This window comes from Paenibacillus chartarius (assembly GCF_042432825.1).
GTDB classification, from domain to species: domain Bacteria; phylum Bacillota; class Bacilli; order Paenibacillales; family NBRC-103111; genus Gordoniibacillus; species Gordoniibacillus chartarius.
Genome location: NZ_JBHLWN010000071.1, coordinates 1 through 54461 on the forward strand (window position 1 = coordinate 1; position 54461 = coordinate 54461).

67 protein-coding genes and 3 pseudogenes (1 of these 70 running past the window's edge) are annotated in these 54461 nt (G+C 56.1%); 53 read left to right on the forward strand and 17 right to left on the reverse strand.

The annotated features are described in order from the left end of the window. Positions 1-155: 155 nt before the first annotated feature. On the reverse strand, positions 156-929 hold the full coding sequence (locus ACFFK0_RS17315; protein WP_377471543.1) for an alpha/beta fold hydrolase: 774 nt from the start codon (positions 927-929) through the stop codon (positions 156-158). A 134-nt stretch (positions 930-1063) separates the two neighbouring features. On the opposite strand from ACFFK0_RS17315, the gene ACFFK0_RS17320 reads away from it, so the two are divergent. Next, the gene (locus tag ACFFK0_RS17320) at positions 1064-2320 is read left to right on the forward strand and encodes an aspartate kinase (protein ID WP_377471544.1); all 1257 of its coding nucleotides are present in this window, start codon (positions 1064-1066) and stop codon (positions 2318-2320) included. A 257-nt stretch (positions 2321-2577) separates the two neighbouring features. On the opposite strand, the gene ACFFK0_RS17325 is transcribed toward ACFFK0_RS17320, so the two are convergent. The 3 genes from ACFFK0_RS17325 to comA form a co-directional block, all read right to left on the reverse strand. Beyond that, positions 2578-3042 (reverse strand): DUF441 domain-containing protein, encoded by a 465-nt coding sequence (locus tag ACFFK0_RS17325; RefSeq protein ID WP_377471545.1) that lies wholly within the window; start codon positions 3040-3042, stop codon positions 2578-2580. A gap of 82 nt (positions 3043-3124) precedes the next feature. After that, complete coding sequence (locus ACFFK0_RS17330) at positions 3125-3853, reverse strand: 2-phosphosulfolactate phosphatase (RefSeq protein WP_377471546.1); 729 nt, start codon at positions 3851-3853, stop codon at positions 3125-3127. 37 nt (positions 3854-3890) lie between these two features. Further along, entirely contained in the window at positions 3891-4730 is an 840-nt protein-coding gene (gene comA / locus ACFFK0_RS17335) for a phosphosulfolactate synthase (protein WP_377471547.1), read from the reverse strand. A gap of 150 nt (positions 4731-4880) precedes the next feature. Between comA and ACFFK0_RS17340 the strand changes: the two genes are divergently transcribed. The 27 genes from ACFFK0_RS17340 (at position 4881) to spo0A (ending at position 27724) form a co-directional block, all read left to right on the forward strand. Further along, positions 4881-5147, forward strand: coding sequence for a YqhV family protein (locus ACFFK0_RS17340; protein WP_377471548.1), 267 nt, complete (start codon positions 4881-4883; stop codon positions 5145-5147). A gap of 72 nt (positions 5148-5219) precedes the next feature. After that, positions 5220-6260, forward strand: coding sequence for a stage III sporulation protein AA (spoIIIAA, locus tag ACFFK0_RS17345; RefSeq protein ID WP_377471549.1), 1041 nt, complete (start codon positions 5220-5222; stop codon positions 6258-6260). Continuing rightward, complete coding sequence (gene spoIIIAB, locus ACFFK0_RS17350) at positions 6257-6772, forward strand: stage III sporulation protein SpoIIIAB (protein ID WP_377471550.1); 516 nt, start codon at positions 6257-6259, stop codon at positions 6770-6772. The genes spoIIIAA and spoIIIAB overlap by 4 nt, the downstream gene beginning before the upstream one ends. Positions 6773-6786: 14 nt before the next feature. After that, a complete protein-coding gene (gene spoIIIAC / locus ACFFK0_RS17355) occupies positions 6787-6990 on the forward strand; it encodes a stage III sporulation protein AC (RefSeq protein ID WP_377471551.1) in 204 nt (67 codons plus the stop codon). Positions 6991-6998: 8 nt separating this feature from the next. Continuing rightward, complete coding sequence (spoIIIAD, locus tag ACFFK0_RS17360) at positions 6999-7388, forward strand: stage III sporulation protein AD (protein WP_377471552.1); 390 nt, start codon at positions 6999-7001, stop codon at positions 7386-7388. 5 nt (positions 7389-7393) lie between these two features. Continuing rightward, positions 7394-8650, forward strand: a complete 1257-nt coding sequence (spoIIIAE, locus tag ACFFK0_RS17365; protein ID WP_377471553.1) for a stage III sporulation protein AE — start codon at positions 7394-7396, stop codon at positions 8648-8650. A gap of 40 nt (positions 8651-8690) precedes the next feature. Further along, positions 8691-9437: a stage III sporulation protein AF gene (spoIIIAF, locus tag ACFFK0_RS17370; protein WP_377471554.1), complete on the forward strand. Its 747-nt coding sequence runs from the start codon at positions 8691-8693 to the stop codon at positions 9435-9437. 44 nt (positions 9438-9481) lie between these two features. Further along, entirely contained in the window at positions 9482-10123 is a 642-nt protein-coding gene (gene spoIIIAG, locus ACFFK0_RS17375) for a stage III sporulation protein AG (protein WP_377471555.1), read from the forward strand. Positions 10124-10147: 24 nt separating this feature from the next. Further along, complete coding sequence (locus ACFFK0_RS17380) at positions 10148-10903, forward strand: SpoIIIAH-like family protein (RefSeq protein WP_377471556.1); 756 nt, start codon at positions 10148-10150, stop codon at positions 10901-10903. 114 nt (positions 10904-11017) lie between these two features. Beyond that, the gene (gene accB / locus ACFFK0_RS17385; RefSeq protein WP_377471557.1) at positions 11018-11512 is read left to right on the forward strand and encodes an acetyl-CoA carboxylase biotin carboxyl carrier protein; all 495 of its coding nucleotides are present in this window, start codon (positions 11018-11020) and stop codon (positions 11510-11512) included. Positions 11513-11537: 25 nt separating this feature from the next. Next, positions 11538-12896 carry an acetyl-CoA carboxylase biotin carboxylase subunit gene (accC, locus tag ACFFK0_RS17390; RefSeq protein ID WP_377471558.1) on the forward strand — a complete coding sequence of 453 codons (1359 nt, stop codon included), beginning with the start codon at positions 11538-11540 and terminating at the stop codon, positions 12894-12896. Between the two features lie 96 nt (positions 12897-12992). Beyond that, on the forward strand, positions 12993-13406 hold the full coding sequence (locus ACFFK0_RS17395; RefSeq protein WP_377471559.1) for an Asp23/Gls24 family envelope stress response protein: 414 nt from the start codon (positions 12993-12995) through the stop codon (positions 13404-13406). 84 nt (positions 13407-13490) lie between these two features. Continuing rightward, complete coding sequence (gene amaP / locus ACFFK0_RS17400; protein WP_377471561.1) at positions 13491-14051, forward strand: alkaline shock response membrane anchor protein AmaP; 561 nt, start codon at positions 13491-13493, stop codon at positions 14049-14051. 12 nt (positions 14052-14063) lie between these two features. Next, positions 14064-14291, forward strand: coding sequence for a DUF2273 domain-containing protein (locus ACFFK0_RS17405; protein ID WP_377471562.1), 228 nt, complete (start codon positions 14064-14066; stop codon positions 14289-14291). A 66-nt stretch (positions 14292-14357) separates the two neighbouring features. Beyond that, positions 14358-14828, forward strand: a complete 471-nt coding sequence (gene nusB, locus ACFFK0_RS17410) for a transcription antitermination factor NusB (RefSeq protein ID WP_377471564.1) — start codon at positions 14358-14360, stop codon at positions 14826-14828. A 46-nt stretch (positions 14829-14874) separates the two neighbouring features. Then, positions 14875-15735 carry a bifunctional methylenetetrahydrofolate dehydrogenase/methenyltetrahydrofolate cyclohydrolase FolD gene (gene folD, locus ACFFK0_RS17415; protein WP_377471565.1) on the forward strand — a complete coding sequence of 287 codons (861 nt, stop codon included), beginning with the start codon at positions 14875-14877 and terminating at the stop codon, positions 15733-15735. Next, positions 15732-17093: an exodeoxyribonuclease VII large subunit gene (xseA, locus tag ACFFK0_RS17420; RefSeq protein ID WP_377471566.1), complete on the forward strand. Its 1362-nt coding sequence runs from the start codon at positions 15732-15734 to the stop codon at positions 17091-17093. Before folD ends, xseA begins: the two co-directional genes overlap by 4 nt. After that, positions 17090-17353, forward strand: coding sequence for an exodeoxyribonuclease VII small subunit (gene xseB, locus ACFFK0_RS17425; protein WP_377471567.1), 264 nt, complete (start codon positions 17090-17092; stop codon positions 17351-17353). Before xseA ends, xseB begins: the two co-directional genes overlap by 4 nt. Before the next feature lie 11 nt (positions 17354-17364). Next, positions 17365-18258 (forward strand): polyprenyl synthetase family protein, encoded by an 894-nt coding sequence (locus tag ACFFK0_RS17430; RefSeq protein WP_377471743.1) that lies wholly within the window; start codon positions 17365-17367, stop codon positions 18256-18258. A 736-nt stretch (positions 18259-18994) separates the two neighbouring features. Further along, complete coding sequence (locus ACFFK0_RS17435) at positions 18995-19633, forward strand: hypothetical protein (RefSeq protein ID WP_377471569.1); 639 nt, start codon at positions 18995-18997, stop codon at positions 19631-19633. Beyond that, positions 19605-21503: a 1-deoxy-D-xylulose-5-phosphate synthase gene (dxs, locus tag ACFFK0_RS17440; protein WP_377471570.1), complete on the forward strand. Its 1899-nt coding sequence runs from the start codon at positions 19605-19607 to the stop codon at positions 21501-21503. Before ACFFK0_RS17435 ends, dxs begins: the two co-directional genes overlap by 29 nt. Before the next feature lie 38 nt (positions 21504-21541). Beyond that, complete coding sequence (locus ACFFK0_RS17445; RefSeq protein ID WP_377471571.1) at positions 21542-22378, forward strand: TlyA family RNA methyltransferase; 837 nt, start codon at positions 21542-21544, stop codon at positions 22376-22378. Positions 22379-22506: 128 nt separating this feature from the next. Then, positions 22507-22992, forward strand: coding sequence for a hypothetical protein (locus ACFFK0_RS17450; RefSeq protein ID WP_377471572.1), 486 nt, complete (start codon positions 22507-22509; stop codon positions 22990-22992). Between the two features lie 4 nt (positions 22993-22996). Beyond that, positions 22997-23446 (forward strand): transcriptional regulator AhrC/ArgR, encoded by a 450-nt coding sequence (ahrC, locus tag ACFFK0_RS17455; RefSeq protein ID WP_377471573.1) that lies wholly within the window; start codon positions 22997-22999, stop codon positions 23444-23446. A gap of 12 nt (positions 23447-23458) precedes the next feature. Continuing rightward, the gene (gene recN / locus ACFFK0_RS17460; RefSeq protein WP_377471574.1) at positions 23459-25189 is read left to right on the forward strand and encodes a DNA repair protein RecN; all 1731 of its coding nucleotides are present in this window, start codon (positions 23459-23461) and stop codon (positions 25187-25189) included. A 161-nt stretch (positions 25190-25350) separates the two neighbouring features. After that, positions 25351-26685, forward strand: a complete 1335-nt coding sequence (spoIVB, locus tag ACFFK0_RS17465) for a SpoIVB peptidase (protein WP_377471575.1) — start codon at positions 25351-25353, stop codon at positions 26683-26685. A 232-nt stretch (positions 26686-26917) separates the two neighbouring features. After that, on the forward strand, positions 26918-27724 hold the full coding sequence (gene spo0A / locus ACFFK0_RS17470) for a sporulation transcription factor Spo0A (protein WP_377471576.1): 807 nt from the start codon (positions 26918-26920) through the stop codon (positions 27722-27724). A 364-nt stretch (positions 27725-28088) separates the two neighbouring features. Here spo0A and ACFFK0_RS17475 read toward each other — a convergent pair whose 3' ends face one another. After that, the gene (locus ACFFK0_RS17475; RefSeq protein ID WP_377471577.1) at positions 28089-28337 is read right to left on the reverse strand and encodes a hypothetical protein; all 249 of its coding nucleotides are present in this window, start codon (positions 28335-28337) and stop codon (positions 28089-28091) included. A 47-nt stretch (positions 28338-28384) separates the two neighbouring features. Here ACFFK0_RS17475 and ACFFK0_RS17480 point away from each other — a divergent pair. Then, positions 28385-28795 (forward strand): annotated as a pseudogene (locus tag ACFFK0_RS17480) (reverse transcriptase domain-containing protein); the annotation flags it as partial. A gap of 636 nt (positions 28796-29431) precedes the next feature. Beyond that, a pseudogene (locus ACFFK0_RS17485) lies at positions 29432-30088 on the forward strand (group II intron maturase-specific domain-containing protein); the annotation flags it as partial. A 78-nt stretch (positions 30089-30166) separates the two neighbouring features. On the opposite strand, the gene ACFFK0_RS17490 reads toward ACFFK0_RS17485, so the two are convergent. Further along, a complete protein-coding gene (locus ACFFK0_RS17490; RefSeq protein ID WP_377471579.1) occupies positions 30167-30307 on the reverse strand; it encodes a hypothetical protein in 141 nt (46 codons plus the stop codon). A 156-nt stretch (positions 30308-30463) separates the two neighbouring features. Between ACFFK0_RS17490 and ACFFK0_RS17495 the strand changes: the two genes are divergently transcribed. After that, positions 30464-31336, forward strand: coding sequence for an S-layer homology domain-containing protein (locus ACFFK0_RS17495; protein ID WP_377471580.1), 873 nt, complete (start codon positions 30464-30466; stop codon positions 31334-31336). A gap of 320 nt (positions 31337-31656) precedes the next feature. Here ACFFK0_RS17495 and ACFFK0_RS17500 read toward each other — a convergent pair whose 3' ends face one another. From ACFFK0_RS17500 to ACFFK0_RS17515, 4 genes are all read right to left on the reverse strand, one after another. Further along, entirely contained in the window at positions 31657-31983 is a 327-nt protein-coding gene (locus tag ACFFK0_RS17500; RefSeq protein ID WP_377471581.1) for a spore coat protein, read from the reverse strand. 28 nt (positions 31984-32011) lie between these two features. Continuing rightward, positions 32012-32224, reverse strand: coding sequence for a spore coat protein (locus ACFFK0_RS17505; protein WP_377471582.1), 213 nt, complete (start codon positions 32222-32224; stop codon positions 32012-32014). A 140-nt stretch (positions 32225-32364) separates the two neighbouring features. Next, on the reverse strand, positions 32365-32640 hold the full coding sequence (locus tag ACFFK0_RS17510) for a YciI family protein (RefSeq protein WP_377471583.1): 276 nt from the start codon (positions 32638-32640) through the stop codon (positions 32365-32367). Between the two features lie 81 nt (positions 32641-32721). Next, entirely contained in the window at positions 32722-32916 is a 195-nt protein-coding gene (locus ACFFK0_RS17515; RefSeq protein ID WP_377471584.1) for a hypothetical protein, read from the reverse strand. Between the two features lie 122 nt (positions 32917-33038). Between ACFFK0_RS17515 and ACFFK0_RS17520 the strand changes: the two genes are divergently transcribed. Then, complete coding sequence (locus tag ACFFK0_RS17520; protein ID WP_377471585.1) at positions 33039-33323, forward strand: hypothetical protein; 285 nt, start codon at positions 33039-33041, stop codon at positions 33321-33323. A 23-nt stretch (positions 33324-33346) separates the two neighbouring features. On the opposite strand, the gene ACFFK0_RS17525 is transcribed toward ACFFK0_RS17520, so the two are convergent. Further along, the gene (locus ACFFK0_RS17525; RefSeq protein WP_377471586.1) at positions 33347-33880 is read right to left on the reverse strand and encodes a 5' nucleotidase, NT5C type; all 534 of its coding nucleotides are present in this window, start codon (positions 33878-33880) and stop codon (positions 33347-33349) included. Between the two features lie 126 nt (positions 33881-34006). Here ACFFK0_RS17525 and ACFFK0_RS17530 point away from each other — a divergent pair, with 126 nt between their 5' ends. Next, positions 34007-34825, forward strand: coding sequence for a sugar phosphate isomerase/epimerase family protein (locus ACFFK0_RS17530; RefSeq protein WP_377471587.1), 819 nt, complete (start codon positions 34007-34009; stop codon positions 34823-34825). Positions 34826-34878: 53 nt separating this feature from the next. On the opposite strand, the gene ACFFK0_RS17535 is transcribed toward ACFFK0_RS17530, so the two are convergent. Next, entirely contained in the window at positions 34879-35316 is a 438-nt protein-coding gene (locus ACFFK0_RS17535; RefSeq protein ID WP_377471588.1) for an Hsp20/alpha crystallin family protein, read from the reverse strand. 148 nt (positions 35317-35464) lie between these two features. Between ACFFK0_RS17535 and ACFFK0_RS17540 the strand changes: the two genes are divergently transcribed. Then, the gene (locus tag ACFFK0_RS17540; protein ID WP_377471589.1) at positions 35465-35701 is read left to right on the forward strand and encodes a hypothetical protein; all 237 of its coding nucleotides are present in this window, start codon (positions 35465-35467) and stop codon (positions 35699-35701) included. 53 nt (positions 35702-35754) lie between these two features. Here ACFFK0_RS17540 and ACFFK0_RS17545 read toward each other — a convergent pair whose 3' ends face one another. Further along, on the reverse strand, positions 35755-36027 hold the full coding sequence (locus tag ACFFK0_RS17545) for a hypothetical protein (RefSeq protein ID WP_377471591.1): 273 nt from the start codon (positions 36025-36027) through the stop codon (positions 35755-35757). Positions 36028-36126: 99 nt separating this feature from the next. Here ACFFK0_RS17545 and ACFFK0_RS17550 point away from each other — a divergent pair, with 99 nt between their 5' ends. The 5 genes from ACFFK0_RS17550 to ACFFK0_RS17570 all read left to right on the forward strand — a co-directional run bounded on the left by ACFFK0_RS17550 (position 36127) and on the right by ACFFK0_RS17570 (position 40061). Then, on the forward strand, positions 36127-36375 hold the full coding sequence (locus tag ACFFK0_RS17550; RefSeq protein WP_377471592.1) for a hypothetical protein: 249 nt from the start codon (positions 36127-36129) through the stop codon (positions 36373-36375). 105 nt (positions 36376-36480) lie between these two features. After that, complete coding sequence (locus ACFFK0_RS17555) at positions 36481-37425, forward strand: metal ABC transporter solute-binding protein, Zn/Mn family (RefSeq protein WP_377471593.1); 945 nt, start codon at positions 36481-36483, stop codon at positions 37423-37425. 23 nt (positions 37426-37448) lie between these two features. Next, on the forward strand, positions 37449-38219 hold the full coding sequence (locus ACFFK0_RS17560) for a metal ABC transporter ATP-binding protein (protein ID WP_377471594.1): 771 nt from the start codon (positions 37449-37451) through the stop codon (positions 38217-38219). A 4-nt stretch (positions 38220-38223) separates the two neighbouring features. After that, positions 38224-39162 carry a metal ABC transporter permease gene (locus ACFFK0_RS17565; RefSeq protein WP_377471595.1) on the forward strand — a complete coding sequence of 313 codons (939 nt, stop codon included), beginning with the start codon at positions 38224-38226 and terminating at the stop codon, positions 39160-39162. Beyond that, positions 39159-40061: a metal ABC transporter permease gene (locus tag ACFFK0_RS17570; RefSeq protein WP_377471596.1), complete on the forward strand. Its 903-nt coding sequence runs from the start codon at positions 39159-39161 to the stop codon at positions 40059-40061. Before ACFFK0_RS17565 ends, ACFFK0_RS17570 begins: the two co-directional genes overlap by 4 nt. Positions 40062-40138: 77 nt before the next feature. On the opposite strand, the pseudogene brfA reads toward ACFFK0_RS17570, so the two are convergent. Beyond that, a pseudogene (gene brfA / locus ACFFK0_RS30690) lies at positions 40139-40291 on the reverse strand (ribosome rescue factor BrfA); the annotation flags it as partial. Positions 40292-40414: 123 nt separating this feature from the next. Here brfA and ACFFK0_RS17575 point away from each other — a divergent pair. Together ACFFK0_RS17575 and ACFFK0_RS17580 are read left to right on the forward strand one after the other, a co-directional pair. Continuing rightward, complete coding sequence (locus ACFFK0_RS17575; RefSeq protein WP_377471597.1) at positions 40415-40600, forward strand: hypothetical protein; 186 nt, start codon at positions 40415-40417, stop codon at positions 40598-40600. A 58-nt stretch (positions 40601-40658) separates the two neighbouring features. Beyond that, on the forward strand, positions 40659-41009 hold the full coding sequence (locus ACFFK0_RS17580; protein WP_377471598.1) for a carboxymuconolactone decarboxylase family protein: 351 nt from the start codon (positions 40659-40661) through the stop codon (positions 41007-41009). Positions 41010-41208: 199 nt separating this feature from the next. Here ACFFK0_RS17580 and ACFFK0_RS17585 read toward each other — a convergent pair whose 3' ends face one another. Continuing rightward, positions 41209-41475 (reverse strand): DUF2627 domain-containing protein, encoded by a 267-nt coding sequence (locus tag ACFFK0_RS17585; protein ID WP_377471599.1) that lies wholly within the window; start codon positions 41473-41475, stop codon positions 41209-41211. 143 nt (positions 41476-41618) lie between these two features. On the opposite strand from ACFFK0_RS17585, the gene lpdA reads away from it, so the two are divergent. From lpdA to ACFFK0_RS17605, 4 genes are all read left to right on the forward strand, one after another. Beyond that, positions 41619-43049, forward strand: coding sequence for a dihydrolipoyl dehydrogenase (lpdA, locus tag ACFFK0_RS17590; protein ID WP_377471600.1), 1431 nt, complete (start codon positions 41619-41621; stop codon positions 43047-43049). Between the two features lie 160 nt (positions 43050-43209). Next, on the forward strand, positions 43210-44220 hold the full coding sequence (locus tag ACFFK0_RS17595; protein WP_377471744.1) for a thiamine pyrophosphate-dependent dehydrogenase E1 component subunit alpha: 1011 nt from the start codon (positions 43210-43212) through the stop codon (positions 44218-44220). After that, positions 44211-45191 carry an alpha-ketoacid dehydrogenase subunit beta gene (locus tag ACFFK0_RS17600; RefSeq protein ID WP_377471601.1) on the forward strand — a complete coding sequence of 327 codons (981 nt, stop codon included), beginning with the start codon at positions 44211-44213 and terminating at the stop codon, positions 45189-45191. Before ACFFK0_RS17595 ends, ACFFK0_RS17600 begins: the two co-directional genes overlap by 10 nt. A 235-nt stretch (positions 45192-45426) precedes the next feature. Then, positions 45427-46959, forward strand: a complete 1533-nt coding sequence (locus tag ACFFK0_RS17605; protein ID WP_377471602.1) for a dihydrolipoamide acetyltransferase family protein — start codon at positions 45427-45429, stop codon at positions 46957-46959. On the opposite strand, the gene prli42 is transcribed toward ACFFK0_RS17605, so the two are convergent. Next, positions 46956-47057 (reverse strand): stressosome-associated protein Prli42, encoded by a 102-nt coding sequence (gene prli42, locus ACFFK0_RS17610; protein ID WP_377471603.1) that lies wholly within the window; start codon positions 47055-47057, stop codon positions 46956-46958. The two genes, ACFFK0_RS17605 and prli42, sit on opposite strands and share 4 nt — an antisense overlap. A gap of 99 nt (positions 47058-47156) precedes the next feature. Between prli42 and ACFFK0_RS17615 the strand changes: the two genes are divergently transcribed. Next, positions 47157-48293 carry a M20/M25/M40 family metallo-hydrolase gene (locus ACFFK0_RS17615; RefSeq protein ID WP_377471604.1) on the forward strand — a complete coding sequence of 379 codons (1137 nt, stop codon included), beginning with the start codon at positions 47157-47159 and terminating at the stop codon, positions 48291-48293. Between the two features lie 127 nt (positions 48294-48420). Continuing rightward, positions 48421-49470, forward strand: a complete 1050-nt coding sequence (locus ACFFK0_RS17620) for an SH3 domain-containing protein (RefSeq protein ID WP_377471605.1) — start codon at positions 48421-48423, stop codon at positions 49468-49470. Between the two features lie 171 nt (positions 49471-49641). Here ACFFK0_RS17620 and mciZ read toward each other — a convergent pair whose 3' ends face one another. Further along, positions 49642-49845 carry a Z-ring formation inhibitor MciZ gene (mciZ, locus tag ACFFK0_RS17625; RefSeq protein ID WP_377471606.1) on the reverse strand — a complete coding sequence of 68 codons (204 nt, stop codon included), beginning with the start codon at positions 49843-49845 and terminating at the stop codon, positions 49642-49644. 95 nt (positions 49846-49940) lie between these two features. Between mciZ and ACFFK0_RS17630 the strand changes: the two genes are divergently transcribed. The 6 genes from ACFFK0_RS17630 to ald all read left to right on the forward strand — a co-directional run. Further along, positions 49941-50510: an NUDIX domain-containing protein gene (locus ACFFK0_RS17630; protein WP_377471607.1), complete on the forward strand. Its 570-nt coding sequence runs from the start codon at positions 49941-49943 to the stop codon at positions 50508-50510. Continuing rightward, positions 50500-51702: an endonuclease Q family protein gene (locus tag ACFFK0_RS17635; protein ID WP_377471608.1), complete on the forward strand. Its 1203-nt coding sequence runs from the start codon at positions 50500-50502 to the stop codon at positions 51700-51702. Before ACFFK0_RS17630 ends, ACFFK0_RS17635 begins: the two co-directional genes overlap by 11 nt. Positions 51703-51819: 117 nt before the next feature. After that, positions 51820-52455, forward strand: coding sequence for a stage II sporulation protein M (gene spoIIM, locus ACFFK0_RS17640; RefSeq protein ID WP_377471609.1), 636 nt, complete (start codon positions 51820-51822; stop codon positions 52453-52455). Between the two features lie 88 nt (positions 52456-52543). Beyond that, complete coding sequence (gene fur / locus ACFFK0_RS17645) at positions 52544-53032, forward strand: ferric iron uptake transcriptional regulator (RefSeq protein ID WP_377471610.1); 489 nt, start codon at positions 52544-52546, stop codon at positions 53030-53032. 94 nt (positions 53033-53126) lie between these two features. Beyond that, positions 53127-53945 (forward strand): SDR family oxidoreductase, encoded by an 819-nt coding sequence (locus tag ACFFK0_RS17650; protein ID WP_377471611.1) that lies wholly within the window; start codon positions 53127-53129, stop codon positions 53943-53945. An 81-nt stretch (positions 53946-54026) separates the two neighbouring features. Then, positions 54027-54461 carry the start of an alanine dehydrogenase gene (gene ald, locus ACFFK0_RS17655; protein ID WP_377471612.1) on the forward strand. It continues 678 nt past the right edge of the window, so 435 of the gene's 1113 nt are visible here — the first part of the coding sequence; the start codon lies at positions 54027-54029; its stop codon lies beyond the right edge, outside the window.

A 54461-nucleotide genomic window follows, 5' to 3' on the forward strand; every position in this document is an offset into this window, starting at 1 on the left:
GTAAAATTTTTCAATAATTAAGGTTTCGTCTGTTCTGTGAGGTTTCTTGCAACGCTAGTGTGTGCTTATCCCATATAATACCATCCGGCGAATACGAATGCAAACCTTCGCTCTAATAACTTAAGGGATAAAATCACAAAACTTTATGACAACTATTAAAACGCAGCGTCCAACCATTCGCGAACAGCGGCGTTCCACAGCTCGGGCCGCTCGACGTTCGCGGCGTGGCCCGCACCCTCGATGCGCCGCAGTACGGCGCCCGGAATTGCGGCTGCCATCGCTTCGGCGCCAGAGAATGGCATAATCGTATCGCCTTCTGCACCGATAACGAGGGTCGGGACGCGGATCGAGCCGAGCTGCGCCGTGCTGTCCGGCCGGTCGGCCATCGCGAGCACGGCGGCGATTAAGCCCTGCGGCTTCTGGGTGAGCATCATTCGCTGCAGTCGATTGCGCTGCTCCTCTGAAGCGGCCGGCGACAGGAGCTTCGGCAGCATCGCCGAAGCCGCCGCTGCCGCACCCTGTTCACGGATGGACTGGGCCATCTTTGCACGGCCGGCCTTGCCCTCTTCGGTATCGGCTTCCGCCTTCGTATTCGTCAGAATGACCCCCGATACGAGCTCGGGATGGCGCCGCAGCAGGGCAAACAGCACATAGCCTCCCATCGAGAAGCCGGCTACGATTGCTTTGCGCAGCCCTAAACGATGGAGCAGGGAGGCCACATCGTCGGCCATTTGGTCCATACTTGTCGTTTCCGTCGCCTCCGACAAGCCGCAGCCCCGCAAATCCGGAGTAATGACACGATACTTGTCCGAGAAGAAGGCAAGCTGCTCGTCCCACATCGTCCCGTCCAGCGGAAAACCGTGGAGCAGCACGAGCGGCTCGCCCTCTCCTTGTTCGCGATAGTAGATTCCGTTACTGATCGATTCCATTCTTCAAAGCTCTCCTCCTATACCGAGATTGCTTTCTTTCATATTGTAGCCTTCATTTTTTGTTGCCACAAGTTGGGCGCATTATGCTATAATGTTGAAATGATTGTGAATGTGACCGATTGGAGTGAGCAGTTGTGGCGCTTATTGTTATGAAGTTCGGCGGGAGCTCCGTCGGCGATGCGGAACGCATGAAGCGGGTCGCAAGGCGGATTGTCGAACGTAAACAAGAGGGGAACCAAATCGTGGTCGTTGTGTCCGCGATGGGAGATACGACGGACGATCTGATCGATCTGTCCAAGCAAATTTGCGAAGGAACGCCGTCTGCGCGCGAGATGGATATGCTGCTGACGACCGGCGAGCAAGTATCGGTAGCGCTCCTGTCCATGGCCGTGCAGAGCCTCGGCGAACCTGCGGTCTCGTATACCGGATGGCAGGCCGGTATGTACACGGAAGCCGTACACGGCAAGGCGCGTATTACGGACATTCAGCCGGATCGGGTACTGAAATCCGCACAAGCAGGCAGCGTCGTCATCGTTGCCGGCTTCCAGGGGATGACGACTGAAGGCGAAATTACGACACTGGGCCGCGGCGGTTCGGATACGACGGCTGTCGCTCTGGCGGCGGCGATCAAAGCCGATCTATGCGAAATTTACACGGACGTGGACGGCGTATATTCGACCGACCCGCGGGTCGTCAAGGTAGCGCGGAAGCTGAAGGAAATTTCGTACGACGAAATGCTGGAGCTGGCCAACCTCGGTGCGGCCGTTCTTCATCCGCGTGCAGTCGAGTATGCCAAAAATTACAACGTGGCGCTGGTCGTCCGTTCGAGCTTTACCCAAAATGAAGGAACTCAAGTGAAGGAGGAAGCGGTCATGGAGCAAGGGATCGTCGTACGCGGCATCGCTTATGATAAGAACGTCGCAAGAATCAGCATTCTGGGAGTGCCGGAGAAGCCGGGCCAGCTGGCCAAAGTGTTCACGGCGCTGGCAAAGGAGCAGATCGACGTCGATATTATCGTACAAAGCGGTGTTATCGCCGGTGCGGCCGACTTCTCGTTCACGACGGCTCTGACCGACCTGGACAAAGCGCTGGCGGTCATCGAAAGCATTCGCTCCGACATCGGCTTCCGTGAAGCAACGCACGAAACCGACCTCGTGAAAGTTTCGATCGTAGGCGCTGGCATGGTCAGCACGCCGGGCGTCGCCGCAAAAATGTTCGAGACGATCTCCGAGCTGGGCGTGACGATCTCTCTTGTCAGCACATCGGAAATCAAAATGTCCTGCGTGATCAAGCAGGCTCACCTGGCCGAAGTCGTTCGCGCCCTGCATACCGCATTCGGTCTTGACACGACGGAGCAAGCCTACGTCGGCGGCCCGCAAGAGCGCCGGTAATCCTAACATAACGCAAAGAACCGTCCAACAACCGGACGGTTCTTTTTTCTATCCCCCAACCAATCTGCGGGGCATGCAGGACTTTAGAGTGCTCGTAGTGAAGCATGAAACCAAGTGCCGGAGAGACGACTTTTAAAGCCGCATTCTGACCGCGCCATATCAATCATAAGAATGCGGCTTTAACGGAGACCGGAAGCATTTGGATTCGATGCGGAACGAAGCAGCACTCCCTACAACCTTCACCATCCCCTGCGACCTCACCGAAGCTTGTCCGCCAAAAACGAAAACACCTTCAGCAAAAAGGCCGTAATCCCCGCCGCCATCAGAGGCCCGACCGGAATGCCACGCAGAAACACAATCCCGAAGATCGAGCCGATCACTAGACCGACGATGAGCTGCGGGTCCCATTTTAACAGCTCCAGCCCTTTACCGTTCATATACGTAGCGATAGCACCGCCAACAAGAGCCAAGATCCCGGGCCATGATGTAAACACGGACAGCACGTCCCGCGTAGAAATGCGCTCGCTCGCAAACGGCACAAGCACGCCCATTGTTAAAAACAGCAAGCCCAGCTCCAGCCCTCGCCGTTCAATGGAAGGCAAATATCGCTCCAGCGCGATGAGCTTGACGATCAAGAGAACACATGCCGCTGTCGTAATAATATGCGAGCGTCCAAGCAACCCGACCAAGATCAAAATGACAAGCAGCACTGTTCCATTCATACGAAGAAAACCCCTTGTCCCGAATTTCATCTCTACATTGTATGTCGGGACAAAGGGAATAGAACGCACGCCGGCTCTTTGCTTACGGCCGGTGCGGCGGTATTTTGCCAAGCGGAACGAGAACACCCTCATGCAGCATAGGCACGATATCGTAAACATTACACTGGGCGCAAAACAGTACGTCGTCGCGGAAGCCGATGCGGCTGAGCCGCCTGCCGTTCGACGTGGCCAGCAGCGCGGCTGCCAGGTCTTTCTGCTCGTAACGGTAGCCGGCCAGCAGGGCGAGACCGAGGTCGTTCAGCTCGACCGGCTGCAGGCGGAGAAGCTCATCGGCGATAAGCCCGGCGCAAAGGCCGTCCTCCCATGAAAATACATCCTGCGTTCCGGCGCAAATGATCGCAATATCCCGCTGCAGCTCCGCCGCCGCCGCCGCACAAGCGCGGGCGTTAAGAAAAGAGCCGGCCAGAACGCGGGATGCCCGCTGCGCCTTCTGGATCCCCCGCGTCCCGTTGGTAGTCGTCATGACGACACGGCGGCCCTGAACGATATCCGCACGGTATTCGGAAGGGGAGTTCCCGAGATCGAAGCCGGGAATTTTTTTGCAGGCCCTTTCGCCCCCTAGCAAATCCCCGGGCTGCTGAAGCTGCTTGGCTTGTTGAACCGTTTCGACAGGGACGACGCCGCTGGCACCGTAAGCGAGTGCGGTAGTCAGCGTGCTTGTGGCTCGCAGAGCGTCGATGACGATGACGGTGCGATGAAGCAGGTCGTCGGTAGTCGCCTCGGCGATCGTGCCGATTACATCCACGTGCATTCGCTATCCCTCCTTGCACAGAGCTATCATGTCGGAATTACACGCTTGGCATACCGGATTCGCCGTCTGCCTTGGACCGCTTAGTTCCAAAGTGGAACGTATCCGAACGAAGGCCGCGGCGCAGGGCCTCCAGCGCGACGACGTCATGGGCCGGAATGTTGCCCAGATTGACCTCCGGTCCGAGCAGTTGGAGCAGATGAACCTGCTGCTGCTTCTGCGGCGCTTCCCACAGCAGCACATCGCGGCTTGGAATAGCGGCTAATACGGCTTCCAGCTCTTCATCTTTGCATTTGCCGTGCTCGTCGTAAATGCCGACGCCGGCTCCGGACTCCCGGCCTTCGATCGTGACAAGCTCCGCGCCGGTTTGCAAGTCGATCATCACCGTTTCGATCAGCTCCTGCAGCTCGATCGTCGAGCCCCAGCCTTTCTTGCCATACTCCGTAATGACGGCAAGACCTTCCTGTACGCCGCGCGTAATCAGCTCGCTGCGCAAGCTGCGGTCGACTTCAATAGTGCCGTCGGACACCTCGAGGCCGGTGAAGCCTAAAGACAGTACCGTTTCCAAGTACGAATCGATTTCCTTCTGTGCGATGGCTACTTCGAGGAACGTACCGCCCGGATAGATGATAATATCATTTTTTTTCGCCATTTCGATTTTTCGTGTCAGCAGCGATGTCGGGTATAGGGGCGATGTGCCAAAGCCGATTTTCAGCATATCGATATGCTCGGCTGCCGTTTGAAGCAGGTCCTCGAACGCGTTCAATCCCAGTCCTTTATCGATCACCATCGTTTTCCCAGAAGTTCTAGGCTTCGCCTGTCTGCGCTGGGTTGGATCGAGCAGGACCGGCGCCCATGCCGGTTGGGAAGTCACTTCCATATCGTCAATCTCCTCACCGTTACAAGATGGTGTTTCATGCGTTCATCTTATGCATCGGGAGGTAGTGTGGTGCCCACCATGCCTAAAAAGAGACGAGCCCGCATACGATGGTACAAACCCCTAATTTACGCATTCGAAGGAGAGAAAGCAATGATCAACAAAATCGTCATGAGCATGGCTTCGCTGCGCCTCATGTCCGGAACGATCGAAATTATTGCGGCACTGATCATGCTGCGCCTGAACCAGGTTGATAAAGCGCTGCTGGTCAATTCCGGGCTGGCGCTAGTCGGGCCGCTCGTGCTGCTGACGACGACGACAATCGGACTCGTGGGCATAGCGGAGAAACTATCATACGGCAAAATGGTATGGGTACTGCTAGGCGTCGTCTGCCTCTTCATCGGGATTCTCAAAAAATAGAAGAATGGGGCATAGAACGATAGATTGGTTCATAGGATACGAGTGAGAAGCTGTCCGGGAAGGAGGCAAGGCATGATTGAAGCGATTGTTTCTTTCATGCCGGCTTCGCTGCAGCGCTGCCTAAGGCCTGTATGGCGTGATGCGGAGCCGGAGCTGGAGGAAATCCGCGTGCGCGCGGAACGTCCGCTGGAGCTTAGGCTCGCGAGCGGAAGCCGTTTTGTCGGCGAATGCGGCCGTTTCGTCCGGCAGCAGGAAGCGTACCGGCCGACAGCATTCGACTGCGCCGCCATCCTCGAGCTGCTGACGAATCATTCGGCTTATTCGTATGAGGAAGAGCTCAGGCTAGGATATATAACGATTCCCGGCGGACACCGCGTCGGTCTTGCCGGACGGGCCGTGCTCGAAAGCGGCAAGCTTCGGCTGCTGCGCGACGTGAGCTCGTTCAACTTTCGATTAGCCAGGGAGGTGAAAGGGGCGGCCAAGCCTTATTTGTCGAGCTTGCTCGATCCGCAGGCGCGAACGGTGCATCATACGCTCATCGTTTCGCCGCCGCAGCACGGCAAGACGACGTTCGCCCGCGATCTCATTCGAATGCTGAGCGCGGGGGAGTGGCCTGATGGCGACAGCAGACTGGCCGCATATGACCGCGGACTGAAAGTCGGAGTCGTGGACGAGCGCTCCGAGCTCGCCGCTTGCGTAAAGGGGATTCCTCGCTTCGATCTCGGTCCGCGCACCGACGTGCTGGACGGGTGTCCGAAAGCGGAAGGAATGATGATGCTGATCCGCTCCATGTCGCCTCAAGTGCTTGTGGCCGACGAGCTTGGCCGGCCGGAGGATGCGGCCGCGGTTCGGGAAGCGATTCACGCCGGCATTCGGGTCATCGCTACGGCACACGGAGACGACGCGGATGACGTCAGGCGCCGTCCGGCGCTGCGCGAGCTGCTGAGCGAGGGTGCTTTCCGCCGTATCGTCGCGCTGCGGCGCGAGCCGGGACGCATGCTGCAGGCGACGGTGTGGGACGAGCAGGGCAAGGTGATCTTGGCGCCGCCGGTAGGCAGGTCGACCGGGGGCGTTACGCCATCCGCCGCCCTTCGGGAGGTGGAACGAAGATGAAGCTGATCGGTGCCGTCATCGTGCTGCTGGCAGCTACGCTGTTCGGCTTCTTCCAGGCTCTTCAGCTCGCCCGGCGGCCGAGACAAATTCGCGAGCTCGTTTCCGTCCTGCAGCGGCTTGAGACGGAAATCGTCTACGGCTCTACGCCGCTGCCGGAAGCGCTGCGCAGCATCGCGGGGCATTCGGGGGAGCCGGCGGGCTCATTGCTGAGGGACGTCGCCTCCGGGCTCATCTCGAAGCCGCAGGCGCCCCTGCGAGAGCAGTGGCACGAGGCCTGTCTGCGGGCGTGGCGGCGATCGGCGATGAAGGCGCCCGAGCTGGAGGCGTTCAGCCGGCTGGGAGCTACACTCGGCCTGTCCGACCGCATCGACCAGGCGAAGCATCTGCGGCTAGCCGCCGCCCAGCTGCAGGCGGAGGAAGAGTCGGCTCGCGACGATCAGAGGCGGTATGAAACGATGTGGCGCAGTTTGGGCGTTCTGGTCGGAGCTCTCATCGTTATTTTGATGTATTAAGAGGGGTGCCCTAGATGAACGTGGATGTGAACGCCATTTTCCAAATTGCCGGCATCGGAATTATTATCGCCATGATTCATACGGTGCTGAAGCAGATGGGGAAGGAAGATATGGCCCACTGGGTAACGGTCATCGGCTTCGTGGTCGTGCTGTTCATGGTGGTCAGCATGCTTGACAGTCTGTTCAAGGAAATCAAGACGATCTTTCTGTTCCAGTAGGTGAAGCCGTGGAAATCATCCAAATTGTCGGGGTGGGGCTGCTCGCCACCGTACTCGTGCTGATCATCAAAGAGCAGAAGCCGATGTTCGCTTTCCTGCTCGCAACGTTCACCGGGATCGTCATTTTTTTGTATTTGATCGGTAAAATATCCGCCGTCATCCAAATGCTGGAGGATTTGGCGCTGAAATCGAACATTAACATGATTTTTTTAAAGACGATTTTGAAAATTATCGGGATCGCCTATATCGCTGAATTCGGCGCCCAAGTCGTGCGCGACGCCGGACAAGAGTCGATCGCCTCGAAGATTGAGCTCGCCGGCAAAATTCTCATTATCGTCATGGCCATTCCGATCATTAAGGTCATTATCGAGACCGTGGTCAAGCTGCTGCCGGCCTAACGCGTATGAGCGGGCGCAGAGCGAGAAGGAGGAGTTCCAACTTGAGACGCAACCGATCTTCCTGCCGCACCGCTGCGGCGCTGCTGCTGTCGCTGCTGCTCTGCGCGCTGCTCGGAATCGTCTTCGGCTCTCCGGGAGCGATGGCGGCCGCGACCGGCCCGCCTGCTCCAACCGGCGACGCGCTCGTACGCGAGCAGGCGGGGCAGCTGGACACGTCGCAGGTCGAGCAGTATTGGACCAGGCTGATGCAGCAATACGGCGGCTATTTTCCGGAAAGCCGGGTGCCGGGCTTCATGGAGCTGCTGACCGGCGGCCAGCAGATTCAGCCGGGGAACATGGTCATGGGACTGTTCCGGTACCTGTTCCACGAAATTCTCGTCAGCGGCAAACTGCTGGGCTCGATTATCGTGCTGACCGTGTTCAGCATGATGCTGGAAACGCTGCAAAGCTCTTTCGAACGCAACAGCGTGTCCAAGATCGCTTATACGATTTCGTTTCTCGTGATGATCATCATTGCCGTCAATTCGTTCAGCATCGCGATCGGGTATGCGAAAGCGGCGATTACGGACATGATCCAATTCATGCTGGCGCTAGTCCCGCTACTGCTGACGCTGCTCGCTTCGACGGGAGGCGTCGCGTCGGTAACGATATTGCACCCGATGGTCGTGTTCATGGTGCATACGATCGGGACGGTGGTATATATTGTCATATTTCCGTTGCTCTTTTTTTCGGCGGTGCTGCATATTGTTAGTTCTATAACGGACAAGTACAAGGTCACCCAGCTGGCCGACCTGCTCCGCAATGTGAGCATCGGCGCGCTAGGGGTGTTCGTAACGATCTTCCTCGGCGTGATCTCCGTGCAAAGCGCAGGCGGAGCGATCGCCGACGGGGTAGCCGTTAAGACGGCCAAATACGTAACGAGCACCTTCGTCCCGGTTGTGGGCCGCATGTTCTCGGACGCTTCGGATACGGTCATCAGCGCCTCGCTGCTCGTTAAGAACGCCGTCGGCTTGTCCGGTGTCGTCGTCATCTTGCTGCTGTGCGCGTTCCCGGCGATGAAAATCATCACTTTGGCACTGATTTACAACGTCTGTGCGGCCGTATTGCAGCCGCTCGGCACGTCGCCGATGATCCAATGTCTGCAGACGATCGGCAAAAGCCTGGTGTCCGTCTTCGCCGCTCTTGCCGTCGTCGGATTGATGTTTTTCCTGGCGATCACGATCATCATTACAGCCGGGAACGTAACCGTCATGGCGCGCTGATGGCGCTCTCGGCTCGACCATGCAGAAGGGGGCGATCGATATGTTAAGCATGGGCGAGTGGCTGCGTACCGTCATATCGGTCATTCTGCTTGCAACCTTCGTCGATCTGCTGCTGCCGAATTCCTCGATGCAGCGCTACGTGCGCACGGTGATGAGCCTGTTCATCCTGCTGACGCTGCTTGCGCCGCTCGTCCAGCTGTTTCAGCGGAACTGGGGCCCGGAGCGCCTCTTCAGCCTGGTGGAAACCGAGCAGGTACGCATGGCTGCGGCCGAGCAGCTGGGGCGGATGCCTTCGCTCGAGGCCGTCGAGCAGAAGGCGCAGCAGCTCAAGGCTGCTAACGCGCAGCAGGAACGGCGGCTCGTCGAGGCGCAGCTCGGGTCGCAAATCCGGGACCGCCTGCAGACGGAAACTTCGCTTACCGTCGCATCCGTTCGTGTGACGACCGGCAAAGACGCCAGCGACAAGCCGTACATTCAGGAAGTCGAGGTTACCTTGGCCCCGCCGTCCCAATCTTCGCCAGCGCCGGAGGAAACGGACGAAGCGCGGCAGGCTTCAGGCAAGCCGCTTTCGATTGAAATCAAACCGGTCGATCCGATTCGGGTTCGAATCCAGGATCAGCCGGATCAATATACAGCCGAGGAGCCGTCGGTGCCCGCTTCCGGCGGTACGGCGCCTCCGGAATACCGGCAAGCCCAAGCGGCGGTCACCCGGGTTCTCGTTCAAGAATACCAGCTGCCCGCCAGCCGGATCCGAACGAGCTACGCCGGGAGCGCACAAGCCTCTTGATCGATTGTATAACGGCATCATTACCGGGGAGGTGATACGAATCCATGGGGAAATTTATGCAATGGCTTGAGCAGCGGTTCGGAGGCGGACCGAACGGAACGAAACGGTCGCATCCCTTCCTTTGGCTTCTGATCATCGCCTTAATCGGCGTTGCCATCATGATTCTGAGCTCATTCGTGAACGTTCAAAAGCTGGAGCCGCTTAGCTCCAATACGGGAGCGGGCCCGCCGCCGCAGGCGACGCAGCCGGCTTTCAGCCAAAGCGCCTCGCAGCCGTCGAAGTTCAGAGAATACGAGAAAGCGTACGAGTCGCAGCTGACGGACATTTTGCAGAAAATGGTGGGGGTCGGTGAAGTCGAGGTGCTCGTCACGATCGATTCGACCGAGGAGTCGGCGGTAGAGAAAAACTTGAAAAATTCGCAGCAGGTAACGAACGAGAAGGACCAGGCCGGCGCAAGCCGCAACATTACCGAAGTGACGAGCAGCGGCGAGGTTGTGCTGTATCAGGTGTCCGGCGCCCAGCAGCCGCTCGTGACCAAATATATTAAGCCAAAAATTCGCGGTGTGCTCGTCGTCGCCAAAGGCGCGGAGAACGCAGCCGTGAGGAAAATGATCGCCGAGGCGGTCGAGCGGGGGCTGGACGTACCGGCGCACCGCATCTCGATCATGCCCCGGAAGCAATCCTAACACTACTCTTGGGAGGTTATGAGAATGAATGCGAAAAGACAAACGATCTGGTTAGTGTCGATGCTGAGCTTGATGGTGGTGCTGTCCGCATATTACTTGTTTACGGAAGACACGGCGACCGTCGATCTGACGACGGCGGGCACGGCCATCGAGGGGGCCGCGAGTACACCGGTAACGCTCGATTTGAAAGATCCGACGGCAGCGAAAGTGGACAGCAAGGACGCAGCGAAGGTGGAGGTGAAGCCGGATCCGGCACACCCGACCACACCGGCGGGTGCAACAACGACGGATTCGAAAGCGACCGATGCGAAAACGCCGGCAGCCGGTACGAATGGTACGGACAAAGCGACGAGCGGCGGGACGGATGCGAGCAAGACGACCGCGCAAACCGACGCTCAAATTTTGGACAAAATGACTACGGCGGCGCTAAGCGGCTCCGACTTCTTTATCGAGCAGCAGATGAAGCGCACTGAGGAATTTTCCAAGCTGACCGAGGATCTAATCGCGATCACAGGCGATTCCAAAAAGTCGACGCAAGAGGTGGAGAAGGCGTTCAACGAAATCGATAAGCTGCAAAAGCTCAGCACGAGCATGATGACGCTGGAGGATCAGCTGAAGAAAGATTTCCCGCAGGCCGTGGTGATGAAAGACGGCAACCAATTCAAAATTTCCGTACAAGCGGAGAAGCTGGAGCGCACGCAAGCGGTCACGATCATCGACCTCGCAATGAAAGAATTGAACGTGAGTCAAGATAAAGTTATCGTCCAATATTTGCCATAATAGCTAGAGCCGAAAGGGTCCACTTCAGATGGACCCTTTCCATTTCCTTCGTTTGTGGGTTATAATACTACCGTTGTGTCGGACTTCACAATATCCGAAGGAGTGAAGCTAGTAGTGTTCAAGCTCAGCGAGATTAAAGAACTTATGAAATTGATGGACCAAACGTCCTTACACGAATTGGAGATTGAGAACGAAGGCACTCGTCTGCTCATCCGTAAACCAGGCAAGACTGAATCGGTCTACGTAACGTCTGCGCCTCAGCCGGCATATGCGCCGGTCACCGGGGCACCGGTACATCAGCAGGCTCCCGCAGCCGTACAAGCTCCGTCTGCGCCTGCTGAGAAGGACGAGCCTGAAAGCGATGCTAACTTACATAAAATCGTATCTCCAATGGTAGGAACGTTCTATGCCGCTTCGTCTCCGGGCGCCGCCCCATTCGTGACGCGCGGCGCGAAAGTAGGCGACAAGACGGTCGTCTGCATTATCGAAGCGATGAAGCTGATGAACCAGATCGAAGCCGAGGTTAACGGCGAAATTGTCGACATTCTCGTAGAGAACGGTCAGCTCGTCGAATACGGCCAGCCGCTCTTCCTCGTCAAGCCTCACTAAGCTTCGCCATGCAGGAGGGTACATAATGAAGTTTCATAAAATATTAATAGCGAACCGCGGCGAAATCGCCGTACGGATCGTTCGCGCATGCCGCGAGCTTGGCATCGAGACCGTAGCGGTCTATTCCGAGGCCGACCGCGAAGCGCTGCACGTGCGTTTGGCCGACGAAGCCTACTGTATCGGTCCGACGCTGTCCAAGGAAAGCTATTTGAATTTCACCAATATTATGAGCGTTGCTTTGCTGACCGAATCGGATGCGATTCATCCGGGTTACGGCTTCTTGTCCGAGAACCCCGATTTCGCCGAAATTTGCGAAAGCTGCAACGTTACGTTCATCGGCCCTTCCGCCGACGCGATTACGAAGATGGGCGACAAGTCGGTTGCGAAGCAAACGATGAAGGCTGCGATGGTGCCGGTCATTCCCGGCTCCGAAGGCTTGGTGGAGACGGTCGAGGATGCCGTGTCCATCGCCCGCGACATCGGCTATCCCGTTATTATTAAAGCGACGGCCGGAGGCGGCGGTAAAGGGATCCGGATCGCCGAGGACGAAGAGACGCTTATTCAGCAAATTACGGTTGCACAGCAAGAGGCGCAGGCGAACTTCGGCAACGCCGGCGTGTACCTGGAGAAGTATCTCACCGGCATGAAGCACGTTGAGATTCAGATTATTGCCGATAAGCACGGCAACGTCGTTCATCTCGGCGAGCGCGACTGCTCGGTGCAGCGCCGCCGCCAGAAGCTCGTAGAGGAAGCGCCTTGCCCGGTGCTGACGCCGGAGACGCGCCGCCAGATGGGCGAAGCCGCCGTTCGAGCCGCGAAAGCGGTCAATTATTCCGGTGCGGGTACGCTCGAGTTCCTGCTCGGTCCGGACGGAAAGTTTTATTTTATGGAAATGAATACGCGCATTCAGGTTGAGCACCCGGTTACGGAGATGATTACCGGCATCGACCTGATCAAAGAAATGATCCGTGTTGCCGAAGGAGAGCCGCTGTCGTTCACTCAGGAAGACGTAGAGATCAACGGCTGGGCGATCGAATGCCGCGTCAATGCCGAAGATCCGAACCGCAATTTCATGCCTTCGCCGGGTCAGGTCAAGTTTTATTTGCCTCCGGGCGGCTATGGCGTTCGGGTAGACAGCGCGGTATATCCGGGCTACACGATATCGCCGCACTACGATTCGATGGTTGCGAAGCTGATCGTTTGGGGCCCGACTCGTGAAGAGGCTATCGCACGCATGAAGCGCGCGCTGGGCGAATTTGCCATCGAGGGCGTGCATACGACGATCCCGTTCCACCTGAAACTGCTCGAGCATCGAAAATTCCTTGCCGGCACTCATGACATTAAATTCCTTGAAGAGCACGACATCAACGATCCGAACTCCTAAGAACCGCTTCGTTAACAGGTTTGTCATATTTTTGCCGAGTATGGTATAGTTATATAAAGAGACGAGCGTTACTATCAAATCAGGAGGTGCGCTATCATGAGCACATTCGCTCCCGATTACGAGAAGACCGATATGGGCAGCATCCAGATCGCGCCGGAAGTGATCGAAATTATCGCAGGTCTTGCAGCTATCGAAGTTGACGGTGTCGCCGGTATGAGCGGCGGCTTCGCGGGCGGTATCGCCGAGCTGCTCGGCCGCAAGAATTTGTCCAAAGGCGTCAAGGTTGACGTTGGCCAGCGTGAAGCGGTCATCGACGTCTCGATCGTCATCGAGTATGGCCATCGTATTCCGCGCGTTGCCAGCGACATTCAACAAAATGTGAAGCACGCGATCGAATCGATGACGGGCCTGCAGGTGATGGAAGTCAACGTACATATTCACGACGTTATCTTCAAAGGAGCAGAGAAGCCTGCAGTTGAAGAAGAGACATCCGTACAACGCGTAAAATAATCGCATAGTTTCAATAGACGACCCCCTGCTCGTTCAGGGGGTTTCCTTCGATCATTGCCGCCTATTCTGGAAGGAGACAAGCACGTGGTCAAAATTCTCGACAGATTCCTACTCTTTATTTACACTCTCATCACACTCGCAGCTTCCGCCGTTCTGCTCGTCGTCACGTTCGCTTGGATTCCGGAGGAGGACACAGCCGGGTGGCTTCGCCGTTTGTATCACGATTTGCCTACTGCCTATACTTCGATCGTATTGTGCGCGCTCATGATGCTGATTTCCATCCGTTTTCTGTACGTGACGCTGCGCAGAGGAAGGGCGCAGGCTCCATCGATCGATCAGCGGACGGATTTCGGCGACATTCGCATCTCACTCGATACGGTTGAGAACCTGGCACTGAAAGCGGCTAACCGCAGCCGGGGCGTAAAGGACGTGAAAGCTCGCGTTCGCGTCAATCCGTCGGGCATCGAAATCGTCATTCGCGCTTTGGTTGACGGGGAGACGTCCATACCGTCGCTTTCCGAAGAAATGCAGCGAGCCGTTAAAGAGCTTGTAGAAGAGATCACCGGCATCCCGGTTGCCTCCGTAACCGTCTTCGTCGCCAATATCGTACAATCCGCTCCTACGTTCAAGAGCCGGGTGGAATAGGGGTGATGCTCCGTGTGGAGTGAGTTGTGGGAGCGTCATCGGGGGAAGACGATCGGCGCGGGAGCAGGTATCGTTTTAGGCTTCATCTACTTGTTCTTCGGCTTCTGGGACATGCTCATATTTGCTTTTATTTCCTTCGTAGGGTATTATATCGGCAAGAAGGTTGACAACCGGGAAGAGCTGTTTCCCTTGCAGGAGCTATGGCGCCAGCTATCGGACAAATGGAGATTGTTCCGCTGAAAATCCTTGGGTCATCCATGGATTTTTTTTGTTTTGCAAGGGTTAAGCCAGAGGAGGCAGCAAGGAATGAGACGCAGAGTTGCGAGAGAGATCGCTGTACAGAGCTTGTATCAGATCGAAATGAACGAAGTGAGTGTGAAGGAAGCGGTGCATATGGCCTTGGAAGAAGCGCGCAATGACAATGAAGCGGGCTTCGATGTCGGTGACGATAAGGTGCCGTCCACCTATGTACAAGAACTGGTGGAGGGAACGCGGGAGCGGCTCGAGCCGATTGACCAAATGCTGTCGGTCTTTTTGAAGGGCTGGCAGATGGACAGGCTGTCGCGGGTTGACCGCGAAGTGCTGCGCCTCGCTGCGTACGAAATGGTATACCGGGACGACGTACCGCCGAAAGTAGCGCTGAACGAGGCGATCGAGATCGCGAAGCATTTCGGCACCGAGGAATCGGGGAAATTCGTGAACGGCGTGCTCGGCAAGATGATCAAGGATATCGACGAACTGAAACAGAAGTATGCCGCTTCAGGGCAGCAATCGTAGCCTTTATGTGAACGACGGACGATAATCGGAGGGGGAGCTGGATAACGTGACGGCACATATTATTAACGGGAAAGAGATCAATGCGGCGAAGCGCGAACAAATACGGAAGCAGACGGAGGAGCTGACGGCTGCAGGGACTAGGCCTGGGCTCGTCGTCGTTATAGTGGGCGAAGATCCGGCGTCGCAAATTTATGTCAATAACAAGGCCAAGGCTTGCGAGCAGGTCGGTATTTATTCCGAGGTGCACCGTTTGCCGGAGCACACGACCCAAGCCGAGCTGGTTGCCTTGATCGAATCGTTCAACCGGAACCCTGCGGTGCACGGCATTCTCGTGCAATCGCCTCTGCCTAAGCATATTAATGAGGAAGAGGTCGTCGATGCGATTGAGCCGGAGAAGGATGTCGATTGCTTCCATCCGGTGAACGTAGGCAATCTGATGATCGGTAAGCCGGGGATGCTGCCGTGCACGCCTGCCGGCGTCATTGAAATATTGAAGTATGCCGGAGTCGAAATCGCCGGCAAGCATGCGGTGGTCGTCGGACGAAGCAATATCGTCGGCAAGCCGATGGCGATGCTGCTGCTGCGGGAGCATGCGACCGTAACGATTTGCCATTCCCGGACACCGGATCTCGCCGCCGTGACGCGTCAAGCGGATATTGTCGTCGCAGCTGTCGGACGCGCGAAGTTCATTCGGGCCGAGCATGTGAAGCCTGGCGCAGTCGTTATGGATGTTGGCATTAACCGGAATGAAGAAGGCAAGGTGTGCGGCGACGTTGACTTTGACGCAGTGAAGGAAGTGGCGGGCGTCATTACGCCGGTACCGGGCGTGGTCGGACCGATGACGATTACGATGCTGCTGCAGAACACCGTAAACGCAGCCCGTCGGGCCGCTAATCTGGCAAAATGAATGACAGCCGGCAAATCTTATCCATCAAAGAGCTGAACCGGTATATCAAGCTGAAGCTCGAAGGCGACTTCAAGCTGCAGGATGTTTGGGTGCGGGGGGAAATATCGAACTTCACCAAGCATTCTTCCGGACATATGTATTTTACCTTGAAGGACGCGGATAGCAGGCTCAAGAGCATTATGTTTGCTTCGCATAACCAGAAGCTGGCGTTTCTTCCCAAAGAAGGAATGAAGGTGATGGCGCGGGGCAGCATTTCCGTATACGAGAGGGACGGGCAGTATCAGTTCTACGCAACGCAGATGCAGCCGGACGGCATCGGCAGCCTGTATCTCGCCTTCGAGCAGCTGAAGAAGCGGCTGGAGAGCGAAGGCTTGTTTGCGCAGGAGCGCAAGCGCCCCTTACCGCGCTTCCCGAAGGCGATCGGCGTCATTACATCGCCGACCGGTGCCGCCGTGCGTGATATCATCATTACGCTGCAGCGCCGGTATCCGAGCGTTCCCGTCATTTTGTACCCGGCCCTCGTGCAAGGTTCCGGAGCCGCTCCTTCCGTCGTCAAAGGCATCGAGCTGATGAACGCTCGCGCGGAAGTCGATGTGCTGATCGTCGGCCGCGGCGGCGGTTCGCTTGAGGAATTGTGGGCTTTTAACGAGGAGATCGTAGCGAGAGCTATCGCTTCCTCCCGCATACCGGTCATTTCCGCCGTCGGGCACGAGACCGACTTCACGATCGCCGACTTCGTCGCCGATCTGCGCGCACCGACGCCGACGGCGGCAGCCGAGCTTGCCGTGCCACATCATTTGGAGCTGAAGCAGCAGGTTTATTATTTCTCGCAGCGGCTCAGCCAAGGGCTTCTGTCGCAGCTTCAGCGGCGGCGCGACCGCTGGGAGCGGCTGCGTCGTTCGCCGTATTTGAGCAACCCGCGCCGGCAGCTGCTCCTTCAGCCAATGCAGAGGCTCGACCGGCTTCGGGAGCAGCTTAAGCACGGGGTGAGAGGGCGCGTGTCCGAAGCCCGTCAATCGATACTTAGGCTGGACCGCCGGCTGTCGGCGTTCAATCCGCGCGAACAGGCCATATACGCCCGGCGGCGCGCACAGACGACGCACCGGCGGTTGACGACGGCGATGGATACATTGGTACGCGGAAAGCAAAAGGATATCGGTTCGCTGCTTCGCCAGCTGGATGCCCTAAGTCCGCTTAAGGTGATGCAGCGGGGGTACAATCTCGTTTACGACGAGAAGGAACAGACGTTGATCAAATCAACGAAGCAGGTGCAGATCGGAGACGTCATCCGCATCAGGCTGACGGACGGGCGCCTGCATGCGCACGTATGGGGCATGGAGGAGGAGAAGCAGGGATGAGCAGCAGTAACGAACCGGAGACGCTAAGCTTCGAGCAAGCGATCGAGAAGCTGGAAACGATCGTCGCCAAGCTGGAAAGCGGCGATGTTCCGCTGGAGCAGGCGATTGAACTGTATCAGGAAGGAATGCGGCTGTCGCATCTATGCGGTCAGAAGCTGGAGCAGGTGGAGCGCAGTATCGAAATGCTGGTGGAAGCGGACGGCGACGTAACGAAGAAGCCGTTTCAAGCCGTTCAGGAAGACAAAGGTGACATCCGTTGACTCAATTATCCATGACGATTCAAGAGTATATCAAAGTGAACGCCGAGCTTGTCGAGAACGAGCTGCGTAATGCGCTTCCGGCAGGGTGGGACGTGCCGGGGCCGCTGCGCGATTCGATGCAGTATTCGCTCATGGCGGGTGGCAAGCGGCTGCGTCCGATTCTAGTGCTTGCCGCCGCGGAAGCGCTTGGCGGCAAGAAGGAAGCGGCCATGCCGGTCGCTTGCGCCATTGAGATGATTCATACGTACTCGCTCATCCATGACGATTTGCCGGCGATGGACAATGACGATTACCGCCGCGGCAAGCCGACGAACCACAAGGTGTTCGGAGAAGCGATGGCGATTCTGGCCGGCGATGCGCTGCTGACGCACGCTTTCTATGCGATCGTCCAGTCAAGCCGCCGCTTCGGAGTGCCTGCCGAACGCGCGCTTGCGATTGTGGAGGAGCTCTCAGCATATGCCGGCGCGAGGGGCATGGTCGGCGGCCAAGCCGCCGATATGCTCGGAGAACAGGGGCTGACGAAGCTCGAGGAGCTGGAATATATCCACACGCACAAGACGAGCGATTTGATCGTCTTCTCGCTGCGGTCCGGCGGATGGATTGCCGGGGGGAATGAAGCGCAGCTGAAGGCGCTCGAGACGTTCGGGCAAGGCATCGGGCTGGCGTTCCAAATCCAGGATGACATTCTCGATCTGACGGGCGACGAAACGAAGCTCGGCAAGCCGCTGCGGAGCGACGAGAAGCAGCAGAAGGTGACGTATCCTTATTTCATCGGGCTGGAAGCGTCGCGAGCCAAGGTCGAGGAGCTGACGAACGGGGCGAAGGCGGCAATCGCCGGGTCCGGGTTTCCGAACGCAGAGAGGCTCATTCAATTGGCCGATTTTCTCATGAAGCGTGATCATTAAGATTATGTTATAATGTAATGTACATACCATTTTCGAGTGGTGCAGTATTCTAGTCAGTCTACCATGTTTGAGGGCGGGCCTAAAAATTCGCCAAAGGGCACATCGATGAAGTTCCTGGTGTTGGCTTCGAACGCCCAGTTTGGGGCTGATGCTGGGAGTTAAGGTTAGAGGGCGATCCGCAACGGCATGCGGGCGTTGACCCTCTTTCCGCGGAGGCCCAAGTGCGTGGCTGGCAGGTCGGGAGTCTGTGTCCCGATCGGGTTACGGCTTGGGGTATGAACCTGCATTGGCGAGCCTCACCTGCTCTTATGTATCTTTTATACATGAGGCTAAAACGGCTTGTGTGCAGCGTAGCCTGCCTTGAGTGAAGCAGCGGGGATTGCAGATGTGTAGGCGTACGAATTCTCGGCCAAGAAGACATACGCCGGATGCTGCATGAAATCTGTTTTGCAAAAGAGGCTAAAACATGGTTAAGGGCTGTTTGGGGAAAACTCCTAGACTGTTCGCGGTATGTGAGGCTTCTTAAGGATTATAGTGTGGACTAAGTGGTAATCCAGTCTGACGCCCGGCAACGGCGTCAAGGCGGTCGTAAAGGGAAACCGCCGCCCCGGCGACGGAGCGGTGCCCGCTTGGGAAAACCTACTGGACCTAAGCCACAGCGTTTACTTAAGAAGCTGCCACTCGATCCAACTTTTCACATAAGCGTGATCACGGCTTTTCCCAAGGAGATGGACCATTGAAGTTTTCATTACGGCATTCGATGCGCTGGAGTGTATTGATTGCTTGCATTACCTTCGTACTGGCATGCCTATTCACCGTGAGCTCGACGACCATATTGGAAGGCGCGAGCTGGGGAATCGGGATGCTCATCGTGTTTATTTTGATATGTACGGGTATTTTCTTCGACATACTCGGTCTCGGGGCCGCAGCGGCGAAGGAAACGCCGTTCCACGCCATGGCGTCGGAGCGCGTGCCGGGTGCGAAGCATGCGATCTATATCGTTCGCAACGCGGACCGGTTCTCGAACTTCTGTAACGATGTGATCGGGGATATTTCCGGCGTCATCAGCGGTGCGGCTTCCGCACTTGTTGTATTCAAGCTGATGGCATCGTTTGAACAATATGAAGTCCTGCGCACGGCAGTCAGCGTCGTATTTACCGGGATGGTATCGGCTCTGACCGTCGGCGGGAAGGCGGTCGGCAAATCGTTCGCCCTCCACTATGCGACGGAAATCGTGCTTTTGATCGGAAAATTCTTTTACCTGCTAGAGAGACGTCTCGGCATCAAGATTCTGCATACGACGCGGAAGAAGCCGAAGTCAACCAACGGAAAGCGAGGAAACAAGCGTGCTGCTCGATCAAATTCATCAGCCTGAAGACTTAAAGCGCCTGTCCATTCCCGAACTGGAGCAATTGGCAGGTGAAATACGCCAGTTCCTGGTCGAGAAGCTGTCGGTGACCGGCGGGCATTTGTCCTCAAATCTGGGGATTGTCGAGCTGACGCTTGCGCTGCATACTCATTACGAAAGTCCGAATGATAAATTCATTTTCGACGTTGGCCACCAGGCTTACGTACATAAGATGCTGACCGGGCGCAAGGACAGATTCGACACGCTTCGCAAGTATAAAGGATTGTGCGGATTCGTCAAACGTTCGGAAAGCGAGCATGACGTTTGGGAGGCGGGGCATAGCTCCACGTCGCTGTCGGCGGCAATGGGCATGGTACTGGCGCGCGATTTGAAGGGCGAGGACTACAAGGTCGTCGCGGTGATCGGGGACGGTGCGTTAACCGGCGGTATGGCGCTCGAGGCGCTGAACCATATCGGACACGAACGGAAAAATGTGACGATCATCCTGAACGATAACGAAATGTCGATTGCCCCGAATGTCGGCGCTTTGCATAACTATCTCAGTAAAATTCGTTCCGACAAGCATTACCGCTGGGCGAAGGAAGAGGTCGAGCATCTGCTCAAAAGAATTCCGGCGATCGGCGGCACTTTGGCCAAGACGGCGGAAAAGCTGAAGGACAGCGTCAAATATTTGGTGATGTCCGGCATATGGTTCGAGGAGTTAGGTTTGACCTATATCGGCCCGGTTGACGGACATAACTTGCCGCTGCTGCTGGAGACGCTTCGTCAAGCTGATAAAGTAGAGGGGCCGGTAATCGTTCACGTTGTTACAACGAAGGGCAAGGGCTATTCGCCGGCGGAGCAGGATTCGCACGCATGGCACGGGGCGAGTCCGTACAAGATCGAGTCGGGCCAAATGATCAAAGCTGTCGGGCATCCGCTGTATACCGAGGTGTTCGGGAATACGTTGATTGAGCTGGCGAAGCTTGATCCGCGCATCGTTGCCGTAACCCCTGCGATGCCGGGCGGATCCGGACTGCTGAAGTTCGCGAAGGAGTTCCCGAACCGAATGATCGACGTCGGCATCGCCGAGCAGCATGCCGCTACGCTGTGCGCCGGTATGGCGGTGGAGGGGATGAAGCCGGTATTCGCCGTGTATTCGACCTTTATGCAGCGCGCGTATGATCAAATCGTACATGATATTTGCCGGATGAACCTGAACGTGGCGTTTGCGATCGACCGGGCCGGTTTTGTCGGCGCTGACGGCGAAACGCACCACGGGGTGTACGATATCGCCTTCATGCGTTCGATTCCGAACATGGTATTGATGATGCCGAAAGACGAAAATGAGCTGCGGCATATGATGTTTACCGCACTAAAGTACGACGGCGGACCGATCGCTTACCGTTACCCGCGGGCGAACGGCGTAGGGGTTCCTTTCGATAAAGAGCTGAAAGAAATTCCGATCGGCTCTTGGGATACGGTTCGCGAGGGAGACTCTGCAGCCGTGCTTGCCGTAGGGCCGATGGTGCAGACGGCGCTGGAAGCGGCCGAGCTGCTATCGAAGGAAGGCGTGCAGCTGCGCGTCATTAACGCAAGATTCATCAAACCGCTTGACGAGGCGATGCTGACGCAGCTCGGCAAGGAGCATATCCCGATCGTCACACTTGAAGAAGGGGCGCTACAGGGCGGCTTCGGCGGCGCAGTGCTGGAATATTACGCGCGCGAGGCGATGGATGACTTGCCGATCCGGACGATCGGCATTCCCGACTATTTCGTCGAGCACGGCTCGGTGAAAGAGCAGCGTAAAGAAGTCGGATTGACGGCAGACAATGTCGTTGCCCAGGTGAAAAGCATGCTGGCGGTTGCACGCCCGGCCAAGCGTCAGCGCGCCTAGCGCCAAAGCTACATCGTTACAGAACGGAGACCGAAAGCATGTCTGCGGACAAAGAACGTTTGGATGTTTTGCTCGTTGAGCAAGGGTATTATGAAAGCAGAGAGAAAGCCAAGGCCGCCATAATGGCAGGCCTTGTTCTCGTTGATGAGGTTCCGGTCGACAAAGCAGGAACGAAGATCGCGCGAGCTTCCAGAATTAAGGTGAAGGGCGCCGTCCATCCTTACGTCAGCCGCGGCGGATTGAAGCTGGAGAAGGCGCTGCGCACGTTCGGCATTCAGTTACAAGGGGCCGTAATGCTCGATATCGGAGCTTCCACCGGCGGCTTCACTGATTGTGCGCTGCAGAACGGCGCCTCGTATGTATATGCGATCGACGTCGGCTATAACCAGCTCGATTGGTCGCTGCGGAACGACGCCCGCGTCCAGGTTATGGAACGGACAAATTTCCGGTATATGGAGCCTAAAGATTTAGGTAACGGTCCGCAGCCGACATTCGCATCGATCGACGTCTCTTTCATCTCGCTCAAGCTGATACTTCCTCCGCTTAAGGGGCTTCTGGCTGCCGGCAGCGGAACGGTTGCGCTTATCAAGCCGCAGTTCGAGGCGGGCAAAGAGAAGGTGGACAAAGCCGGCGGCGTCATACGTGACCCCGATGTACATCAAGAAGTGCTGACGACTGTTCTCGGCTTCGCGCAGGAAGCGGGCTTCCGGATTCGGGGATTGACGTACTCACCGATTCGAGGCGGGGAAGGCAATATCGAGTTCCTTGCCTATTTCATGCTGCCTCTCGGGGATGACGAGCCAATCCTGGCGGAAGCGCAGATCGATGCGCTGGCCGCAAGCACGGTTCGAGAAGCAGGGGCATTGCCAAGCTAATGTCGATCCGTTATAATAAATGAGAACATATGGTCGTGAAGAACGCGCCACTCTCCCTTCCAGGGCAGCCTGGGATGCGGCGGGTGGCGTTTCGTGTTAGAGGGAACAAGGATTGTTTCCCAGCTGTCGTGAATACTACCCGCGAGGTGAAAGCGATGCAGAACGGGGATTGGCTCGTCGTTGTCCTGGTAGTCGCCATTATTGTGATGTGGGGAAGCGTCCGGGCGAGACGATGGGTCGAAAGACCGCAGCAGAGGAATAGGTTCAAAGTGCCGCAAGGGGAAGGCGAAGTCGAACCGAATGAAGTGACGGTACTGCTGGAGGGAGCGGGCTTCGAAGTCGTCGCTGCAAAAGCGAAAATTCCTGTCGTCATAACGATGAACGACCGGGATACGCTCCAGAGCCGATTATACGTCGACTACTTCGCCGTTAAGGACGACGAGCTGTTTATCGTGAAGGCGGCTCGCGAACGCAAGCCGCTTGAGCTAACCGGCAGCGGCGTCCGCGACGCCTTGCTCCCGTACTATTTGTTATACCCGGAAGCCTCCGGCGTTCTATACGTCGATATACATATTGGCAAAATCAAAAAATTCACGTTTGACATTGAGGTGTAGACGGATGAAAGGCCAGCGTCATATGAAGATTCGCGATATCATCGCTACGAAAGAGATTGAAACGCAGGACGAGCTGGTGGAGGCGCTCAAGGAAGCGGGGATTAACGCTACACAAGCAACCGTATCGCGCGATATTAAGGAGCTGCATTTGGTGAAAGTGCCGCTTGCGGACGGCCGCTACAAATATTCAGTCCCGATCGGCTCGCAATATAATCCAATGCAGCGGTTGAAGCGGGCTTTAACCGATCATTTTATTCACATCGATTATACGGACAATCTTGTCGTGATGAAATGCTTGCCGGGGACGGCGAATACCGTGTGCGCCTTGATCGACAATCTGGAATGGCCGGAAATTATGGGAACGATCGGCGGAGACGACACGATTCTCATCATCTGCCGTTCGAAAGAAAATAGTCAAAACGTCGTTCAGACAATCCATCGTTTGTTGTCTTAGGAGGCTTTATTTATGTTGATCGAATTGTCCATACGTAATCTGGCTGTTATCGAGCATGTTCATCTGCATTTCAAGAACGGATTTCATGTATTGACAGGGGAAACCGGCGCTGGCAAATCGATCATCATCGATGCACTGAGTCTTGTTGTAGGCGGCCGCGGCACCTCGGAGCTCGTTCGTCACGGCAGTGAAAAGGCGGAGATCGAGGCGTTGTTCGAGCTGGCAGCAGATCATCCCGTATGGGGCATTCTGGAACGTCTCGGCATCGAAGGCGACAGTTCCGAGCCGCTGCTGATTCGCCGCGATGTGACGGCCCAGGGCAAGAGCTCAAGCCGGATCAACGGGCAGCTCGTCAATATGACCATGCTGCGGGAGATCGGCTCTATGCTTGTCAATATCCACGGACAGCATGAGCACCAGTCGCTGCTCGATACGGATGAGCATTTACATCTGCTCGATATGTATGGGGACGCCGACATTTCGCCAATAAAGCAGGCTTACGCAAGCGTATACGAGCAGTACACGAAGCTGCAGCGGGAGCTGCATGCTTTGGAGTCGGCCAGCCAGCAGTCGCTGCAGATGCTGGATCTTTACCGGTTCCAGATCGAAGAAATTTCGTCCGCCAAGTTAAAAGAAGGCGAAGATGCATCATTATCGGAGGAAAAGCGAAAACTAGCCAATGCCGAGAAGCTGTTTCAGAACGTATCGGATGCATACGATCAACTTAACGGTGCAGGACGCAGTCTGGATACGACTCGGAAGGCGGCTTCCAAGCTGCGCGACATTGCATCCTACGACAGTGCGGTGCTTGGCCCGCTTGTAGAACAAATTGAAGCGGCCTTTTATCAGCTTGAGGATGCCGCTTACCAGCTCCGCAACTATCGGGAAACGATCGAATTCAACCCGGCCAGATTGGACCAAATCGAATCGCGGCTGGATGTTATCAATACGCTGCGCCGCAAATACGGCGAATCCATCGGCGACATGCTCGCGTATTTGGCTAAGATTGAGCGTGAAGTAGGGACAATAGAAAATAAAGACGATATCTTGCAGAAGCTGCAAGGCAATGCCCGTAAGCTGCTGGCCGAACTGAGCCGGCATGCCGCGGAGCTGTCGGACCGCAGACGCTTGGTTGCCGTACAGCTCGCAGCCGCCATCGAGTCCGAGCTTCGCGATCTGCACATGGAACGGACCAAATTCGAAGTCGGGATCGCGTATGCCGAGGATGCCCGAAGCGAGCTTGAGCTTGGAGGCATGAAGGTGAGGTTCGGCAAAGACGGGGCCGATCAAGCGGAGTTTCTTATGGCGCCTAACCCGGGCGAGCCTCTCCGTGGACTTGGCAAAATCGCTTCCGGCGGCGAGCTGTCGCGGATCATGCTCGCGCTGAAGTCAATTTTCGCCAGGGTCGACCGGATTCCCGTTCTTGTCTTTGATGAGGTGGATACGGGAGTCAGCGGGCGCGCAGCGCAGGCGATTGCCGAGAAGCTGTCCCGGCTGTCCCGGAGCTGTCAGGTGTTTTCCATTACGCATCTTCCTCAGGTCGCGTGTATGGCGGATGTCCATTTCTACATCCACAAAGAAGTGGAAGGCGGACGTACGTTCACCCGTGTCGCCGATCTTGAAGCCGGCCGCAGAGCGCAAGAGCTTGCCCGGATGCTGGGCGGCGTGGAAGTGACGGAGACAACGCTCCATCATGCGCAAGAGATGCTTGCCATGGCTGCCGGTCAGAAGCAGAAGCTGTAACCGAAATTCCTTGCGTTCCTTCATTTTGCGTTCATCTTGCATATTCTCATGCCCTTTCGCGGCAACATTTTCACTAATAAAACAAAAGGGGCACGGGTATCGTATAGGTACGCAAATGGCGATCCTCTTCGTCAGGCAACGAGAGAAAAGGGAGCGTGAGGATGTTGAATTCCAGCAAAAGAAAAAGATTGATTGGACTTGTGCTCGTCTTCTTCGTTTGTATGGTCACGGTTTCCACTCCTTTTCAATGCTATGCCTCCTTTCCTAGCGAGCTCCGGCTTTTTAGCGGCCAAGGCAAACAGCTGCAGCTTGCTATGCCTGTCAGCGCCCAGCTTACCGTACAAGATCCGGACATCGTGAAGGTGAACGGCGTTGCGGATCATTCGTTTCGCCTGAATTTGAAAGACCCGATTTCGCTGGAGCCGACCCAATCCGGCGTTACCGAGATGAAGCTCAAGCTGTTCGGCGCCATACCTCTGAAAACCGTCAAGGTAAATGTCGTTCCGGAGCTCAAAGTATATCCGGGCGGTCAAACGATCGGCGTCAAGATCAAGTCGGCAGGCATTCTCGTCGTTGGGCATCATTTAGTCACGGTAGCTCAAGATCAAAAGCTGTCCCCGGGTGAAGAAGCGAAAATTCAGGTCGGAGATTTGATTACCAAGATCAATGGAAAGCCGTCCAATGATGTGTCCAAAGTGGCGGATATCGTCAATGAAGCAGGACAGGCCAAGAAGCCGCTCGATCTTACGATTACGCGCAATAACGAATCGGTTCAAATCAAGCTTCATCCCGCCTATGACGTCGTAGACAAGGCGTATCGGCTCGGACTTTATATCCGCGATTCCGCGGCTGGTGTCGGCACGCTGACCTTCTACGCACCGGATCAGAAGGTGTACGGAGCGCTCGGCCATGTTATTACGGATATGGATACACAGACGCCAATTGTAGTGGGAGATGGACAAATTTATCACTCGAACGTGACTTCCATTTCGAAAAGTCAGCATGGGGAGCCGGGGGAAAAGCGTGCGATCATTTTCAAGGACAGTAAGGTGCTTGGAACGATTGAGCGTAACACGTCGTTCGGCATATTCGGTCGCATGACGGAGCAGCCTGGCAACGGACTGTTTAAAGAACCGCTGCCGGTAGCGTTTTCTGAGGAAGTGAAAGAAGGGCCGGCGCAGATTTATACGGTTGTTGAAGGGCAAAAGGTTGAGAAATTCGATATTCAAATCACCCATGTATCGAAGCAGGATTATCCGGCGACAAAAGGCATGGTTATCAAAATTACGGATCCGAAGCTGATTGAGAAGACGGGCGGTATTGTCCAAGGGATGAGCGGCAGTCCCATTATTCAGAACGGTAAAGTCATCGGCGCTGTAACTCACGTCTTTGTGAACGATCCGACAAGCGGGTACGGCTGTTTCATCGAATGGATGCTGCAGGATTCCGGGATTGTTCTTCCAAAGCGGGAGCAAGGAGAACTGAAGGCGAGTTAATAGCCTTTGGTTTTTTTTGTTTTAGGGGAAAGCGTCGTGTTGAGGGTGGTTATGTCGAAGAATGTTGTATTGTGAGAGTGAATATTTTATTATAAAGGAATGATCAAAAAAAATAAAGAAAAATTATTTTCGACAGAAGGAAATTGAATAGGAGTGTCGAATGTATATCAACAGAGAAAGAGAAATACATAATATACCAACGATTTATGACCTTTAAAGGAGGATTTTTAAGTTGCAGAAGATTAAAATTTTGATGGCGGACGATAACCGCGAATTTACCCATCTGCTTTCCGAATTTATTGGCGAACAGGACGATATGGAAGTGATTGGGGTTGCCTATAACGGCAATGACGTGCTGCGTGCGATTGAGCAGCAGCGCGAACTTCCGGACGTTCTTATTCTCGATATTATTATGCCTCATCTTGACGGTCTGGGTGTGCTGGAGCGGCTGCGGGAGATGAATTTAAACCCGATGCCGAAGATCATTATGCTGACTGCTTTCGGTCAAGAGAACATTACACAGAAGGCCGTTCAGCTTGGCGCTTCTTATTACATCTTGAAGCCTTTCGATATGGAAGTGCTGACGAACCGGATTCGCCAGCTGGTCGGCGTACCGTCGATGACGACGTCTTCCCATGCACCCGCCGTAAGCCGCGCTAACGTGGTGCAAATGCCGAAGGGCGGTAAAAACCTAGACGCCAATATTACGACGATCATTCATGAAATCGGAGTGCCTGCGCACATTAAGGGATATCAATACCTCCGCGAAGCAATTACAATGGTTTATAACAATATCGAAATTCTTGGCGCGATTACGAAGACACTGTACCCGGCCATCGCTGAAAAGTACAAGACGACGCCGTCCCGGGTAGAGCGTGCCATTCGCCACGCCATTGAAGTCGCCTGGACCCGCGGCAACATCGACAGCATCAGCTTTATTTTCGGGTACACGATTAACATTTCGAAGTCGAAGCCGACAAACTCGGAGTTTATCGCGATGGTTGCGGATAAGCTGCGTATTGAGCATAAGGTGAGCTAATAGCTCAGGTGCGAGTTTGAGTGTTATTCAACAGTAAGGTGTTTGCATGCTAAAAAGGCAGCTCTCGGTTTCGCCGAGGCTGCCTTTTTTTCGTGTACGCCCAGCATGGGCGTCATCTTTAGGGTGTAAGTCCCGAACGGGGGGGCTGGCGAGCGCCTACCGTAGCCAAAAGGCAAGGGTGTCCGTCGATAGGCGGAATCTGGAGGGCGGAGGCAAATGCACGGGCCAAGGTACACGAACCCAATTTGAGGCAGCGCCAGCCGGATGAGTCTCCAATACAAGACGAAATCCAAAGCCGCCAAGGGCTGACGCTGTAAACTTGGGTGGTCGCGGGCAGACAGATGGCGCTCTTATCTGGGGAGGCCTACGGAATATGCGAAGTCACTTCGTAACCGCGGCTGAGAAGCCGCGCTGAATCCGCAGGAGTCAGCAGAGGCCATAGTACGGAGGTACGGAACGCCGGAAACCGGAAGGGCCGAACCGAAAGGAGAGAGGAAACCGATGCGTTCGCATGAAGAGCAACGACAGCAGAATATCTCGCAAGAGAGCTCGCGGCAAAGAGAAGCGGTGAAGCCGTCAGGGTATCCCGGAGCGCCGAGTTCTTCGTCGGCATAAGCCACCCCTTCCTCTCGCAAAGACCAGAACGACTTGCTGGAGAAGATGCTCGAGGGAGAAAACCTTCGACTCGCCTACAAGCGAGTGGTTCAGAACGGAGGAACACCTGGCGTGGACGGAGTAACGGTAGCAGAGCTACAAGCTTACCTGAAAACACACTGGGAAACGGTGAAAACCGAACTCCTCGCGGGAACGTACAGACCTGCGCCCGTCAAACGGGTGGAAATCCCCAAACCCGGAGGCGGTGTACGGCTGCTCGGCATCCCGACCGTGTTGGACCGACTTCTTCAGCAAGCGCTTCTACAAGTGATGAATCCGAACTTCGACGCCCATTTCTCATGGTACAGCTATGGCTTTCGCCAAGGGAAACGGGCGCATGACGCGGTAAAGCAGGCACAAGCCCATATCCGAAGCGGCCTTAGATGGGTCGTGGACATGGACCTCGAGAAATTCTTTGGTGCGCCTAGGTAAGCTGGGTGCTTTCAGTGGGTGCAATTCCCACCCGGGAAAGGGGAACGAGCCGTCCCACCCGGAATCGAGTCTTGAACACGCAAAGGCAACGATGCGGGTTAAGCGTAGACAGAGCGACGATTAGGCCGTAACGCAAGTGAAGCGATTGAGCCTCGTGAGCATAACCGAGGGCCGACAAGGTCGAAAACTTGGAAGGCTATAGTAGATTTCCGACAAGGGCGAGGAAATCGGATACCTCGGCGGGGTCTAAGAGCACGGCATGACGGAAACGGAAGCACAACGGAACTAGGGAGATCCACCGTGGTCTTCGCAGAAAAAAATGCGGAGTACGCCGACTGAAAGGACCATCCATAAGAGAGCGGACGCCGCGGTGGAAGTCGGACCTGCTGGTAGTACCATGGTGGGAGGGGTTTGCCAAAAGACGGAGGAAGGGACACCGCAAGGGGGACCACTCAGCCCGCTACTGGCGAACATCTTATACTTCTGCGGAGCGAGCGTATCCATTGCCGTTCTACCTGCCTCTTAAGGCTATATAGCTTACGGTGTGAACCGAGCCTTTTTGTCCTGACGAGCTACCGCTGCTATCTTAGCCAGTTGTGTTGACATACGGTATCCACCTCTGCGTGTGGGGTATGTCTGGACGACTTAGACAAAGAACTACACCGAATAGGACTGCGGTTCGTTCGTTATGCGGACGATTGTAACATTTTCGTGGCGAGCAAGCGTGCCGGAAAACGCGTCATGGAATCGGTCATTCGCTTTGTAGAGGGAAAGCTGGAAGTGAAAGTGAACCGAGACAAAAGCGCGGTAGACAGGCCTTGGAACCGTAAATTCTTGGGCTTTAGCTTCTTGTCGAACAAGCAAGCCACGATTCGGCTTGCCTCAAAGACGATCTCTAGATTTAAAGAGAAAATCCGAGAGCTTACGAATCGGACTCGCCCTACTTCAATGGAAGATCGCATCTCTAAGCTTAATCGCTACCTCATGGGCTGGATGGGGCATTTCCGTCTGGCATCGGCGAAGAAACACTGCGAGAGCTTCGACCAATGGATTCGCCGTAGACTTCGCATGTGTCTCTGGAAGCAATGGAAGCGAGTGCCAACTCGAATACGTGAACTCCGAGCACTTGGGGTACCGGAATGGGCTTGTTTCGTCATGGCCAATTCACGTCGTGGAGCTTGGGAAATGTCTTGGAACATAAATAATGCCCATCCAACTTCCTACTGGGAAGCGAAAGGGCTGAAAAGTTTACTTTCACGTTACTTGGAGCTTTGTTAACCTTTCGGAACCGCCGTATGCGGACCCGCATGTACGGTTGTGGGAGAAGACGGGGGCTAGCCGCCCCCTCTTACTCGTTTATTGGTTCAGTTGTTGATTTTCTCCTTCTACTGGCTCACCTTTTGGAGCGTCTTCCTCCAAATATTGATCCTGATCGCTGCCCCAAATGTAATCGAAGTTTGTAATATCCGGTTTTACGGGAGTGTTTGGTTCGTTCATCTTGTTCACATCCTTTTTTTAATACTTAGTTTGGGCTAGGAATGACAACGATATTCTTGGTAAAACCGCCTTTGTTTCATAGGTCCCGCAGTGCATGCAAATCGGCGCCGAATCCAATGCTAGAAGGGAACTTATTATAAGGAGGCTGAGGTTCAGTTGAAAAAACATTTATCGCTCGTGGCTGGTGCTTTGTTGTCGGTATCGTTGCTGGCAGGCTGTAATGATGCTAATGTCCGTTCGCAAAATGTCGGGCAAGACCGCGGATCGACCTTATCTACCGACCAAAATCAGTACCGCGGCTTAAATACGGATACGACAACGGGCACAACGAACGGTACATCGACGGGTACGACAACTGGCGGCACTACCGGCACGGCAACCACTGGTACTACCGATACTACAACAGGCGGAACTGCCGGTACTACTACGGGTACAACAACGGGCGGCACTACCGGTACGACTACAGGCGGTACAACAGATACAACAACAGGCGGCACTACCGGTACGACTACAGGCGGTACAACAGATGCAACAACGGGTGGAACTACCGGTACAACGACGGGCGGTGCAACCGGCACCACAACCGGCGGGACAACTGGAGGTACAACGGGCGGTACGACTGCAGGAGGTACTTTCTCTGATGTTACTAGCAGTGATTGGTACGCAACAAGTATTTCCTGGGCGACGGGATCCGGTATCGTTGACGGATATCCGGATGGGACGTTCCAGCCGAATAAACCGATGACAAGAGCGGAGGTTCTTAAAATTGTAAGAACGCTGGCTGATAAAGGCTTTATTACTTCCGGCACGACTACAGGCGGAACAACAGGCGGAACAACAGGCGGAACAACAGGCGGAACAACAGGTGGAACAACAGGCGGAGGCACTACGGGTGGAACGACCGGTGGAACGACAGGCGGCGGCACTACAGATGGAACGACCGGTGGCACTACCGGAGGTACAACAGGCGGAACGACCGGCGGCACTACCGGCGGCACTACCGGCGGAACAACAGGCGGTACAACCTAAAAAATGGAAGAATAGCATTCCAGCATTCGGTGTAAAATAATGCTCGGGCGGTGAAGTGAAGAGAGGGTGTGGTTGCGTTGGACAACGTGACGAAATCCGTCGGTAGTTACTTTTAACTTGCTTCACGAAACCGGAGGGATGTGCCAAAGACACGTTAGTGCTTTGCGATATACCGAAGGATATGGTGACAAGATAATAGTTACGTACCCAAAAACTCGCCGTCCATGAGGAGCCCTTCGGGGCTCTTCATTTTATTCCATCAAGTATCGCTTAAAAAAGTCTTGCCCAAGAACAGCAATTCTCGGTCAAGACTTCACCCGTTATTGCAAGTTAATAGCTTTCGTAACGAATTGTAAATCGTTTTTCAGCTGCTGAGTTATATTGGTTGGCGTATACCAGCCTTTAGACATCATATAGTTGGTCAGCTGCTCATGATGCGTTACCGCTTGATCGAACTGCTTGCGCAGCAAAGTGCGAATTTGCGGTGAGGTCGTCTCTGATAGAGCGACCGCGATATCTTTGATCGATGTTTTCGCCGTGATGAGCATATCGGTGGCAATCGTTTGATCCGTCAGCGCCGCCATAATTGCCGGACTGATCGTGCCGGCAGCAGGTGCGGTAGTGGAATTCATCGTCGTTGTCGTCATGTTGCCAATTCACCTCCATGTGATTGGGTTATTTCGCTGCTGGGGATAAAATGGTCTGCATCTCGTTCAGAGCTTGAGTCGTGTTCTGAATATCCGTTTGGATCAGCGCCTTAAGCGCAGGGTCCTGCGCCAGCTGCTGGCGAGCCTTTGCTTCAAGCAGGCAAACAGTCTTGGCCGTCATCAATTCGTGCAGCTCCAGCGTTTCGTGCAGGGCGAGTCCTTGCTGTGCGGATTGCATCATCGTCGGTTCACCTCCAGTCCATGGATTAGAATGCCCACAAAGGGGCTGTATATGCAACATCAGGATTCCGCGAGCAGGAAGACATTCAATTCAAAGAAAAATAAAAAGACCACACCGCCAACCGGTATGGTCTCTCCATGTCAAGCAAGCTCGATCGGAAACTGAAGCGGTTTCCATTCCCGAAGCTCAAGCGTACGGGCGCCGTGCAAAACAACCGGATCTTGCTCCGCAAGCTCCCTGGCTTCTTCAACGGTTTCCGTCTTGTACAGCACGAGACCGCCTTTACCGTCCGTAAACGGTCCGGCCATGATCACCTTGCCTTGATCGAATAAGCGGCTCAAATATTCAAGATGGGCAGGTCGATGGGCCATATTTTTCTCTTGATCAATGATCGTCAGGAATGCAGCGTGAATCACTAAAGTCTCCTCCGTTTCCTATCGCTTCCACCTTGTATTGTAGGCGTCCCTAACGTGCATGTCCAGTATCTTTTCTCGATCCTACGTATCGGCCTTCAAGAAATCGTACTCGTCCCGCATCAGCCGTTCCCCTCCGACCGTTACATATAGCGGATTAAACCCCTCCACAGCGCCGATGCGAGAGCTGGTATAGTCCATGCGGCGGCGGACATAGATCGAGGAGTGTGCGAGAAACGCCTGTTCAAATTGCCGATCCGTACGAAGTTTTCTTAGCATAAAATCACCCCGACATAGTTTGTGTGGAACTTGGACAATTATGTCTGCCGGGGATAAGCGAACATGGTATAATGTGGGAGGCATCGGTTTAGGACCAGCACCTAGCAGGGGGGCTCCCAATAATGAATTTTAATTTTTCCGCGTCGCTAATTGCTACGATTATCGTTATCCTCATATTGTTTATGTTTTACAGAAAAAGAAAGGAAGACGAGAAAGGGCTTGGCTGGAAGCTTGTCGGGTTTTTCGTGCTCGGCTCGTTCGTTTTTAGCTGGCAAGGCATTCCGATACCGGCAGGCTATATCGTTATAGTGCTGATGTTACGACCGCGGAAGAATGCACGTATCAAACAATATTCGGCGCTGCTTGGCGTCATTATGGTATTGCTGGGACGTCTCATTCCGGTCTAAGGGGCAATCAATCGATTCCGCCTTCACACATTGCCGTTCGCAAACAGCTCGCGCACTTGAAGCCAATCGTCCACTCGGGTATACCCGGTTTCGAACACGTTGTGCGGAGCGGTAAATAAAATGCCTTTCCCCATGAAGCCTTGAAAATGGCGGCTGTTGTCGTCGATCAAGTAGTCGGCGCGAATAATGCTCTTGTCCCCGCAAAAGACGATGTTCATATCCGGGATGAACGGGAAATGCTCCTTGAGCCAGCGGTACTTGGCATTGAACGAATTCGGAACTTCCATGGCCGCGGTTGTGATGTAAATGTCATACCGCTCCTGCAGCTCACGGAGAACGTCTTGGCTGTGTTCCTTTAAGCCCAAATCGGCGAAAAACTCCGGGTGCTTCAGCAGCTCGTAAACTTCGTCGCCGCATTTGGCGATGTGCCGGAGCTTCTTGCCCTGCAGCTGTTCGGGTGTTACGGAATCCTCATATTTTTCGTTGTACTGGCGCAAATACTTGCTCATAAAGTCGGCGATCACTTCGTCCATATCAACCGCAATACGCTGCTTCATCATTAACCACCTCGAGTTCGTTCTCAAGCTCAGTGTAAACGAGTTAGGTGAAACGGGTCAAATGAGCCGCTCGATTCAATCTTCATTTATATGGTAAGCTAAGGCGGAGAGAAGGAGAGGAGAGGAGTGGAACGGGCCGTGGACTATATCCGATTGAAGACCAATATTTTGAACCATTGCGTAGAGGATCGGTTGAAATACGATCCCGACATCGTCGAACTGCACTTGGAGCTCCCCGATTTGCTGGAGGAGGCGGCGCTGCGGCGGACGATCGTTCGTCTTCAAGAGCAGGGCGTAAAGGTGTATCTTCATCAGCCGCCGAAGCTGGAGGGGACGTTCTGGGATTTGATGACGGGAGATGCGGCATTTTACGATCAGTATATGGACGTATCGCGCCGGTTGGCCCGAATTTGCCGGGAGGAGCGCGTACGGAGCGTCATTCATGCCCATTACGCTTATTCGCCGGAGCAGCCTTTGCATCGCATCACCGCTACCAATTCACAAGAATTGCGCAGGCGGATCGAACATGTAACAGAGTTTGCGGGCGATGCTTTCTTGTGGGAGGATACGATTCACGGACTGTTCTCCTACGAAAATCCTTATCTTATAGACGAAGTTGTAAAACCTCTGAACCTGCCGCTCAATGTGGACGTCAGCCACGCATTCATCGCCCTTGGCGGCGACAACGACAAGCTGCGAGGCGTACTTCAGGCGACTCGTCCATATGCTCAGTATTACCATTTGGTGGACAGCATGGGGGTCGCTCATGATTCGCTGCCGCTTGGTCAAGGCCGGATTGACTGGAGAATGGTCGCGCCTCTCGTGGCGGATCGCGATTTTATTTTTGAGATTTCGCTGCCGGACGATCATTCGGATTGTACCCGGATGATTGAAAGCGCCGCCTATTTTCGAGGTGTGCTCGCAGAAGCGGGGCAGATCCGATAAAATAGAAAGTCCCTGAAGCAGGATATGCCTGGCTCAGGGACTTTTGCGGGTTCTTAGTGAAAATCAACGTCAATCCGGCGCGCGGCATCGACCGTTTCTTTCGGCATGCGCACCTCAAGTACACCGTTCCGGTACGAGGCCGACGCACCTTCCGCCTTGACGCGCACCGGCAGCGAGACCGAGCGCTGAAACCGGCCGACGAACCGCTCGCTGCGGTGCATGTCAGCTTCTTGAATGTCCCCGTGCCGCTTGACGATGCCTTGAATGGTCAATTGGGTGTCGTCAATACGAATGTGGACGTCCTCTTTGTTTTCCAGCCCGGGGATGTCGCAATGTGCGACAACTTCGTTATCCGTCTGAAATACGTCGATGCGGGCGATGCCGTAATCCGGACCGAAGCCGAATGCCGCAGGAAGCTCCTGGAACCAGCGGTCGACATAGCTGCGTACTTGATCGATCGGACGCAGCGGATCTTGCGGGATGAGCGCCATCTCGGTTACCCTCCTGATTGTAAATCGTCCCGAAAATATCGGTCCGCAATCGTAGAGTTCCCATGCGGCGGTAGGCGAATGTATCGCAAGTTTGGAATGACAGTGCTATACTGGGATCCACATCTCTTCATAGGAAAGGATCGATTCTATGACGCTCCAATATGCTCATCTTAGCCATGACGCGACACGCTTGCTGGCGGGGCGAACCGGCAACCCGCGGCTGCAGGTGTTCGTCCGGATCGACCCGCAGGACAGCGGCAGCAGCTTTTTTCTTATCCCTTACCCGGACAAAATTCTGCACGTACCGTTCTCCGATCTAAGCTACGATCCGCTGCGCTTCGAATCGCTCGTCGATGCGCTTTACCGTGCCATATATGAATCCTGAGCAGGCTTACATTCAAAAGAGCTCACGGCCGACGGCCGGAGCTCTTGAATCGCTTACGCTTTCGTTTTGACCAATTGCAGCGCCTGCTCGGCGATCGTCGGCATGAAGTTGTTCATGCAGCTGCACAAGAAATCTTTCCGGCAAACCGGGCACGGCGCGGTGAACAGGCGGTTGATGTGAGTCGCATGCTCTTCGCCGCTGGCTGTGCGCTCATAGCCGATACGGCACTTGGTGCGGTCTTTCAGAACGGCAACGATTTCAAACAGACCGTTCTTCGTATTGTCGCTGACAATATTGGCTTCGACGACTTGCGGATTGTAGGCCATAGTAATTACCTCCTTGTGGAAAACGATGAACCGAATTGCATTTGTATATTATATAAAGAATACACCAATTATTCAACGGAGGAAAGGGAGACGACTTACATGATTACTTTCGACTATGTAACGAAGGAAGCGGCGGAAGGCGGGGGCTGGGACATTCAAATCGGTTTGAAGTTTGATGACGAGCCGGAGGAGCTGTACGTAGCGCATGTACATATGGATGATCAAGGCATATTGGGCGTTCCGGTCCTTTATTTCAACGGGATGGATTGCCGGTATGCGTGGAAAACCGACGAAAGGGTAGCACTGGAGACGTTTGTCCGACAAAGTACGGCTCGAATAGGCGAATGATGAGACAATTCAAATTTTTTTACCGCAAATGTTGCATTGGGTCAACTTATTTGCATATAATCAAAATAGATAGATGAGCGAAAAAGTTTAGGAGGATGGGAACTTATGAAACGTTCAGGCTGGACCCGGGCGGCGATGACGGTGCTTGTGCTGGCGGGCGTGTTTCTGCTTGCGTCCTGCGGCGCGGCACCGACCGCTTCGAATGCGGGGGGCAAGTTAAAGGTAACGACGACGATCGGGATGATTACGGATATCGTGAAGGAAGTCGGCGGCGAGCATGTTGAGGTCACGGGCATTATGAAAGCGGGCGTCGATCCGCATTTGTATAAAGCGTCGGAAGGGGACATCGGCAAGCTGGACCGGGCGGATGTTATCTTCTACAACGGATTGCACCTGGAAGGCAAGATGGTCGAAATTTTTGAGAAAATGTCCAAGAGTAAGAAGACGGTAGCCGTATCCAGCGGTATTGACGAAGCGAAGCTGCTGGCAGGCGATCCGCAGCTAGGAACTGCGCACGATCCGCATATCTGGTTTGACGTCAAAAATTGGATGTCGGCCGTTGAGACGGTCCGCGACGAGCTCGCTAAGGTTGATTCGGCTCATGCGGACAGCTATAGGGCGAATGCTGACGCGTACCTCAAGAAGCTGGAGGAGCTTGACGCTTATGCGAAGGCGCAAATCGGTTCGATACCGGAGCAGCAGCGGGTGCTCGTCACTGCTCATGACGCGTTCGGTTACTTCGGCAGAGCGTACGGAATCAAGGTGATGGGGCTGCAGGGCATCAGCACGGCGTCCGAAGCGGGGACGAAGGACGTTACGGAGCTGCGAGACTTTCTGGTAAGCAACAAAATCAAGGCTGTATTCATCGAGTCGAGCGTTCCGCGCAAAGCAATCGATGCAGTCATTCAAGGAGCCAAGGAAAAGGGGCACACGATCGTCATCGGCGGCGAGCTGTTCTCGGACGCGATGGGCGAAGACGGTACGCCGGAAGGCACGTACATCGGGATGGTTCGCCACAATGTCGATACGATCGTCAAAGCGCTGAAATAATCCATTTTGGGAGGTTGACTATCATGACTCAGGAACGGAAGCCGCTGGTCGTTCGCGACTTATCGGTAGCGTATCAAAAGAAGCCCGTCCTGCGGGGCGTATCGTTCGAAGTTCCGGAAGGGAAGCTGATCGGCATTATCGGACCGAACGGCGCCGGCAAATCGACACTCATTAAAGCGGCTCTGGGCTTCGTGCCGAAGCTGACGGGAGAGGTTGCCGTCTACGGCAAGCCCTACAAAGAACAACGCATGCTGGTCGGCTATGTGCCGCAGCGGGAATCGGTCGACTGGGATTTCCCGACGAATGCGCTCGATGTCGTCACGATGGGACGGTACGGGCGGCTCGGCTGGTTCCGCCGTCCCGGTGCGGAGGATCGACGGATCGCAATGAATTGCCTGGAGCAGGTCGGCATGGCCGACTTCGCCGGAAGGCAGATCAGCCAGCTGTCCGGAGGCCAGCAGCAGCGGGTGTTTCTGGCTCGTGCACTGGCGCAGGATGCGCAGCTGTATTTCATGGATGAACCGTTCGCCGGTGTCGATGCCGCTACGGAGAAGGCTATTATTACGCTTTTAAACGAGTTGAAGCGGCAGGGAAAGACGGTGCTGGTCGTCCATCACGATCTGGCGACGGTAAACGAATATTTCGACTGGGTGCTGATGCTGAACGTTCAGCTGCAGGCGTTCGGACCGACCCAAGAAACGTTCACGAAAGCGAATTTGCAGCGCACCTATGGCGGCAAGCTGGCAATGGTTGAAACCGGCGAAGGCGACGCACTCATCAAGATAGGGGGGTAACGGTATGACGGATTTCGCGATGTTGGCGCTCGATCCGAACGTTCAGTGGATCTTGTTCGGATCGCTTCTTCTCGGGCTGTGCAGCGGCGTGATCGGTTCGTTCGCTTATTTGCGGAAGCAATCGCTGATGGGCGATGCGCTGTCGCATGCCGCTCTTCCCGGAGTATGTCTCGCCTTTCTGATCACCGGCTCCAAGTCGATTTTCGGCTTTCTCGCCGGGGCCGCCATTGCCGGTGTTGCGGCAACGGTGGGCATCGGCCTTTTGACGAGATACTCGCGGATCAAGCCGGACTCGGCGATCGCGGCGGTGCTGTCCGTATTTTTCGGCTTCGGGCTGATGCTGCTGACCGAAATTCAGCACAGCGGCTCCGGCAATCAGAGCGGACTCGATAAGTTTTTGTTCGGGCAGGCCGCTTCCATGGTCGCCAGCGACGTATATACGATGGTGATCGTGTCGATCGGTTTGCTGACGGTTTGCTCGCTGCTGTTTAAAGAGTTCAAGCTGCTCAGCTTCGACCCCGGCTTTGCGCGGGGGCTCGGCTATCCCGTAGCAATACTGGATCAACTGATGATGCTGCTGATTGTCATTGCCGTAGTCGCCGGCATTCAAGCCGTCGGCGTCGTGCTGATGGCGGCGCTGCTCATCACGCCGGCCGTTTCGGCGAGGTACTGGACCGACCGGCTCGGCGTCATGATCGCTTTAGCGGGTCTGTTCGGTGCGCTTAGCGGCGCGATCGGCACATTGATCAGCGCCTCCGGCAACAACTTGCCGACCGGACCGCTCAGCGTACTGTGCGCGACGGCATTGTTCGTGTTCTCCGTCGTATTCGCTCCGCGCCGAGGGCTAATCGGCAAGCTGCGGACTCGAGCCGAGGCGCGCAAAGCGCTGCTGGCCGTCGCCCAAACGGCGGCAGTGACGCAAGGAAAGGGGGAAGCGATATGAACACCTGGCTCATTATTTTGACGGGGGTACTCGTTACGAGCGCTTGCAGCATCGTCGGCTGCTTCCTCGTTCTGCGCCGCATGGCGATGATCGGCGACGCGATCTCCCACAGCGTCCTGCCGGGGATCGTTATCGCCTTCCTGCTGAGCGGGACGAGAGACTCGGTTTGGATGATGTTCGGTGCAGCCGCTGTTGGACTTTTGTCCGTATTTCTGATCCAATTGTTTCATCAAGGCGGTGTTCAGTCGGACGCTTCGATCGGCGTCGTGTTCACGTCACTGTTCTCCGTAGGCGTCATTCTGGTCAGCGTCTTCGCGCGCAACGTCGATCTCGACCTCGATTGCGTGCTTTACGGTGAAATTGCATACGTGCCGTGGAATACGCTGGAGCTGTTCGGCGCCGATATCGGCCCCAAGGCGATATGGACGGTTGGCATCGCTCTGCTGCTGAGCATGCTTGTCATCGGATTGTTCTACAAGCAATTCAAGCTGTGCGCGTTCGATCCGGGGCTTGCGGCGGCAGTGGGCGTTCCGGTCGCATTGTTCCATTATGTGTTGATGGGACTCGTGTCGGTGACAACCGTAGCTTCGTTCGAGAGCGTTGGCGCGATTCTCGTCGTCGGGATGCTGGTCGTGCCGCCGCTGACAGCGTACCTGCTGACGGACCGGCTAAGCGTCATGATTGGGCTCAGCGTGGTATGCGGCGCCGTCAGCGCTATCGGTGGCTATTACGTCGCAAGCTGGCTGGACGCTTCGATTACCGCATCGATGATTTCCGTGGCCGGCTTGCTGCTGGCGCTTGCATTCCTGTTTTCTCCGTCGCACGGCGTCGTGATGCGGAAGTGGAAGCAGCGTCGCGAGCTGAGGGAGCTGCACATGCAGGACGCGGCGTCCGTATAGTAACGTATATAAGGCAAAATGGAACCCGGTTCGCCGTTACCGTAACGGTCGATCGGGTTCCATTTTTCAGTTCGATGCTTACGCTGCCGCTTTTCCATTCGTTCCGTCCGTGACGGGGTGGTACGCTCGATAGGGTTGATCCCGTTCCAGCTCAATCTGTCGAGACGGGGATCGCGGCGACCTTCCCGGACGGCTTGGCGGCGTTTCTTAGCCGCTCTGCTGCTGGCCATTCGTGTATTCCTCCTTGACCGTATATACTTGTTTATGACTTTACGATACAGGCACGGTTCATGACCGGCAAGGGAAAGTTTGCCTGGAACGATATATTCCGATTAAGGAGGCATAACGGCCTGATGAACATTCACATTCGCCTGATGGTTGACGGGCGCGAAGCGGCATCCGCTACGATTGCGATCGACGATTACAAGCTGGAGCCGCTGACTGCGGAGGAGCGCGAAGCGAGCGTCGAGACGGCGGTGCGCACCTGGACCGACCGGCATATCGAAATCGTGTGGGAGACGGAGGGCGGGCCCGAATGACGGAGCGGGGGACAGGGCATGACTAATTCCATCATCCGACGACGAAGGTGGAATGTTCATGTCAACCCAAGCAACGATTGACCGCAAAGTCGATGCCTACAAAACCGGCGTCGGCGCCATGAGCGACAAGCTGCCGCAGCTGACGCGCGCTTATCATGATTTTACGGGAGAATGCTTTAAGCAAGGAGCGCTCTCCGCGAAAGAAAAGCAGCTGATCGCCTTAGGTATCGCTTTGTTCGCCAACAATGAAATCTGTACGTTCTATCACGTGCAAGAAGCTGTCTCCGCGGGCGCTTCCGACGAGGAAGTGCTGGAGGCCGCAGGCGTCGCTGCTGCGGTAGGCGGCGGTCATGCGATGTCGCAGGGCGTAACGCGCGTCCAGCAGGCACTGCAGTCCGTACAGGGATAAGGCAGACCTGTCATCCGAAACGAAGAAAACCTAGCCGCCCGGGCTAGGTTTTCTTGCTGTAGGAAGCCTATTATTGCAGGTAAGCAGCGACTCCCCTAAGTGATCGATGTCGGTATCCTCTAGCCGAGCGATTCCCGCTGTCGCCAGTCGTCCCCTGTGACCTGTCGTAAAAGCTCAACGCAGCAAAAAGGCGAGGCGCCTATTTTCTGCGCTTCGCCTTGAACCGGGGCGCTACATAGTTGCGTTTGCGGTCCCGGAAAAATACCCAACCCGATATAAATGCAACGCCGGCCAAAAACAGAACGAGCCCGAGCAGCAGCTTGCCCCACTGAATATGCGGATCGCTCTCCGGCGGACCGAACTGGGCGAAGAAGGCGTCCTTCATGGCGAGGAAGCCGTAAGTGGCCGAGATCCCGGGAATGACGAGCATCAATATGGCGATAAAACGGTAAAATGCCGGTTTCATGCCGAACCTCCTGTTACGATTGCAATCATGTAGACTATCATAACGCGAGCGGGAGATTGGCGCAATGAAATTAGGCACTTTTGTTTCGCTGCGGAAACAGGGTACAATAAAGGTTGGAATTGGATGGGTGGGAGGAATGGTCGATGAGCAGCAAGCATTATGATATCGTCGTGCTCGGAGGAGGAACCGGCGGCTACGTAGCGGCAATCCGGGCGGCGCAGAACGGGAAGACGGTCGCGGTCGTCGAGAGGGACAAACTGGGCGGAACTTGCCTGCATCGCGGATGCATTCCCAGCAAGGCGCTGCTGCGCAGTGCCGAAGTGCTGGCGACGGTGAAGCGCAGCGAAGAGTTCGGCATCGTGACGGAAGGGGCGGCGCTGGACTTCGGAAAGGTGCAGTCGCGGAAGAACGCGATCGTCGAGCAGCTTCATAACGGCGTACAATTTTTGATGAAAAAATATAAAATCGATGTATACCGCGGCGAAGGGCGCCTGCTTGGACCGTCGATTTTTTCGCCGCGGAGCGGGACGGTGTCCGTTGAGGTTGCGGAGGATGAAATCGAGAATCTCGTACCGAAGCATCTGATCATCGCGACAGGCTCGCGGCCGCGCACGCTGCCGGGACTGGAACCGGACGGGGAGCTCGTCCTGACAAGCGAGGAAGCTCTGGAGCTGGAGCAGCTGCCGAAGTCGATGCTGATCGTCGGCGGCGGAGTGATCGGCGTCGAGTGGGCGTCGATGATGAACGATTTCGGCGTGGAAGTGACGATCGTCGAGTATGCGAACCGGCTCGTTCCGCAGGAAGATGCGGACGTGTCGCGCGAGCTGGAGCGGCTGTTCAAGAAGCGCGGCATCCGCGTCCTGACGGGAGCGAAGGTGCTGTCCGAAACGCTGGAGAAGGGCGAAGGCGGCGTAAGGCTTCAAGCGGAGCATGGCGGCCATGCGACTCTGCTGGAAGCGGACAAGCTGCTCGTCAGCGTCGGTCGGGAAGGCAATGTCGAGCGATTCGGCCTGCAGGAAAATACGGACGTCAAAGTCGAGCGCGGCCTGATCGTCGTCAATGACCATTTTCAAACGACGGAAGGGCACATTTATGCGATCGGCGACGTGATCGGCGGATTGCAGCTGGCGCATGCGGCGACGCATGAAGCGGTTGCTGCGGTCGACCATATTTGCGGTGTGGAGGGCACGCACCGTTACGAGCCGCATCTTGTGCCGCGCTGCGTGTACACGCGCCCGGAGCTCGCTTCCGTAGGCTGGACCGAGGAGCAGGCGAAGGAAAAAGGGTATGAGGTGAAGACGGGCAAATTTTCGTTCAAGGCGATCGGGAAGGCGGTCGTGTACGGAGATGCGGACGGCTTTGTCAAGGTTGTGGCCGATGCGAAGAACGGCGACGTGCTCGGCGTACATATGATCGGTCCCCATGTAACCGATATGATCAGCGAAGCGGCACTCGCCCAGCTGCTCAATGCAGCGGCGTGGGAGGTCGGACAGACGATTCACCCGCATCCGACGCTGTCGGAGGCGTTTGGCGAAGCGATGCTCGTTCTCGACGGCAAATCTCATGCGATCTGAGGCTTGAGCCTTAGATCGTGCATTTGACAAAAGTTGCAGTCAAGTTGTGCAGAAGTTTATAATATAGTTATAATGTCTAGTATTAGTACCAGGTAATAAAAACAACCAACACCATGCTGAAGAGCTGAAGGGGGAACGCTCCGTGTCCGTCGGTCAATTGATGAAGCACCGGACCTTGGGCTTGTCGGATGAACAGGTACTGCACATGTACCGCGTCATGCTTACAGCCCGTAAATTTGATGAGCGCAATTTGCTGCTGCAGCGGGCGGGGAAGATCGCCTTCCACGTATCCGGCATCGGCCAAGAGGCTGCGCAAGTGGGGGCGGCATTCGCTCTCCGGGAGCAGAACGATTATTTTCTGCCGTATTACCGGGACTACGCGTTCGTCCTCAGCGTCGGCATGACGCTCCGCGACTTGATGCTGGCCGCATTCGCCAAAGCGGAAGATCCGAACAGCGGCGGCCGCCAGATGCCGGGGCATTTTAGCTATAAAAAGCTTCATATCGTGACCGGCTCCTCGCCGGTATCTACGCAAGTGCCGCACGCGGTCGGGATTGCGCTCGCAGCCCGGATGAAAGGGCAGAACGATCTTGTTGCGTTCACGTCGTTCGGAGAGGGCTCCAGCAATCAGGGGGACGTGCATGAAGGAATGAATTTTGCCGGGGTGCACAAGCTGCCGGTTATCTTCATGTGCGAGAACAACCAGTATGCAATTTCTACGCCGATCCACAAGCAGGTCGCCGGGCAAATCGTCGATCGCGCGCTCGGCTACGGCTTTGCCGGTGTGCGGGTGGACGGCACCGACGTGCTGGAGGTGTACGCAGCAGTGAAGGAGGCGCGCGAGCGCGGCGTTCGCGGCGATGGCCCGACGCTGATCGAAGCGGTGACGTACCGCATTTCGCCGCATTCGACGTCGGATGACGATATGCTGTACCGGACGAAGGAAGAGGTGGATTTTCACCGGGGCAAGGACGGCCTGGCGCGCATGAAGCAGTATTTGCTCGATTGCGGGCTGTGGACCGAAGCCGACGACGAGGCGCTGCATAGCGAGCTGAAGCGCGAAGTGAACGAAGCGACGCAGTACGCCGATCTGGCGCCTTATCCGAGGGCGGAGGATACGCTGACACATGTGTATGCGGATGAAGAGGGGGATCGGGACCAATGGCGGTAATTACATACTTGGAAGCGATCCGTTCGGCGATGGAAGAGGAGATGGCCCGTAACGACGACGTATTCGTGCTCGGCGAGGATGTCGGCAAAGGCGGGGTACTCAATGCGACTAAAGGCTTGCGGGACCGGTTCGGCGAAGCGCGCGTGTTCGATACGCCGCTGACGGAGTCGGCGATCGTGGGCGTTGCAATCGGAGCGTCGATGTACGGTATGCGGCCGGTGGCGGAGATGCAGTTTGCCGATTTTATTTTCCCGGCGACGAATCAGATTATCAGCGAGGCGGCAAAGATTCGCTATCGATCCAATAACGATTGGAACTGTCCTATTGTCATTCGGGCTCCTTACGGGGCGACCGGCGGCAGCGCACTGTACCATTCGCAGTGTCCGGAATCGGTGTTCTTCGGAACGCCGGGGCTGAAGATTGTCGCTCCTTCCAACCCTTACGATGCAAAGGGGCTGCTTAAGGCGGCGATTCGCGACCCGGACCCGGTGCTGTATTTCGAGCATAAGAAGTGTTATCTCGGCGTCACGGGGCCGGTGCCGGACGAAGAATATATCGTGCCGATCGGCAAAGCGGATGTGAAGCGCGTCGGCAGCGACATTACGGTAATTTCGTACGGGATTACGGTGCAGTACGCGCTGCAGGCGGCGGAATTGCTGCAGAAGGAAGGCTACTCGGCGCACGTGCTCGATCTGCGGACGCTGCAGCCGCTCGACAAGCCGGCCATTCTCGAAGCGGCGTCGCGCACCGGCAAGGTGCTGATCGCACACGAAGACAACAAGACGGGCGGCGTCGGAGCGGAAGTGGCGGCACTGATCGCCGAGGAGCTGCTGTACGATTTGGACGCGCCGATCATGCGCGTGTGCGGTCCGGATGTGCCGGCGGTCGGGATGAACCCGCCGATGGAGAAGTTTTTCCTGCCGAGCATCGACAAGATGCTGGAGGCGATGCGCAAGCTGGCGCAGTATTGATCGGGTGCGAAGAATTAGCGGGAAAACTCCGGTCATTTTGTACATGTCCCCAAAAACCGAAGAGTTGCAATGGAATAGATGGAGATTTTCCCTTTGCGTCTCGGCAAAGCATGGTAACCGCTATTCAGAGGGAGAAATTCCACTGGCATTAAGAGCCATGCAGGGGAGCAAAGGATATAGAAGATGTTAAGGCTGCGGGCGGGGCGAGCCGTCCGACGGTCGGTTGGAGGCTATCATGAGTGAATTGAGAGGCAATATTGTCGAGGTGCCTGTGCCGCATCTTGCGGAAAGTCTGGTTTCAGCGGTCATTGGTACGTGGCTGCGGCAGCCAGGCGATTATATCGAGCAGTATGACGTGCTGTGCGAGCTGTTCACGGATAAAGTGAACACCGAGATGCCGTCGCCGGTGGCGGGCAAGCTGATTAAAATCCTGGTCGGCGAGGGCGAGACGGCGGCGGTCGGTCAAGCAATCTGCTTGATCGAGACGGAGGCGGACGCTGCGGGAACGGGCGGCGGCTACAACTTCACCGGCGCGAATGGCAGCGATGCGTACGATCATCAAAGCGGAGCAGCTGTATCAGCGCCAGGCGCGGCAGCGTCATCGGCGGCGAGTGCTGCGGCCGGCACATCTCGGCCGGCAGGCGGCGCCGCGGCCGTGCAGGCGGCCGGTCCGATGAGCGGCCGCTATTCGCCGGCCGTGCAGAAGCTCGCCGCCGAGCACGGCGTCGACCTCAGCCGAGTCGCCGGCACCGGCCTCGGCGGGCGCATCACGCGCAAGGACGTAGAGGACTACGTCCAGCGCGGCGGCGCCGGTGCCCGCACAACGGCGGCACCTTCAGCGGCTGCAGCGCATCAGCAGCCGTATCCGGCCGCGCCCGGCGGAGCTTCGGCTCCGCAGGCAGCGGCCTACGGCGCCCCCGCGCCGCAGACGCAGCCCGGCGCGGGCGCGGACCCTGCGGAGGCAGCCTTCGGCGCGCCGCCGGCCATGCCGCCCGTGCGCAGCACCGGGCTGCACCTGACGCAGCATCCGCCCACGCCTCTCATCGAGGTTGAGGCGCAGGCGGAGGGCCGCGGCGAATACTTCATCGACGTGACGCCGATGCGAAACGCGATTGCGAGCCGCATGCGCCAAAGCAAGACGGAGATTCCGCACGCTTGGACAATGATCGAGGTCGACGTGACGAACCTCGTCCAGCTCCGGAACAAAACAAAAGACGAGTTCATGCGCCAGGAGGGGATCAACCTGACGTATCTCGCCTTTATGCTCAAAGCCGTGGTCGGGGCAATCAAGGATTACCCGATCATGAACTCCGTCTGGGCCGTCGACAAAATCATTGTGAAGCGGGACATCAACATTTCGCTTGCCGTCGGCACCGAGGACTCGGTGCTCATGCCGGTCATCAAGCGCGCCGACCAGAAGAGCATCGCCGGGCTTGCCCGCGAAATCGACGAGCTGACTCGCAAGGCGCGGGCCGGCAAGCTGAACCTGAACGATATCCAGGGCGGCACGTTTACCGTCAACAATACCGGCTCTTTCGGCTCGATCTTGTCGTATCCGGTCATCAACTATCCGCAAGCGGCCATCGTCACGTTCGAATCGATCGTCAAGAAGCCGGTCGTCATTCAAGATATGATTGCCGTGCGTTCCATGGTCAATCTGTGCTTGTCGCTGGACCACCGGATCCTGGACGGCATCATTTGCGGACGCTTCCTGCAGCGGGTCAAAGAAAACCTGGAGGCTTACAACCTCGACACGAAGCTGTATTAAGCGAATATCATTTGCAGCGAGAAGAGGACCGTCGAGAGCAGCATGGAAATGAGCATGACGTAAACGACGATTTTAAATAAGAGACGGTTCCGGAACATTTCCGAGCGCCACCTTTCAATGAGGAATAAATAGGACCTCGAAATCCTACACTCATTGTAAACGACAACAGCTACGTAAGGAAAGCGGGCGAGCCTAACATGATTAACCAAGAACGACTCGTGAACCAATTCATCGAGCTGGTTCAAATCGACAGCGAAACGAGACATGAGCAAAACATCTCGAAGCATCTGCAGCAGCTGTTCGTATCGCTCGGACTCACCGTTGAGGTCGACGATTCCGCGGAGCGCAGCGGGCACGGCTCCGGTAACCTGCTCTGTACGCTGGAAGCGAGCGCCGCGCCGGAAACGACGCCAACCGTATTTTTCACGAGCCACATGGACACGGTCGCACCGGGCAAAGGCATTAAGCCGCAGATCGGTGCCGACGGCATCATCCGCAGCGACGGCACGACGATTCTCGGCAGCGACGACAAAGCCGGCATCGCGGTTATGATCGAGGCAATCCGTCTCATCAAGGAGCATAACAAGCCGCACGGCACGCTGCGCTTCGTCATTACGGCCGGCGAGGAAGCCGGGCTTCGCGGCGCTCGGTTCATGAAGCCAGGCTGGGTGCAGGCCGATTTCGGCTTCGCGCTCGATTCCAACGGGAAGATCGGCGATATCGCCGTCGCCGCTCCCGGCCGCGCCGAAATCCACATAACGTTCACGGGGAAAACGGCGCACGCCGGCGTCAATCCGGAGGACGGCATTTCCGCCATTCAAGTAGCCGCCAAGGCCGTTTCCCGCATGCCGCTTGGCCGCATCGACAGCGAGACGACCGCCAACATCGGTTCATTCTCCGGCATCGGACCGCTCAATGTCGTCTGCGATCAGGCGAAGCTGGAGGCGGAAGCGCGCAGCATCAATATCGACAAGCTGAATGCACAAATCGCGAAAATGAAAGATGCGTGCGAATCCGCTGCCGCCGAATTTCATGCCAAATGCGATTTCAAAGCTGACATCGTGTACGCACCGTTCGTGCACAACGACGAAACTCCTGTCGTGAAGCTGGCCTCCAAGGCGCTCAGCGCCGCCGGCTGCACGCCGCGTACGTTCCATTCCGGCGGGGGCAGCGACGTCAACGTGTTTAACGGTCTCGGCATCCCGTCGGTCAATCTTGCTGTCGGGTACCAGGATATCCATACGACGAACGAGCATATCGCAATCAGCGATATGGTCAAGCTGACCGAGGTCGTGCTGTCGATCGTCGATGAAGTTGTAGCTTCGGCAAAATAAGCAATAAGCCCCGCAGTCGCAAAAACTTGGCGACGATTCGGGGCTTTTTTCATGTCCGCCTTTCTATAAAAGAAACTATATGGATACCCCGAGCGTCTAAGTGGAAAAACAAGGAGGTGCACCTGCTTTGCAATCAAGTAAATGGCTGTGTACGCGAGGCGTGACCGGATGTATGGCACTCGTTATTGCCGGGGTGGTATCGGCAGGAGCTTTCGGCAGTATAACCGCGGCGAACGGACAAGGAACGGCGATCACAAGCGAAAATGCTTCCGCTTCCGTACAAACCGTCGCATATACGCTTCCGTTTCATCCGTATCAAATCCGAACGCTGGAGACGGTGGAGCTGTATTCTGCGGATGAGGAAACCGCCGGTATGAACGAATGGGTTGCGCCGCAAATTTTAACCGTATTAGACGAAGGGAGAGACATATCGGTCCCAACCGGCGATTATTCCAAACCAGTTGTATACAAGCATTGGCTGCTCGTTCAAACCTGGCTCGGTCCCCGCTGGATTCTTCCTCAGGAGCATCAGTTCCGCGAGCTCCGGGACGATGATTACGAGCTGCGCGGGCCAACCCCGATCTATGACGACGCGGGCAACATTGCAGGCGAGCTCGCCCCGCAGAAGGTGCGCGTCAAGGAAAAAACCGTCGGCAACTATTTCAGTAATCCGTATCGTTTTCTCATCGATACATGGCTCGGTCCGAAATGGATCTATAAGCCTAGGGAATGGATCGAGGCGGCGCCGCAGACCGTTATGGAAAGTATTCCGCTGTTTTTGCCCGACGGCGCGATTCTGTACGCTGCCCCGGAGACGTATCAGAAAGTGTTTACCGTCAATCGAAAAGCTCAAGCTGCAGTCAGCGACAAAAGATGGCGCAATTGGTACCATGTCCAGGCTGAAGACGGTACGGAAGGCTGGCTTGCTGCGGGAGATACGGGCTGGATTAAGATGCGGGGAATAGCGGTCGGGAAGCTGAAAGCGGTGAACAAGAAAGTGACCGTCCAACAAGCAAAGCCGCTCTACAGACAGCCGAATAGGAACGACAAATACATGGATACCGAGCTGGGCCCGCAAACCGTCAACGTCAAAGCGCAATTCGGCGACTGGTATCAAGTCGAAACGTGGCTCGGCCTTTTATGGATCGACAACAGCAACACGGTTGCTGTCGAGTGATACTGCCGCTGCACCATACCGAGGCAATGAACGGTTGCGAAGAACGATTTGGCCAGCTTCTCTGGCCGGTAACAAAGTAGAAGCACTACGTACTAAAACCGTTGCGTTCAACGCAGCAAAACCCGCCTCGACGTTCAATAAAGAAGGCGGGTATGTATTGGCCATCAACAATCAGAGAGCTGATACGACGATCTGCAGGTGCGTCTTTCCGGCGGAGCGGTCTTTCATCTTCACGGCTGACGTACGAACCGACAGCCAATCGGCTAACAATACATCGCCCGACGAAGCCGCGCGTGCCTGCTGCCGCAAATATTCGCGCACTTCCCATGCCTTGCCCGCCAATCGGAACTGACGTTCCGCCACATAGCTCTTCATCGTACCCCATCCTTTGCTCCGTATTCTGGTATAATGAATCCATATGTTCAGGCAGGACATGTTATGCCAACGAGACGAAAGAGGAGTGGAAGCAGATGAGCGAGATCAGAAAATTGTTCGAGGAACCGACGATCGAAACGAAACCGATCTTCGAAGGTAAAGTCATTAAGGTGCAGGTCGATACGGTGAAGCTGCCGAACGGCGCTACTGCGACCCGCGAGCTTGTGAAGCATCCCGGCGCGGTTGCGGTGCTTGCCGTCGCCAATGATAAACTGCTCGTCGTCGAGCAATTCCGCAAGCCGCTGGAGCGCAGTCTTGTCGAGATCCCGGCGGGCAAGCTGGAGCCGGGGGAGCCGCCGGCGGAAGCGGCGCTGCGCGAGCTGGAGGAGGAGACGGGCTTCCGGGCGTCCTCCGTCAAACTGCTGCACTCGATCGCCGTGTCGCCGGGCTTTGCCGACGAGATCGTACACCTCTATGTAGCCGAAGGCTTGCAAAAGGGTGAAGCGCGGCCGGACGAGGACGAGTTTCTGAATGTCGAAGCAATCACCTTGGAGACAGCCCTGCAGTACATCCGGGAAGGCAGAATCGGCGACGCCAAGACGATTACGGCGGTGTATGCCTGGCAGCTGTACACGTTGACCGGCCAATACGTCTATGGCAGCTGAAGTCAACACGACGCTGCGCCCCGTCTTTGCCGACCTTCACATCCATATCGGGCGCACGGAGACCGGCACGCCCGTGAAGATCACGGGGGCTCGCGATTTGACGTTCTTCAACATCGCAAAGGAAGCCTCCGAGCGCAAAGGGATCGAGCTGATCGGCATTATCGATTGCCATTCGCCGGCCGTGCAGCGGGAGATCGACCGGCATCTCGATTCCGGCGACATGGTGGAGCTCGAAGACGGCGGCATCCGTTACCGCCACACGACCGTGCTGCTCGGCAGCGAAATCGAGGTGCGCGACCCCGGCATGCAGGAGGCTCATGTGCTGGCATATATGCCGACACTGGCGGCTATGAAGGATTTTACAGCGTGGATGTCGCTGCACATGACGAACGTCGAGCTCAGCACGCAGCGCATCCGGGTGCCGGCAAGGATTCTTCAGGACGAGGTATTGGCTCGCGGCGGCATACTCATTCCCGCTCATGTATTCACGCCTCATAAGGGAATATACGGCAGCGTGACCGATCGGATGGAGAACCTCCTCGACTTATCCGGAGTGGCGGCCGTGGAGCTTGGGCTCAGCGCCGACTCAATGATGGCCGGCTTGATCAGCGAGCTCGATCCGTACACGTTCGTCACGAACTCGGATGCGCACTCCCTCGGCAAAATCGGCCGCGAGTACAACGAACTGCTGCTGGCCGCGCCGAGCTTCAAGGAGCTGAGGATGGCGCTGGCCCGCCGGGACGGTCGCCGGGTCGCCGTCAATTACGGTCTCAATCCGCGGCTCGGCAAATACCATCGCTCTTATTGCGAGCAGTGTGAAGAAATCGTGGACGAGAGCGAGCGGGTCGTGCAGCGCTGCGCCTATTGCGGCAGCACGAAGCTGGTCCGCGGCGTGATGGACCGGATTCTCCATATCGCCGACCGCGATGAACCGGTTCTGCCGCCGCATAGGCCGCCTTACCGGTACCAGGTTCCGCTCGAGTTCATCCCGAAGCTCGGCAAGCGGACGCTCGACAAGCTGTTAAACCGATTCGGCACGGAGATGAATATTATCCACCATGCGTCCGGGCACGAGCTGGCCGAAACCGCGGGAGAATCGGTTGCGAAATACATCGTGCTGGCCAGAGAAGGCAAGCTGGAAACCGCGGTCGGCGGCGGAGGCAAATACGGCCGCGTCATTCCGATTTCCTAACGCTGTAGCAGGTAGTCGTTTTGGACAAGTATCATACGTTTCATTTTCCCGTCATAGGCTGAAATGAGGATGTGCCGTTTCAAGGTGCGTCTCCACATCGGCAGGGAGGGACGACGGGTGAAACCATCGGCAATCAAAGCTTACATGCAAGATCATTTGGCGCTGTATATATTCGTGTCGGTGCTGTTTCTGATCGGAGTCGTATTCGGCGCGGTCATGGTCAATGCGCTGTCGCTCGACCAGAAGCAGGAGCTCGGGCGGCATTTGAATTATTTTATTCAGAACGTGGATGACGGGTCGCTGCTGGGAGCTCATCAGGAGCAGTCGTTCCGGCAAACGCTCGGCTTGCATATCAAATGGCTCGTCCTCATTTGGCTGCTCGGCCTGTCGGTCGTCGGACTGCCGCTCGTTTTTGTGCTCGATTTTTTAAAGGGCGTGCTGGTCGGATTCTCCGTCGGGTATTTAACCGCGCAGTATGCCTGGAAGGGGATGCTGTTCTCGTTCGTGTCGGTCGCTCCGCAAAATGTGATCGTCATTCCGGCGCTGCTCATCGCCAGCGTTGCCGCTACGCATTTCTCGCTGCAGCTCGTCAAAACCCGGTTTCAGCACCGGCGCGGCTTCGTTGCACAGTCGTTCTGGCGCTATACGGGGACAACGGTGTTCCTAGGCGTCATCTTGGCCGGAGTTTCGCTCTATGAAGGGTTCTTGTCGCCCTATGTGATGAAATGGATTGCGCCGATGCTGCTCGTGTAGGTCGCAAGTTCGTTGACTTTCCGACAAAACTCCCCCTATAATGGATAGAGGCACGACGTTGTTTCGGGCCCGGAGAGGGGGACGTCTGATGGAGGCACGCATTGAGAAGATCAAGCAGCAGCTTCAATCGCAAGGGTTTAAGCTGACGCCGCAGCGGGAAGCGACCGTTCGGGTGCTGCTTGAGAATGAGGAGGATCATCTCAGCGCGGAGGACGTATTCATGCTCGTGAAAGATAAGGCTCCCGAGATCGGACTAGCCACCGTATACCGGACGCTCGAGCTGCTTAGCGAGCTGCACGTAGTTGAGAAGATGAATTTTGGCGACGGGGTCGCGCGGTACGACCTTCGCAACGATTCGACGCATCACCACCACCATCACTTGATTTGTGTGCAATGCGGGGCGGTCGATGAAATTATGGAAGACTGGCTGGGCACTTTGGAAGAACGGCTGGAGCAAGAATTCAGCTTCCGCGTGCTCGATCATCGGCTTGATTTTCAAGGCATCTGCTACCGGTGCAGCGGCAAGGAGAAGCCGATTGCGCTGATTAAACAACAACCTTCCCACGCACAGGCGTAAGCCCGAGCGGCCGGGAGGGTTGTTTTTTCATGGGATGGGCTGGAATGGGGCATCTTAAGCGGGAGTGTATACCAACCGACGAAAGGGTGTCATCATGGCTGCAATCGTTCAGGAACGCAAGGGAAGCGAAACGGCGCAGTGGCTGAAGGACCGGGTGGCGGTCGTAACGGGGGCGGGCTCCGGCATCGGCAAGGCGGCCGCGATCCGGCTGGCGGAGCATGGGGCGCGCGTGTGTCTGGTGGATCTGACCGAGCGGCGTGCCGGGGACGTCAAGCGGGACATAGAGGCGGCAGGCGGCGAAGCGATCGTCGTCGATACGGATGTGTCCGATCCGGCTCGGGTCCAAGCGGCGATTGAGCAGACGGTGCGAACGTGGGGCAAGCTCGACATCGTATTCGCGAACGCCGGCATTAACGGAATCGTGACGCCGATTGAGGATATGTCGCCGGAGGAATGGGATCACACGCTCACGACGAATCTCAAGGGAACGTTCCTTGCCGTCAAATTTGCAATTCCGCATATGAAGGAAAAGGGCGGCTCCATTGTGATTACGAGCTCGATCAACGGCAACCGCAAATTTTCCGGCTTCGGCATGTCTGCTTACAGCACGTCGAAGGCCGGGCAGATGGCATTCGGCAAAATGGCCGCGCTCGAGCTGGCCCGATACAAAATTCGGGTCAACATCATATGTCCGGGTGCGATCAAGACGAATATTAATGAGAATACGCAGCAAACTCCGGAGCTGGACAAGATCAAAATTCCGGTGAACTATCCGGAGGGCAGCCAGCCGCTCGAGCACCACGCCGGTTCTCCGGAGCAGGTCGCCGATTTGGTGCTGTTCCTCGCTTCGGATTATTCGAGCCATATTACCGGCACCGAAGTCTTCATTGACGGCGCCGAATCGCTGCTGTAGTAATGGAGTACGCTCTCGTTTGCGAAAGTACAGGGGCGGCCGGACCGGTCGTCCTTCATGCGCTTGGAGGAGGGACGCTCGATGATCATCGGAGTGCCTAGGGAGCTGAAAAACAACGAATACCGGGTGGCGCTCACCCCGGCTGGAGCCGGCATGCTGCGTGCGGCCGGGCATCGCGTTCTGATCGAGCAGGGAGCCGGCGCAGGCAGCGGCTTCAGCGACGACGATTATGTCAAGGAAGGCGCGGAGATAATGCCGACGGCTGCGGAGGTATGGGGCGGCTGCGAAATGATTATGAAGGTGAAGGAGCCGCTTCCCGAGGAGTACGGCTATTTCCGCGAAGATCTCATCCTGTTCACCTATCTTCATCTGGCCGCCGCCGGAGAGCTTGCCGCACAGCTTGTTCGGAACCGCGTGACGGGGATTGCATACGAAACGATCCAGCTGCCGAACGGCGGGCTGCCTCTGCTGACGCCGATGAGCGAGGTGGCGGGCAGAATGTCGGTGCAGATCGGC

Coding starts and splice junctions, on each gene's coding strand:
- ACFFK0_RS17315 (WP_377471543.1), bottom strand. CDS start 929: ATGGAATCGATCAGTAACGGAATCTACTATCGCGAACAAGGAGAGGGC.
- ACFFK0_RS17325 (WP_377471545.1), bottom strand. CDS start 3,042: ATGAATGGAACAGTGCTGCTTGTCATTTTGATCTTGGTCGGGTTGCTT.
- ACFFK0_RS17330 (WP_377471546.1), bottom strand. CDS start 3,853: ATGCACGTGGATGTAATCGGCACGATCGCCGAGGCGACTACCGACGAC.
- comA (WP_377471547.1), bottom strand. CDS start 4,730: ATGGAAGTGACTTCCCAACCGGCATGGGCGCCGGTCCTGCTCGATCCA.
- ACFFK0_RS17340 (WP_377471548.1), top strand. CDS start 4,881: ATGATCAACAAAATCGTCATGAGCATGGCTTCGCTGCGCCTCATGTCC.
- spoIIIAA (WP_377471549.1), top strand. CDS start 5,220: ATGATTGAAGCGATTGTTTCTTTCATGCCGGCTTCGCTGCAGCGCTGC.
- spoIIIAB (WP_377471550.1), top strand. CDS start 6,257: ATGAAGCTGATCGGTGCCGTCATCGTGCTGCTGGCAGCTACGCTGTTC.
- spoIIIAC (WP_377471551.1), top strand. CDS start 6,787: ATGAACGTGGATGTGAACGCCATTTTCCAAATTGCCGGCATCGGAATT.
- spoIIIAE (WP_377471553.1), top strand. CDS start 7,394: ATGAGCGGGCGCAGAGCGAGAAGGAGGAGTTCCAACTTGAGACGCAAC.
- spoIIIAF (WP_377471554.1), top strand. CDS start 8,691: ATGTTAAGCATGGGCGAGTGGCTGCGTACCGTCATATCGGTCATTCTG.
- spoIIIAG (WP_377471555.1), top strand. CDS start 9,482: ATGGGGAAATTTATGCAATGGCTTGAGCAGCGGTTCGGAGGCGGACCG.
- ACFFK0_RS17380 (WP_377471556.1), top strand. CDS start 10,148: ATGAATGCGAAAAGACAAACGATCTGGTTAGTGTCGATGCTGAGCTTG.
- accC (WP_377471558.1), top strand. CDS start 11,538: ATGAAGTTTCATAAAATATTAATAGCGAACCGCGGCGAAATCGCCGTA.
- ACFFK0_RS17395 (WP_377471559.1), top strand. CDS start 12,993: ATGAGCACATTCGCTCCCGATTACGAGAAGACCGATATGGGCAGCATC.
- nusB (WP_377471564.1), top strand. CDS start 14,358: ATGAGACGCAGAGTTGCGAGAGAGATCGCTGTACAGAGCTTGTATCAG.
- xseA (WP_377471566.1), top strand. CDS start 15,732: ATGAATGACAGCCGGCAAATCTTATCCATCAAAGAGCTGAACCGGTAT.
- xseB (WP_377471567.1), top strand. CDS start 17,090: ATGAGCAGCAGTAACGAACCGGAGACGCTAAGCTTCGAGCAAGCGATC.
- ACFFK0_RS17430 (WP_377471743.1), top strand. CDS start 17,365: ATGACGATTCAAGAGTATATCAAAGTGAACGCCGAGCTTGTCGAGAAC.
- ACFFK0_RS17445 (WP_377471571.1), top strand. CDS start 21,542: ATGTCTGCGGACAAAGAACGTTTGGATGTTTTGCTCGTTGAGCAAGGG.
- ahrC (WP_377471573.1), top strand. CDS start 22,997: ATGAAAGGCCAGCGTCATATGAAGATTCGCGATATCATCGCTACGAAA.
- recN (WP_377471574.1), top strand. CDS start 23,459: ATGTTGATCGAATTGTCCATACGTAATCTGGCTGTTATCGAGCATGTT.
- spoIVB (WP_377471575.1), top strand. CDS start 25,351: ATGTTGAATTCCAGCAAAAGAAAAAGATTGATTGGACTTGTGCTCGTC.
- ACFFK0_RS17475 (WP_377471577.1), bottom strand. CDS start 28,337: ATGCCGACGAAGAACTCGGCGCTCCGGGATACCCTGACGGCTTCACCG.
- ACFFK0_RS17490 (WP_377471579.1), bottom strand. CDS start 30,307: ATGAACGAACCAAACACTCCCGTAAAACCGGATATTACAAACTTCGAT.
- ACFFK0_RS17500 (WP_377471581.1), bottom strand. CDS start 31,983: ATGACGACAACGACGATGAATTCCACTACCGCACCTGCTGCCGGCACG.
- ACFFK0_RS17505 (WP_377471582.1), bottom strand. CDS start 32,224: ATGATGCAATCCGCACAGCAAGGACTCGCCCTGCACGAAACGCTGGAG.
- ACFFK0_RS17515 (WP_377471584.1), bottom strand. CDS start 32,916: ATGCTAAGAAAACTTCGTACGGATCGGCAATTTGAACAGGCGTTTCTC.
- ACFFK0_RS17520 (WP_377471585.1), top strand. CDS start 33,039: ATGAATTTTAATTTTTCCGCGTCGCTAATTGCTACGATTATCGTTATC.
- ACFFK0_RS17525 (WP_377471586.1), bottom strand. CDS start 33,880: ATGAAGCAGCGTATTGCGGTTGATATGGACGAAGTGATCGCCGACTTT.
- ACFFK0_RS17535 (WP_377471588.1), bottom strand. CDS start 35,316: ATGGCGCTCATCCCGCAAGATCCGCTGCGTCCGATCGATCAAGTACGC.
- ACFFK0_RS17540 (WP_377471589.1), top strand. CDS start 35,465: ATGACGCTCCAATATGCTCATCTTAGCCATGACGCGACACGCTTGCTG.
- ACFFK0_RS17545 (WP_377471591.1), bottom strand. CDS start 36,027: ATGGCCTACAATCCGCAAGTCGTCGAAGCCAATATTGTCAGCGACAAT.
- ACFFK0_RS17550 (WP_377471592.1), top strand. CDS start 36,127: ATGATTACTTTCGACTATGTAACGAAGGAAGCGGCGGAAGGCGGGGGC.
- ACFFK0_RS17555 (WP_377471593.1), top strand. CDS start 36,481: ATGAAACGTTCAGGCTGGACCCGGGCGGCGATGACGGTGCTTGTGCTG.
- ACFFK0_RS17560 (WP_377471594.1), top strand. CDS start 37,449: ATGACTCAGGAACGGAAGCCGCTGGTCGTTCGCGACTTATCGGTAGCG.
- ACFFK0_RS17565 (WP_377471595.1), top strand. CDS start 38,224: ATGACGGATTTCGCGATGTTGGCGCTCGATCCGAACGTTCAGTGGATC.
- ACFFK0_RS17570 (WP_377471596.1), top strand. CDS start 39,159: ATGAACACCTGGCTCATTATTTTGACGGGGGTACTCGTTACGAGCGCT.
- ACFFK0_RS17575 (WP_377471597.1), top strand. CDS start 40,415: ATGAACATTCACATTCGCCTGATGGTTGACGGGCGCGAAGCGGCATCC.
- ACFFK0_RS17580 (WP_377471598.1), top strand. CDS start 40,659: ATGTCAACCCAAGCAACGATTGACCGCAAAGTCGATGCCTACAAAACC.
- ACFFK0_RS17585 (WP_377471599.1), bottom strand. CDS start 41,475: ATGAAACCGGCATTTTACCGTTTTATCGCCATATTGATGCTCGTCATT.
- lpdA (WP_377471600.1), top strand. CDS start 41,619: ATGAGCAGCAAGCATTATGATATCGTCGTGCTCGGAGGAGGAACCGGC.
- ACFFK0_RS17595 (WP_377471744.1), top strand. CDS start 43,210: ATGAAGCACCGGACCTTGGGCTTGTCGGATGAACAGGTACTGCACATG.
- ACFFK0_RS17600 (WP_377471601.1), top strand. CDS start 44,211: ATGGCGGTAATTACATACTTGGAAGCGATCCGTTCGGCGATGGAAGAG.
- ACFFK0_RS17605 (WP_377471602.1), top strand. CDS start 45,427: ATGAGTGAATTGAGAGGCAATATTGTCGAGGTGCCTGTGCCGCATCTT.
- prli42 (WP_377471603.1), bottom strand. CDS start 47,057: ATGTTCCGGAACCGTCTCTTATTTAAAATCGTCGTTTACGTCATGCTC.
- ACFFK0_RS17615 (WP_377471604.1), top strand. CDS start 47,157: ATGATTAACCAAGAACGACTCGTGAACCAATTCATCGAGCTGGTTCAA.
- mciZ (WP_377471606.1), bottom strand. CDS start 49,845: ATGAAGAGCTATGTGGCGGAACGTCAGTTCCGATTGGCGGGCAAGGCA.
- ACFFK0_RS17630 (WP_377471607.1), top strand. CDS start 49,941: ATGAGCGAGATCAGAAAATTGTTCGAGGAACCGACGATCGAAACGAAA.
- ACFFK0_RS17635 (WP_377471608.1), top strand. CDS start 50,500: ATGGCAGCTGAAGTCAACACGACGCTGCGCCCCGTCTTTGCCGACCTT.
- fur (WP_377471610.1), top strand. CDS start 52,544: ATGGAGGCACGCATTGAGAAGATCAAGCAGCAGCTTCAATCGCAAGGG.
- ACFFK0_RS17650 (WP_377471611.1), top strand. CDS start 53,127: ATGGCTGCAATCGTTCAGGAACGCAAGGGAAGCGAAACGGCGCAGTGG.